We start from the raw sequence: 54,539 nt of genomic DNA on the forward strand, positions 1-54,539 counted from the left end.
AGTCGCCGAGAAGTGCTGTTCGCGCGGTGCTGGAGCGCACATTCTGGCGACTCGCCGGGGGCGCGGTTCCGTGGGCGCGCTGGAATCAGGCGGTCAGCGCGCTCGGCGCGAGCGTTCGGCGAGTGCTCGCGCGACCCGCGCGACCGTCTCGTCGGTGTCGCGGAACAGACCGCGCGATCGGACTCGGACCACGAGCCATCCCGCCTCGTGCAGCCGGTCGAACCGAGCGATGTCGTGCTCGTACTGGCGGGTGTCGGTGCGATGGTGGTCGCCGTCGTACTCGATGGCGATGCGCAGATCGGAATACGCGAGATCGACTCGGGCGATGAAGCGACCGTCGACCGTCGTGACGACGTGGTTCACGAGCGGTTCGGGCAGTCCCGAACGCACGAGCAGGAGCCGCAGCAGCGTCTCGGGTCGTGACTCGGCGCCGACCTTGACGAGGGGCGCCGCCTCTGCGACCAGGCGGCATCCGCGGCCTTGGAACGCTCGCGCCGCGTCGAGCAGCTCGTCGAGCGAGACGAACGGACGGGGGTCGTACGGGTCGAGCACGACCGGGTCGAGCACGAGGTGATCACCAGCTGCGACGAGGTCGTCGAGTGCGAGGGCGGTGGCGAGCTGCATCCAGGTCGACGTCGGGTCGGCGACGGGCAGCCCGTCGCGCACGACGATCGCCGCGCTGTCGGCACGGAGTTCGTGCCCGATCACGCCGCGCGTTCGCGGTGGTCGTTGCGGGGCGAACGCGGAGACGTGCAGCGGCGCGGTGGGGTCGAACCGTTTCGGCAGCGGAGCGCCCCAGAGTCGAGCGGCAGTGTCGTGGCTGAAGAATTGGCCGGGCCTCAAGCGCGGCAGGTAGGTACGGCAACGAGCCACGACATCGGATGCCTCGGCCACCGCTCGAACCCCGTGAAAGGGTCGCAACAGGTCGGGCCCGCGGAGGCGGCCGGTGCTGAGTCCTGCGCGGAGTCCCTCCGCCGTCGTGAACGCGCGTCGGCCCAGGTCGTCGGGCAACGGTACTCGGGGCATCCCGACACTCTGGCGCACGAACGCACCGGGCGTCGCGCGTCATCCACAGGGACGCTGGGAGTCCCGCAGCTCGGCGCTGACTCGCCGAAAAGTGCGCTTCGCGACGCGCCGAGCAGCACTTTCTGGCGACTCGGCGATCGGAGGCGTCAGGATCGGGGACGCGGTGCGCGCTGGCGCGCAACCGAACGGCGCCGAGTCGCCGAAAAGTGCGCTTCGCGACGCCCCAAGCAGCCGACGACGAACAGCGCCCGCGACGCGCGGGCCCTACGCCTCGACGAACGCCTTCTTGACGACGCTCGTGAAGAAGCCGAGCCCGTCGACGCCCGAACGCATCGCGGCGGCCGTGTCGGGGCCGAAGCCCGGCTCGACCGCGTGCTCGGGGTGCGGCATGAGGCCGACGACGTTGCCGCGCGCGTTCGAGATGCCCGCGATGTCGCGCAGCGACCCGTTCGGGTTCACGTCGACGTAGCGGAAGACCACGCGGCCCTCGCCCTCGAGCCGGTCGAGCGTCTCGTCGGACGCGATGAACCCGCCCTCGCCGTTCTTCAGCGGAATCGTGATCTGCTGGCCCGCCTCGAAGTCGGCCGTCCAGTCGGTCGAGGCGTTCTCGACCGTGAGCACCTGGTCGCGGCAGATGAACGAGCCGTGGTCGTTGCGGATGAGCCCGCCCTCGAGCAGGCCCGCCTCGGTGAGCATCTGGAAGCCGTTGCAGATGCCGAGCACCGGCATGCCCGCGTTCGCCGCCGCGACGACCTCGGTCATGATCGGCGAGAGCGAGGCGATCGCGCCGCAGCGCAGGTAGTCGCCGTAGCTGAAGCCGCCGGGCAGGATGAGCCCGTCGACGCCCTCGAGGTCGTGCGAGCCGTGCCAGAGCGCGACGGGCTCGCCGCCCGCGAGACGCACCGCGCGCTGTGCGTCGCGGTCGTCGAGCGAGCCGGGGAACGTGATGACGCCGATACGCATGCGAACGCCGCCCGTCAGTGGGTCTCGCCCGCGGGGGCGCCGAAGCCGTCGCCCGCGACCGTGCCGGCCTCGGCCGCCTCTTCGGCGAGCTCGGCGTTCGTCACCTCGTAGTGGATGCCCACGACGTCTTCGATGACCTGGTTCGAGAGGATCTCCTCCGCGATGCGCTGCACGTCGGCGCGCATCGCGTCGTCGACCGGCCCGTCGACGGTGAGCTCGAAGCGCTTGCCGATGCGCACGCCGCTGAATCCGGTGTGACCGGTGCGGGCGAGGGCGCCGGCGACGGCCTTCCCCTGGGGATCGAGCAGTTCGGCCTTGGGCATCACGTCGACGACGATGGTGGGCACCGCGGTTCTCCGTCCGGTGTCGAGGGTGTGGATGCCTCGATTCTAACCTGCGGGCGACCGCCTCCCGGGTGGCGGGCTGTCCGCGCCCTGGGGGGCGGGGCAGGCCTCGATGCGGCGGCCGCGGCGGGCGACGAGAATCCGCTCATGAATCCCGTCGCACAGGTGCTCGCCGCCCTCGAGGCGCTGACGCTCATCGCCGTCGGCGTGCTGGAGTCGTTCTTCTTCCGCAGCCCCGAGCTGTACCCGATCTTCCTCATCGACCCCGACGAGTACGACGCCGTCGCGCTGTGGACCCGCAACGTGGGCGTCTACAACATGCTCATGGGCGCGGCCGTCGTCGTGGCGCTCGTGCTCGTGCACCGGTCGAACGCGGTCGCCGGCCGCGCGATCATCCTGACGATCAGCGCGATGCACGTCGTGCTCGGCATCAGTCTCGTGATCACCGCCCCCGAGCTGTGGCTCTCGGCGGTGTTCGAGTTCGGACTCGCCCTGGCCGTGATCCTCGCGATCGTGATCGGCGACCGGCGCCGCGCTGCCGCAGCACCGGCCGCACGACCGTCGGCCGCGGTCAGCGGCGCGTGAGCGCCCTGATCACGAGGCAGACGGCGACGACGGCCGCAGCACCGATCGCGATGACGGTCGCCGGGTGCTCGCGATACCGGGCCCTGACGTAGGCCACCCCGTCGTCGAGCACCTCCTTGGCTTCGCTGGCGGCGGCGCTCGCCTGGGCGCCGATCGTCTCGGCGGCATCGGCCGCGGTACGCCGAACGTCGCTCATCACGTCGCCCAGTGCGTCGGCGACGTCCTCGACGCGATCGCCGACATCGTCGAGGCGGTCCTCCGCCTCATCGGCCAGGTCACCGGCCAGTTCGCCGGCGCGGCCGGCGGCGCGTTCGGCCTCGAGTCGGGCAGCGGCGACGTTCTCGTCGAGGTCTCTCTCGGTGGACATGGGGGACTCCCTTCTCGAGATGATCGGCCATCGTACGCGCGCGAACTCCGAGCGGCCCGATTCGGGTGAGGGGGTTGCCGCGGCCGTCGCCGGTTGCTATCGCGGGAAGCGACGACCAGTGCCGCGGGCGCTTGCCGCACTGATATTCCGACCGTATTATTCCAGTCGGAATATTTGACGGATGCCGCGACAGGAGGCCCCGCATGACCTCGCTCTCGCCCCTCGGTGTGACGGTGCTGGCCCTGCTCGCCGAGCGCGACATGCACGCCTACGAGATGTACCAGCTCATGCTCGAGCGCAAGGAGGACAAGGTCGTCAGGGTGTCGCCCGGCTCGGTCTACCGAACGGTCGAGCGCTTCGCGGCCGACGGCCTCATCGACGAGGTCGCCGTCGAGCGGCAGGGCAACCGTCCCGAGCGCACGGTGTACTCGATCACCGAGCCCGGCCGTGCCGCGCTGCGCGAGACGATCGCCGCGATGCTGCGCCGTCACGTCAACGAGTTCCCCGAGTTCCCCGTCGCGATCGGCGAGGCGCACAACCTGCCGGCCGGCGAGGTCGCCGTGCTCCTCGGCGAGCGACTCGCATCGGTCCGCGAGGTCACGGCCGCGATCGACGGCTCGCTCGCGAAGGTCGCCGAGAAGGCGCTCCCGACCGCGTACGTGCTCGACCTGCACTACACCCGTGCCCTGCTCGTCGCCGAGGCGACGTGGCTCGAGCAGACCATCGACGACCTCGGCACGGGCGCGCTCGCCTGGCCCGGGGCCTATCAGCACTGAGACATCCACCATCGAACGGAAGGTTCCGCCCATGGAACGCACCTTCAAGCCCTGGCCCGCGCTGTGGGCGCTCGTCATCGGGTTCTTCATGATCCTCGTCGACTCGACGATCGTGTCGATCGCGAACCCGGCGATCCTCGAAGACCTCGACACCGACATCACCGCGGTGCTGTGGGTGACGAGCGCGTACCTGCTCGCCTACGCGGTGCCGCTGCTCATCACGGGCCGCCTCGGCGACCGGTTCGGGCCGAAGCGCGTGTACCTCACGGGCCTCGTCGTGTTCACGCTCGCGTCGCTCGCGTGCGGCCTCTCGGGCGAGATCGGCCTGCTCATCGCGGCCCGCGCGGTGCAGGGGTTCGGCGCCGCGCTCATGACCCCGCAGACGATGGCGGTCATCACGCGCATCTTCCCGCCGAACCAGCGCGGCACGGCGATGGGGCTGTGGGGCGCCGTCGCCGGCATCGCGATGCTCGTCGGACCGATCCTCGGCGGCGTGCTCGTCGACGGCCTCGGCTGGGAGTGGATCTTCTTCGTGAACGTACCCGTCGGCGTCGTCGCGTTCTTCCTCGCGCTGCGGCTCGTGCCGAATCTCGAGACCCACGAGCACCGCTTCGACTGGCTCGGCGTGGTGCTGAGCGGCGTCGGCATGTTCCTCGTCGTGTTCGGCATCCAGGAGGGCGAGACCTACGACTGGGGCACGATCACCGGGCCGATCACCGTGTGGGGGCTCATCATCACGGGCGTCGTGGTGCTCGCCGCGTTCGTCGTGTGGCAGGCGCTCAACAGGGCCGAGCCGCTGTTGCCGCTCGGGCTGTTCCGCGACCGCAACTTCTCGCTCTCGAACGTCGCGATCTCGCTCGTCGGCCTCGCGATCACGGCGATGCCGCTGCCGCTCGCGTTCTACTACCAGATCGGCCGTGGCCTCGACCCGACGCAGGCGGCGCTCATGCTGCTGCCGATGGCCGTCATCTCGGGCGCGATGGCGCCGTTCATCGGCAAGCTCACCGACCGGGTCGACCCGAAGTGGGTCGCGTTCGGCGGCTTCACGATCGTCGCGAGCGCCCTCGCCTGGACCGCGCTCTGGCTCACGCCCGACACCGACCTGTGGCTGCTGCTGCTGCCGAACGCGCTGCTCGGCGTCGGCATCACAGGCGTCTTCGCCCCGCTGGGCTCGTCGGCGACCCGCAACCTGCCGCGCTCGCAGGCGGGCGCCGGATCGGGCGTCTACAACATGACCCGCCAGGTCGGCTCGGTGCTCGGCTCGGCGGCGATCACCGCCCTGCTCAATGCGCGCCTCGCGGCGGAGCTGCCGGGCTTCGGCGGCGGCGCGGGCTTCGGCGAGGCGGCCGCCGGCGGTTCGGGCTCCGAGGGCCTGCCGCCGCAGATCGCCGAGGGCTTCTCGGCGGCGATGAGCCAGTCGCTGTGGCTGTCGGTGATCGGCTTCGGCGTCGGCGCGCTCGTCGTGCTCTTCTTCGCGAAGCCGAAGGTCACGGTCGCGTGGGGCGGCAACGGCGGCGCCGCTACGGCTGCTGCGCCTGCACCGGCTGCCACCGGGTCGGATGCCTCGGCCGAGGCCGCTCGCGCCGACTGAGCCCGCCCGCGACGAGCGAGTGCGTCGCGGCCGGGTGATGCGGCCGGGTGATGCGGCCGGGTGATGCATCGCCGGCACTCCGACACTGCTCCGCCCAGCGGAGCAGTGTCGGAGCAGTCGCGAAGCGAAGACCACCGCGAGAGAGAACCGCCGCTGGACATGCGAAGGGGGCGGGCCGGAGCAGGCGCGCTCGGCTCGGTGAGGCCGCCCGCGCTACGCGAGCCCGGCGCGCTCGGCGAGCACCTCGCGCAGGACCACGCGGGTGAGGTCGAGCCCGCGGTGCACCTCTTCGAAGCTCGTCGAGAGCGGCGAGAGGCCGATGCGCAGGCCGCCCGGGTCGCGGTAGTCGGGGATCACGTCGCGCTGCCAGAGCCGGGCGGTGACCTCGCGCATCGCGTCGTGGTGCAGGGTGACGTGGCCTCCGCGCTCCTCGGCGTCGACGGGGGAGGCGAGGGTCACGCCGAGCGGGGCGAGCCACTCGTCGGCGAGCGAGATCGCGAACTCGGTCAGGGCGATCGACTTCTCGCGCAGCGCCGGCATCCCCGCTTCTTCGATCATCGCGAGGGTCTCCTCCATCGCGAGCATGCCCACGACGGGGGCGGTGCCGCTCGTGAAGCGGCGGATGTCGGGCACCGGCTGGTAGTCGGGCCCCATCAGGAACATGTCGGTGTTGCCCCACCAGCCCTGGATGGGCTGCTCGAGCACGGCCTGCAGGTCGTCGCGCACGTAGGCGAACGCGGGCGAGCCCGGGCCGCCGTTGAGGTACTTGTAGGTGCAGCCGACGGCGAGGTCGAATCCCCAGGCGTCGGCCTTCACCTCGACCGAGCCCACCGAGTGGCAGAGATCCCAGAGGATGAGCGCGCCGGCGTCGTGCGCGATGCGGGTGAGCTCGGGCGCATCGGCGAGGTACGCCGACCGGTAGGCGACGTGCGAGATGACGACGAGCGCCGTCTCGGGGCCGCACGCCTCGGCGAGCTGCTCGGGCGTCACGCCCGACGACGTGTCGACGTCGATCCAGCGCAGCCGCATGCCCTTCTCACGGGCGATGCCGTCGACGATGTAGCGGTCGGTCGGGAAGTTGTCGGTGTCGATCACGATCTCGCGACGGCCCGGGTCACGGGCGAGCTGCGCGTCGACCGCGGCGCGGGCGAGCTTGTAGAGCAGCACGGTCGTCGAGTCGCCGATCACGGTCTGTCCGGCCTTCGCCTCGATGACGGCACGGCCGATGCGGTCGCCGATCTCGGTCGGCAGCTGCAGCCAGGCCTCGTCCCAGCCGCGGATGAGGCGTCCGCCCCAGTCCTCCCGCAGGAACCGCTCGACCCGCTCGACCGCCGACACCGGGGGCCGGCCGAGCGAGTTGCCGTCGAAGTAGACGAGATCGGTGTCGGCGCCGACGAAGCGCTTGCGGTAGTGGGCGAGGCCGTCGGCCCGGTCCATGCGGCGGGCGAACGCGAGTTGGGGGTCGAGGGTCACAACAGCTCCAGGTCTTCGGCGGGGACGACGCGCGCGGTCGCGAGCCGGTCGGGCAGGGGGTCGGCGGTCGGGTCGGAGGCCGCGGCCGGGCCCGCGACGAACGTCGCGACGCCGGCGAGGCCCCAGTCGTCCGGGGCGGCGAGCGGCCACGGGTCGGTCAGGGCGGCGACGACGTCGGATGCCGCGAGCCCGGCCCGATCGAGCAGCGCGAGTTCGACCGCGTTGACGCCGACGGGCAGCTCGCCGTTGCCGAGATCGGTGCCGTAGAGCACACGACCCCCGGCGGCGTGGAAGCGCGCGAGGTTGTCGAGCGCGCACGCGAGCTCGGGGGAGTCGTCGCCGAAGTCGCGCGCGTGGATCGCGAGCGTCGAGATCCACACCTGCCGGGCCGTGACGGCTCGCGCGATGAGCGCGTCGTCGAGCCGCTCGGTCCACGGCGTGTGCACGAGCGCGTCGGCGCCCGCGTCGATCGCGAGTGCGGCGGTGCCGGCTCCCTCGGCGTGCACGGCGACCGGCAGCCCGCGCGTGTGCGCGGCGGTGACGACGGCGGCGAGGGTCGCACGGTCGAAGACCGGGCCCGCGTCGGCGTTCAGCACGACCTTCACGACGGAGGCCCCGAACGCGTGCTGCTCGTCGACGGCCGCCTCGATCGACCCGGGCAGGGCGGAGTGGTCGCCGATGCCGGGCTCGACGAGCGGAAGTTCGCGCACGCTGCCCTCGGGGCGCCACGACCGGTCGGAGGGATAGCCGCCGACCGCGGTGAGGAACGCTCCCGCGTACCGCACGACGGGCAGCCCGTCGCGTGCGGCTCGACCGGCGACGACCGCCGGGTTCGCGCCGAGGTCGACGACGCCCGCGATGCCGCCGGCGACTGCCGGTTGCGGATCCTCGAGCTGGAGGTGCACGTGGTGGTCGATGAACGGTGGGAGCACGACGCCGACCTCACCCGCATGCTCGCCGTTCAGCGAGCGGCGTGCCGCCCGGCCGAGTCGGTCGTGCCCGTCGCTCATCGTTCAGCCCGGGATCTCGGTGCGCACCGCGTACAGCTCGGGGAAGAACGTGAGCTCGAGCGCACGCTTGAGGAACGGGGCGCCGCTCGACCCGCCCGTTCCGGTCTTCGAGCCGATGATGCGCTCGACCGTCTTCAGGTGCCGGAAGCGCCAGAGCTGGAAGTTGTCTTCCAGGTCGACGAGCTCCTCGCACGTCTCGTACGCCGACCAGTGCTCGTCGGTGTTGCCGTAGATCTCGGCGAACACGGGCACGAGCTCGGGCGTGAAGGTCCAGGCGAGGGTCACGTCGCGCTCGAGCACGCTCGCCGGGATCGGGTAGCCCGCGCGTGCGAGCAGCCGCAGGAACTCGTCGTACAGGCTGGGCGACTCGAGCGCATGGCGGAGGAGGGCGGTGGCCGCGGCATCCGCCTCGAAGATCTGCAGCATCTTGGCGTTCTTGTTGCCGAGCACGAACTCGACCGCGCGGTACTGGAACGACTGGAACCCGCTCGCATTGCCGAGCACGCCGCGGAACTGGGCGTACTCGGTCGGGGTGAGGGTCGCGAGCACCGACCACTGCTCGGTGAGCGTCTTCTGGATGTGCTTGACCCGCGCGATGCACTTGAGGGCCCGGCCGAGCTCGTCGGCGCGCAGCAGGTCGCGCGCGGTCCCGAGTTCGTGCAGCACGAGCTTGAGCCACAGCTCGGTGGTCTGGTGCTGGATGATGAACAGCAGTTCGTCGTGGTGCTCGGGCCGCGAGATCGGGCGCTGCGCGCTGAGCAGGGTCGGCAGGTCGAGGTAGCCGCCGTAGCTCATGCGATCGCTGAAGTCGGTGACGACCGTCGACTCGATCGTTCGGGTGTTCGCCTCGACGCCGCCGCTCACGCCTTCGTGTTCTCTCACCCGTCAAGCCTAAGCGCGACGGTCGGTCGAGTAGCGACGAAGGAGCGTATCGAGACCACCGGGTGAACCCCGAAGCCGACGCGACGGGCGCTGGTCGGGGGTGCCGACTCGCCCGCCGCGTCGCGTCCTTCACTCCCCCGTGAAGGATCGCCGCCCCACTCTTCGGGTAAGCGGAGACGACTCTCCGAATCTTACTCGATGTTTCCGCGTACAGTGAAGCGATGACCTCGTCGGCTTCATCACGACGCGACGCACGGCGCAATCACGAGCGCCTGCTCGCCGAAGCGCGGCGACTCTTCGCCGAGCGCGGCATCGATGCGCCGCTCGACGAACTCGCGGTGCGCGCGGGCGTCGGCGCCGGCACGGTGTACCGCCATTTTCCGAATCGCGACGCCCTCGTGCGCGAGCTCTACGACACCGCGGTGGCAGAGTTGCACGACTTCGCGCCCGAGATCCTCGGCGCAGACACGGGCTGGCGCTCGGTCGAGCTCTACATCGAGCGCCTCGGCGCGTGGGTCGCCGACTCGCCGTACCTGCCCGCGATCATGCGGCGGGTCGCCGAGCTCGACCCGTCGCACAAGCCCGGCATCGAGTTCGAGCCGCTCGTGAACGGCATGATCGAGCGCGCCCAGGCCGAGGGCGCGCTGCGCGCCGACGTCACCGCCGTCGACCTCAGCATCCTCGTCGACATGCTCGGTTCGCTCGGTCAGTACGGCGGCGAGTACCTGCCGTTCTGGCGTCGTCAGCTCACGATCGTGCTCGACGGCCTGCGCGCGCGACCGGGCACGACCCCGATGCCCGTGCCCGGCCAGGCGTTCGAGGCCTTCCACGACATGTCGCACGCGAAGGGCCCGAAGCCCGCCTCGGGTTGAGCGGGTTGAGGTGCGAGCGCAGCGAGCGTCTCGAAACCCCGTCGGTCGAGTAGCGCCCGACGAAGGAGGGCGCGTATCGAGACCACGCCCCGGCCGACCTCACCCCGCGACGACCCCGACCCTGTCGCCCACCCGAAGCACCCCGGGCACCACGACCTCCGCGTACACCGCGAGCGACATCTCCCGCGCCTTCGTCAACGGCTTCAGCAGTCGGCCCTCGGCGCTCGTCCCGTCTTGCGCGACATCCACGGTTCGGCAGCGCTCGATGCGCTCGACGACGCGCAGCCGGGCGTCGCCGACCGTGATCTCCTGCCCGACCCACGTCTCCTCGATGAACGGCTCGTCGGTCTCGACGACGAGGTTCACGCGCAGCCGTCGCGGGTCGGCGTCGATGCCGAAGTGCTCGGCGCACCACGCGAGCGACGCGGTGCCGACGATCGAGATCTGCCCGCCGTCCTGCATCGAGATGTCGTCCTCGGGGATGACGCGCACGTTCGCACCCATGAGCTCCGTGAGGTCGGCGTCGAGCTCGGGTTCGCCCACGAGCCACATGGATGCCTCGCGCTGCACGCGCACCGAGCCGTCCGCCGTCGTCGACGCGGCGTACGCGAACACCGCATCGCGCCGCCGGAACCGCCGCGTGTTCTTGCCCGACGCGAACTTGCCGTCGTCGTCGGCGACGGCGAAACCGCGGTCGCCCGGGATGCCTCGTGCGTCGAGCCGCACCTCGGTCAGCGCCTCGCCGCCCATGGCCTTGACGGGGTACCGACGAATCGAGCGCAGCGGGAAGGTCATCGGGTCAGCCTATCCGTGCGCGACGGCCCCGACGGCGGCGTGAAGGCGGTCGATCATCGGTGATCCCTGCCCATGTGTATGTCCGGCAGCGCGCCGAAGGTTCCCGATCCAATACCCCCATTTGTGGGGTATTGGTCGCATTGGTTGTGGTCCCTTACCTTCGCCGCGGGGGCACGAAGAAGTGCAATCGAATGGAGCAGCGAATTGACATCTGAAACCAACGCGGCCACGCCCGAGGAGCAGCCGCAGGCCGAAGGAACCACCCTGCGGGAGGACGTGGCGCGGACCGTCGCCGGGCAGGCGCCCGCCACGGGCGCCGAGGGCCGGCCGGTCGAGCAGAAGTGGGCGACCGGAGGCGGTCGCATCGTCGCGCTCATCGCCGGAATCGCCGGTGTGCTCGTCTCGCCGTTCGTGGCGATGATCGCGGTCGCGCTCGGGTTCCTCGCGCTCGTGCTCGGCAGCGCTGCGCGCGGTCACATGGAGCCCGGTCGTCCCGGCCGCGGGGTCGCGACGGCGGCCTTCGCGCTCGGCATCGCCGCGGTCGTGCTCGGCGTGCTCTCGTGGGTGATCGGGATGTTCCTCGTGCTCGGGTGAGGTCCAGCGTAGCGAAATCCGAAATTGGCCGGCGACGAGTTCCTTGAATTGGAGGAGCCGCTCGGCTGTCCGAATGAGTACTGGGGTGTGCGGAGGTGGCTTGTGGCAACTACACCGCTTCGACCGGGTGACGTCTTCACAGTGCCGCTTGGGGACGGTCGTGCAGGCGTTGGCCAAGTGGCTGGAATGTATGGCGACCACGCGTACTTCTTCGCCATCTACGACCGGGTTGCGCCAGCTGAAGAAGCCGGCTCTCGATCTCGCGAGGCGCTGTCTGCTCCGCTGCTACTGCTCGCACTTTCGATGGACGCCAAGCTTCGTGCGGGGCATTGGACGCTCGTCGACTGGGCTCCCGTTGCTGCCAATACCCCGTTGCCCGCGTACAAGGAGGCTGTTGGATCCTCTGACAAGGTTGATGTCGTCGACTACTCGGGCCTCCGACGGCGACGTGCGACAGGGGCTGAGGTACCACTGCTTCCCAACCGAAAGATCGTCGCGCCTGTTCGTATTGAGAAGGCGCTTCGTGCGTCGTACGCATTGGAACCGTGGCTGGATGCCTTTAACGAACTCAGGCCGGACGGTAGACCGACGACATCCGAGATGTTCGAGGTAGAGCGTGGTGCCATTGTCGAGAGTTCACCCCCGGATTAGCCGGAAGGTGAGGAGCACTGTCGCGCTCGTCAAGGCGTGAGACAACTCATCAATTCGCCGCCCGCACTTCGACGAGGTTCGCCCACGGGTCGTCGAACGCGAGCGTTCGGCCGTCGTCGCGAGTGCCGACCTTGTAGTGCGCCATGCGCTCGCCGAGTTCGCCGAGGTCGTCGGCGGTGGGCACGACGATCTCGACCTTGCCGAGGCCGAGCGCGAGTCCGCGCTTGCCCGCACCGCGGCTGTTCCACGTGTTCATCGCCATGTGGTGGTGGTATCCGCCGGCGGAGACGAAGAGCGCCTGGTTGCCCAGCGTCGCGGTGGTCTCGAAGCCGAGGCGCTCGACATAGAACTCACGTGCGCTCGCGACATCCCCGACGGAAAGGTGCACGTGCCCGACGACCGCATCGCCGAGCTTCTCGCCCGAGCCGACCGCAGCGGTGCCGGCCTCGCCGAGGTGGTCGCGCAGGTAGCCGTTGGGGTCGAGGTAGATCGTCGCCATCTCGACGGTGCCGTGCACCCAGCTCCACGTCGAGCGGTCGCGGTCGAAGTACAACTCGACGCCGTTGCCCTCGGGGTCGGTGAAGTAGAACGCCTCGCTCACGAGGTGGTCGGCGCTGCCGGTGAACGTGCCGGGGTAGCGGGTCGCGACCGACGCGATCGCCGTCGCGAGCGCCTCGCGGGTGTCGAAGAGGATCGCGGTGTGGAAGAGCCCCGCGTCGCGCGGCGACGCGTGCTTGAGCTCGGGCGCGTGCTGCAGGATCACGATCGGGGTCGTGCCGCGGCCGAGCACGGCGACGGGCCTGTCGTGGCTGAGCAGCTCGAGCGTGACGCCGTCGCGGTAGTAGCGGATCATGCCGTCGAGGTCGGCGACGCGCAGCGTGACGGCACCCATGCCGGTGTCGGCGGCGAGCAGTCCGGCGCCTTCGGGCGCCCCATTGGTTGTAAGCACAACTAATACTAACGGATGTCTCGTCGAATCCATTCCGGCGTCGAGAGGTAGTGCACTATCATGCACTCATGGACGGAGAGACCGAGACGCTCGCGCTCGCGATCGGGCGTCGCGTGCGCGAGCAGCGGCAGGCGCGCGAGTGGACGCTCGACCGCCTGGCTGTCGAGGCCGGGGTGAGCCGTCGGATGATCGTCAACGTCGAGCAGGGCGCGGTCAACCCGAGCATCGGCACGCTGCTGCGGCTCGCCGAGGCGCTCGACGTGCGCCTGCCCGCCCTCGTGCACGCCCGGTCTGAAGCCTCCGAGCTCGTCGAGGTCACCCGTCGCGGCGAGGGCGCTGTCCTCTGGACGGGCGAGCACGGCGGCCGGGGTGTGCTCGTCGCCGGGATCGAGTCGCCCGACGTCGTCGAGCTCTGGGACTGGACTCTCGAGCCGGGCGAGCGCCATGCGAGCGAAGCGCACTCCGTGGGCACGCGCGAGCTGCTGCACGTGATCGAGGGCGAGGTCGCCATCGAGGTCGGCGGCGTCACGCATTCGCTCGCCGCGGGCGACGCCCTGACCTTCTCGGGCGACGTCGACCACGCCTACGCCAATCGGTCGCCCGACACCGCCCGCTTCTCGCTCGCGGTGTTCGAGTTCGGCGTGGGGTCGTCGCACCGGGAGGCGCGCTCGTGAGCCGCACGATCGACCGGATTCCGCCGTGGACGATGGCGGTGGCGTCGATGCTGCTCATCCAGGCCGGAGCGGCGCTCTCGGTGCCGCTCGTCGAGCAGCTCGGTGCGGGTGGCACCGCCTGGCTTCGCCTCGCGTTCGGCGGCCTTTTCTTCATCGCGATCGCGCGACCGCCACTCCGGCGGATCCGCCGGGTCGACGTGCTGCCGCTCCTCGGCCTCGGCGTCGCCACCGGCGTCATGATGCTCGCGTTCCTCGCCGCGATCGAGCGCATCCCGCTCGGCACCGCCGTCGCGATCGAGTTCCTCGGTCCGCTCGCCGTGGCGGCGATCAGAAGCCACAGCCGACGCATGCTCGCATGGCCGGTGCTCGCGCTCGCCGGCGTCGTGCTGCTCACCGAGCCGTGGCATGGCCGGGTCGACCTCCTCGGGGTCGGCTTCGCCGTGCTCGCCGGCACCGGTTGGGGTGTGTACATCCTGCTGACGCAGCGCGTCGGCGACCGGTTCGCCGGGGTCAGCGGCCTGTCGATCACGATCCCGATCGCGGCCGTCGTGACCGCCGTGATCGGCATACCGCAGGTGATCGGCGAGCTCGACTGGCGCGTGCTCCTCGTCGCGGCGGGCATCGCACTGCTCGCCCCGGTGATCCCGTTCGGCCTCGAGATGCTCGCGCTCCGACGCATGACCCACACCGCCTTCGGCACGCTCATGGCGCTGGAGCCCGCCATCGGCGTGCTGATCGGCGTCATCGTGCTCGCGCAGATCCCGTCATGGGCGCAGGTCGCGGGCATCGTGCTCGTCGTGCTCGCGGGAGCCGGCGCCCAGCGCGGAGGCATCCGAGACCGACCCACCGATGACCCCGATCTCGCACCGCTGGAGGAACGAGTATGACCACGCGATCGATCTTCACCGGACTCAGCGCCTTCCCGCTCACCCCGCTCGCCGACGACGTGGTCGACGAGCGCGCGTTCGCCGGGCTCGTCGAGCGGCTCGCCGCGGCGGGCGTCGACTCGATCACGGCGCTCGGGTCGACCGGCTCGTACGCGTACCTCTCGACCGATGAGCGGGCCCGCGTCGCGCGGGTCGCGGTCGAGCACGCGGGGGAGACCCCGGTCGTCGTCGGGGTGGGGGCGCTGCGCACCTCGGACGTGCTCGCGAACGTGCGCAACGCGGAGGCGGCGGGCGCGCGGGGGCTGCTGCTCGCACCGATGACGTACCAGCCGCTCACGGACGACGACGTGGTCGAGCTGTTCCGCGAGGTCACGGCGAGCACTGACCTGCCGGTGATCGTCTACGACAACCCCGGCACGACGCACTTCACGTTCACGACGTCGCTGTACGAGCGACTGGCAGCGTTGCCGGGCGTCGCGTCGATCAAGATCCCAGGCATGCCGCTCGACGTCGACGCGATGCGCGAACGGGTCGCGGCGATCCGCGCGGTCGTGCCGCCGCATGTCACCATCGGCATCTCGGGCGACGCCTACGCCGCGACCGGTCTCGCGGCCGGATGCGACGCCTGGTACTCGGTCATCGCGGGCACGCTGCCGGAGCCGGCGCTGCGGATCACGCGCGCGGTGCAGGCCGGGCGGGCCGACGAGGCGTTCGAGGAGTCGGCGCGGCTCGACCCCCTCTGGAAGCTCTTCGCCGAGCTCGGCGGCAGCCTTCGCGTGGTCGCGGCGATCGCCGAGCAGCTCGGGCTCGCGCCCGACCGGTGCCTGCCGCGGCCCATCCTCGGTCTCGACGACGCGCAGCGGGCGCGCGTCGCGGAGGTCATCGGGCGGCTCGAACTCGAAGTGTAGGAACTTCCGGCGTCGGCGCGGCGTGTCGGCGCCGACACGCCGCGCACCGGCCGGAAGTTCCGACGGACGCCATGGTGCTCATCGAGAGTGCACTTGTCGCCCACTCCGCGGGCGACAAGTGCACTCTCGGCGAGAGTGGGGCTCGACATCACACGCGAGAGTGCAGTTGCCGTCCGCGGAGTGGGCGACGACCGCACGTTCGGCGAGATGGCGACGTCGGGCGTGGGGCGTCGGGGCGCGGCGAGATTACGCGGCCGGCTGGCTGAAGCGCAGCATGTTGCCCGACGGGTCGCGGAAGGCGCAGTCGCGCACGCCGTAGAACTGGTCCATCGGCTCCTGCAGCACCTCGGCGCCCGCCGCGCGGATCGACTCGAACGTCGCGTCGACGTCGGGCGTCGTGAAGTTCACCCCGCGCAGCAGGCCCTTGGCGAGCAGTTGCGCCGCGGCATCCTTGTCGGACTGGGTGGCGTTGGGGTCGGCGATCGGCGGTTCGAGCACGATGTTGACGTCGGGCTGCGCGGGCGAGCCGACGGTGACCCAACGCATGCCCTCGTACGAGATGTCGTTGCGCACCTCGAGGCCGAGCACGTCGCGGTAGAAGGGGATCGCGGTGTCGTGGTCGTCGACCGCGATGAAGCACTGTGAGAGCGAGATGTCCATGACCCCGACGCTACCCACGTGAGGCCTGGCCCGCTTCTCCATTTCTGACGGGTCGCGTGCGGATCTTCACGATGCACGCCGGGATCGGCGCCGCCACGTCGTGCGAGCGGTTGCGGTAGGCGCTCGGGCTCTCGCCGACGAGCTCGGTGAACCGCGTGCTGAACGAGCCGAGCGAGGTACAGCCGACGGCGAAGCACACCTCGGTGACGCTGAGGTCGCCCCGGCGCAGCAGCGCCTTCGCCCGCTCGATGCGCCGCGTCATGAGGTAGCTGTACGGGGTCTCGCCGTACGCCTCGCGGAAGCTGCGCGAGAAGTGCCCCGACGACATGAGCGCGACCCGCGCGAGCGCCTCGACGTCGAGCGGCTGGTCGTAGTCGCGGTCCATCGTGTCGCGGGCGCGGCGCAGGCGTCGCAGGTCGTCGAGGTTCATCGGGGCGGGGTCACCTCCTCGTGTCCGTCGAGCGATGGTTTCGAGACGCGTCGCCTCCGGCGGCGCTACTCGACCACCGATGTCGTCAAGCGAGCCGCAGCCGGTCGAGCAGTTCGCGATAGCGGGCGGCGGTCTGCGCGACGATCTCATCGGGCAGCACGGGCGGCCGCCCCTGCTGGTCCCAGTTGGCGGCGAGCCAGTTGCGCACGATCTGCTTGTCGAAGCTCGCCATGCGCTCCGCCGGCGTGCTGCCGGAGGCGTAGGCCGCGGCATCCCAGTACCGGCTCGAATCGCTCGTGAGCACCTCGTCGGCGAGGGTGACGATGCCCGTCGCGCGGTCGGCGCCGAACTCGAACTTCGTGTCGGCGAGGATGAGCCCGCGCTGCTCGGCGATCGCCTGCGCCTTCGTGAAGACCTCGAGCGAGAGCTCGCGCAGCTGCGCGGCCACGACCTCGCCGACGAGCTCGATCGTGCGCTCGTACGAGATGTTCTCGTCGTGCTCGCCGAGCGGGGCCTTCCACGCCGGGGTGTAGATCGGCTCGGGCAGCCGGTCGCCGTCGGAGAGCCCGGCGGGCAGCTCGATGCCGCCGATCGCGCCCGTCTCGCGGTACTCCTTGTAGCCCGAGCCCGTCAGGTACCCGCGCACGACGCACTCGATCGGGAACATGTCGAGCGTGCGGCACAGCGTCGCCCGGTCGGCGACCTCGGCCGGCACGTCTGGCAGCTCGAGCGCCTCGAGCCGGTCGTCGAGCGGGTGCGCGAGGTGGTTCGGCACCTCGGGCAGCTCGTCGAACCACCAGTGCGTGAGCGCCGTCAGCATCGCGCCCTTGCCGGGGATCGCGGGCTCGAGCAGGTGGTCGAACGCGCTGACCCGGTCGCTCGCGACGACGAGCACGACGGGCGAGATCGCGAGCGGGTCGCCCGTCCAGCTGTCGTCGTCGGTCATGAGCTTCGACGGCACGTACAGGTCGCGCACCTTGCCCGAATAGACGTGGGTCCAGCTGGGCAGTTCACCGATCTCGCTCATGACGTCGATTCTACGAGCGCGGCGTCGGCCGATCGCGTTCGCTGCGCCACTTCCGCGGCCCGCGCGCCAGCTGACGTGGCGCAACGGTTGGCGAAGTGGCGCAGACGCGGGCACGATGCGGCCGGCGCGACCCGGCTGGCGCGACGGCTACTCGGCGACGCGGGCCGCGATGTCGGTGCGGTACTGGCCGCCCTCGAGCCGCACCTGGCCGAGCGCCTCGTAGGCGCGGCGGCGGGCGTCGGCGAAGCCGTCGCCGAGCGCGACGACGTTGAGCACGCGGCCGCCGGTCGCGAGCAGCGGCGCCTCGGCGCCGGGTTCGGCGTCGTCGGCGAGCGCGCCCACCGCGGTCGCGGCGTGGGCGAGGTGAACCCCCGGCACGGATGCCGCGGCCTCGAGTCCCTCGATGACCCGGCCGGTCTCGGGGGACTCGGGGTAGCCCTCGCTCGCGAGCACGACGGTGACGGCCGCCTGGTCGCGGAACACCGGTCGCTCGAGCGCGCCGAGCCCGCCCGTCGCGGCGGCGAGCAGCAGGCCCGACAGCGGCGTCTCGAGGCGGGGCAGCACGACCTGGGTCTCGGGGTCGCCGAAGCGCGCGTTGAACTCGATCACGCGGATGCCGCGGCTCGTGAGGATGAGCCCGGCGTAGAGCAGGCCGATGAACGGGGCCTCCTCCGACGCGAGCTGGCGCACGGTCGGCAGCGCGATGGTCTCGATCACCTCGTCGACGAACGCCTGCTCGCTGCCGAAGCGGCCGCCCCGGCCATCGACCGCGTCGGCGAGCCAGGGGAGGGGCGAGTAGGCGCCCATGCCGCCCGTGTTCGGTCCCTGGTCGCCGTCGCGCAGGCGCTTGTAGTCCTGCGCGGGCGAGAGCGGCAGCACGTGCTCGCCGTCGGAGAGCAGGAAGAGCGACACCTCTTGGCCATCGAGGAACTCCTCGACGAGCACGGGGCCCTGCTGCAGGTAGTGCACGGCGTGGGCGAGCGCGGCGTCGCGGTCGTCGGTGACGAGCACGCCCTTGCCGGCCGCGAGGCCGTCGGCCTTCACGACGAACGGGGCGCCGAACTCGTCGAGCGTCGCGGCGACCTCGTCGAGCGTCGTGGCGAGCGTCGCGCGGCCCGTGGGCACGTTCGCGGCCTCCATGATGCGCTTCGCGAAGGTCTTCGAGCCCTCGAGCGCGGCGGCCTGCCTGCCCGGCCCGAAGACGGGGATGCCGCGGGTGCGCAGCGCGTCGGCCACGCCCGCGACGAGCGGCGCCTCGGGGCCGACGACGACGAGCTCGATGCCGTTGTCGGCGGCGTAGTCGGTGACGATCGCGGGGTCGGTCGCGTCGAGGGAGACGGTCGTGACGCTGCCGCGTGCCGACGAGGTCGGCGATGCCGCGATGCCCGCGTTGCCGGGGGCGGCGGTGATCTCGTGACCGGCCTCCTCATCGAGCAGCGCGAGGATGATGGCGTGCTCGCGCGCGCCCGAGCCGAGGACGAGGATCTTCACCGGTTCAGGTTACCGCGTGGGCCGTCGGGCTCCGCTCCGTCACGGCCTCGAGACGTGGCGTGACGTGCTGCGAGAATGTGCGGGTGAGTTCAGCGATGAGGCCGCCCGAGCCCGACCCGGCCGACGCAGGCCCCGACGTGGCGCGCGAGCCCGGGGCATCCGGCCGCCGACTGTTCTGGTGGGTGCTCGTCGTCGCGGTCGTCGTGGTGGTCGCCGACCAGGCCAGCAAGTGGTGGGCCGAGGCCGAGCTCGGCGACGGCACCACCATCCCCGTCATCGGCGACCTGATCCGGTTCGTGCTCGTGTACAATCCGGGCGCCGCATTCTCGATCGGCACCGAGTACACGTGGATCTTCGCGATCGTCGCCGGCGTCGGGGCGGTCGCGCTCGCGTGGTTCGCCTGGCGGGTGCGATCGGTCGGCTGGGCGATCGCGCTCGGGCTGCTGCTCGGCGGCGCCCTGACGCACCTCGGCGACCGGCTGTTCCGCGCACCCGGGTTCGGCCGGGGCCACGTCGTCGACTTCATCGGCTACGGCGACTGGTTCATCGGCAACGTCGCCGACATCGCGATCTTCGCCGGGGCGGTCATGGTGCTCGTGCTCACGCTCATGGGCGTCTCGCCGAGGGGCGGACGCACGGGCGACGCCTGATCGTCGCGGCGGTCGGTGGCAGAATCGGCCGTATGGCACGAGCGAGGATCGGCGACGACATCGGGCGGGCGGCGCTGAGCACGGTGCGCGCGGTGACGGCCGACGGCGGCGAGGCCGCGGCCTCGCTCGACCGCTCGACCGTCGCGCTCGCGGTGCGCTACTCGCTGCAGCTGCTCGCCGAGCGCGCCCCGGGCGGCACCCTCGAGGTGCGCGTGCCGCCGTTCGCGGCCGTGCAGTGCGTCGAGGGGCCCAAGCACACGCGCGGCACGCCTCCGAACGTCATCGAGACGGATGCCTCGACCTGGCTCGCGCTCGCGCTCGGTACCGTCTCCTGGGCCGCGGCGCGCGATTCGGGCAAGGTGCACGCGTCGGGCCAGCGCGCCGATCTCGAGGGGCTGCTGCCGATCGCCTGATCCCGGCGACCGCCCAGCCGCGGTGGGGGAGAATGGAAGGGTGAGCGACACCCAGCAGCCCGAGCCGCAGTACGAGACCCAGGCGACCCGCGACGAGGTCGTCGTGCGGCGCTCGCCGCGCTACGGCACGTTCATGATCGCCGGCGCGATCGTCGGTGCGCTCATCGCGTTCGTCCTCTCGTTCGCCTTCGCGCCGACCGAGGCGCAGATCGCCGAGCGCGTGCAGGAGGACTTCACCTACGACCAGGGCCAGGTGTTCGGCTTCCTGCTGCTCGGCGGTGTGGCCTTCGGCGTCGCCCTCGGCGCACTCGTCGCGCTCGTCGTCGACCGCTCGCTGTCGCGCCGCACGAAGCGCGCCGTCGCCGAGCACGACGAGACCCACCGCATCGACGGCTGACCCGCCGTATCGAACACCGGGGTACGCAACCCCGGTGGCCTGCCTCGTCGCCGGTATCCAACACGGGTGACTCTGACACTGATGCCGAATAGGCATCAGTGTCAGAGGAGCTCGAGACGAGGCATCCGCCCGTCTCGAATGCGACGGATCGCGATGGTCAGCTGAGCTGCGTGCGCTCGACCCAGCCGAGGTACTCCTCGCTGACCGTGCCGGTGACGTACTCGCCCGTGAAGCACGAGAGGTCGAGCCGGTCGATCGACGTGCCCTCGGTGATCGCCGCCTGGAGGTCGGCGACCTCCTGGTAGATCATGTGGTCGGCGCCGAGCTCGGCCGCGATCTCGGGGATCTTGCGGCCGTGCGCGATGAGCTCCTGGCGGCTCGGCATGTTGATGCCGTACACGTGCGGGTAGCGCACGGGCGGGGCGGCCGAGGCGAACGTCACCTTGTTGGCACCCGCGTCGCGGGCCATCTGCACGATCTGCTGCGACGTCGTGCCGCGCACGATCGAGTCGTCGACGATGAGGATGTTCTTGCCGCGGAACTCGGTGCCCATCGCGTTGAGCTTCTGGCGCACCGAGCGCTTGCGCTCGGACTGGCCGGGCATGATGAACGTGCGGCCGACGTACCGGTTCTTGTAGAAGCCCTCGCGGTACTCGATGCCGAGCTTCTGCGCGACCTGCATCGCCGAGGGACGTGACGAGTCGGGGATGGGCATGACGACGTCGACGTCGCCGAGGGGCATGTGCGTCGCGACGGTGTCGGCGAGGCGGTCGCCCATGCGCAGGCGCGACTCGTAGACCGAGATGCCGTTCATGACCGAGTCGGGGCGGGCGAGGTACACGTACTCGAACGAGCACGGCACGAGCACGGGGTTCTTCGCGCACTGGCGCGAGATCATCTCGCCGTCGAGGGTGATGAAGATCGCCTCTCCCGGCTCGACGTCGCGCACGATCTCGTAGTCGCCGTTCTCGAGCACGAGCGACTCGCTCGCGACGATCCACTCGTCCTTGCCGGCCTCGGTCACCCGCTTGCCGAGGATGAGCGGGCGGATGCCGAACGGGTCGCGGAACGCGAGCAGGCCGTAGCCCGCGATCATCGAGATGACCGCGTACGAGCCCTCGACGCGCTCGTGCACCTGCGCGACGGCCTCGAAGATCTGGTCGGGGTCGAGTTCGAGGCCCTTGATCTGGCCCTGCAGCTCGGTCGCGAGCACGTTGAGCAGCATCTCGGTGTCGCTCGTCGAGTTCACGTGGCGGCGGTCGATCGAGAACAGGTCGCTCGAGAGCTCGCGCGTGTTCGTGAGGTTGCCGTTGTGCACGAGGATGATGCCGTACGGCGCGTTCACGTAGAACGGCTGCGCCTCTTCTTCGCGCTCGGCGGCGCCCTTCGTCGTGTAGCGCACGTGGCCGAGGCCCATGTTGCCGATGAGCGACCGCATGTCGCGGGTGCGGAACGCCTCGCGCACCTGCCCGCGGGCCTTCGCCATGTGGAAGACGGGGCCGTCGGCGGTCGCGATGCCGGTCGAATCCTGGCCGCGGTGCTGCAGGAGCAGCAGGCTGTCGTAGATCTGCTGGTTGACGGGCTCGGTGGAGACGATGCCGACGATGCCGCACATGCGAGCGATGGCTCCTCGTGGGGGTGTGGTGAACGACCGGAACCGGCCTCGTCGATTCTCCCACACTGCGCGGGTGAGCCCGCCGCGTGCGGGCGGCTGCTCAGATGCGCAGCTTCGGTCGCCATCCGCGCGTCGAGACGGCGAGCTCGTTCCACGCGTTCACCGAGACGATGAGGGCGAGCAGGGCCGCGAGCTCGTCGTCGGTGACCTCGGCCGACGCCTCGAGCCACACGTCGTCGGGCACGTGGGTCTCCGACAGGCGCGTAACCGCGTCGACGAGGGCGAACGCCGCGCGCTCGCGCGCGGCGAAGAAGTTGGACTCGTGCCAGACTGCGACGGCGAAAACGCGCTGCACGGGCTCGCCCGCCTCGACCGCGTCGCGCGAGTGCAGGTCGACGCAGTACGAGCAGCCGTTGAGCTGCGAGGCGCGCAGCCGCACGAGCTCGCGCAGGCCCTTCTCGATGCCGGCGCGGTCGGCCTCCGCCTCCGCGGCGTCGTCGAGCGCGCTCACCGCCCGCACGAACGCGGGGGCGACGCCGTCGAGGTCGAGGCGCCGGGTCGGTGCGACGGGAAGGGCGGGAGCGGCGGTTTCGATGGTCGTCGAGGTCATGTCTTCACGCTACGGAGCGGCATCGGCGCTGGTAACGTCCAATGCCATGGCAGTCGATTGGGCCAATTCGGGATTGGATCTCCACGTCGCGCTCGACCCGCGTCGCAAGGCCGCCTCGCTCGAGGAGTCGCTTCGCGCCGCCGTCGTCGAGGGCCGGCTCGCGCCCGGCACCCGGCTGCCGCCGAGTCGCAGCCTCGCCGCCGATCTCGGCATCGCCCGCAACAGCGTCGCCGAGGTGTACGCCCGGCTCGTCGGCGAGGGCCGCCTCGAGGCGCGGGTCGGCTCGGGGACCTGGGTGCGCGACGTGGCCGGGCCCGCCCCCGGCGCACGCATCGACCGCTCGACGCGCTTCGACCTCGACCTGCGCGGCGGGTTGCCCGACGCGGCGGGCTTCGCGCGGTCGGCCTGGGCGCGCGCCGTCGCCCGGTCGCTCGCCGAGGCGCCCGCCGCGGCCTTCGCGTACGGCGCCCCCGAGGGAGCAGCCGAGCTGCGCACCGCGCTCGCCGAGTACCTCGCGCGCACGCGCGGCGTCGTCACGGGTGCCGACGACCTCGTCATCACCCACGGCTTCGGCGAACTGCTCTCGCTCGTGGCCCGGGCGATCGCCGCCCGCGGCGGTCGGCGCATCGCCGTCGAGGCGTACGGCCATGCCTCGCATCGCGACGTGCTCGCGGCGGCAGGGCTCGAGCCGGTGCCGATCGCGGTCGACGCCGACGGGCTCGTCGTCGACCGGCTCGAAGCCGCCGGCGTCGACGCCGTGCTCGTCACGCCCGCCCACCAGTTCCCGACCGGCGTACCGCTCTCGGGGCCGCGGCGCTCGGCACTCGCTGCGTGGGCCGGCGCGTCGGGTGCGATCGTGATCGAAGACGACTACGACGGCGAGTTCCGCTTCGACGGGCGCGCGATCGGCGCATTCCAGGCGGTGCTGCCCGAGCAGACCGTCTACGGCGGAACCGCGAGCAAGGCCCTCGCGCCCGCGCTCGGCATCGGCTGGGGGGTCGTGCCGCCAGTGCTGCGCGATGCCGTGCTCGACGAGCGGCGGCGCGGCGGTGCGGCGACCGATGCGCTCTCGCAGCTCGCGCTCGCCGCGTTCGTCGTCGCCGGCGACTACGACCGCGCCGTGCGCGGCGCCCGGCTGCGGTACCGCGCCCGGCGCGAGCGGCTCGAACGGCTCATCGCCGACGGCCTGCCGGAGGCGCGCGTGTCGGGGCTCGAGGCCGGCCTGCACTGCCTGCTCGAGCTGCCGAGGGGCGTCGCCGAGGACGACGTCGAGCGGGCGGCCGTCGCGATCGGCCTGCGCTACGGCGGGCTCGCCTCGTACGCCGCGGATGCCGCGACCGCCGCCTCACGCCCGCCGACGATGGTCGTCGGGTACGGGGCCCCGCCCGAGCATCGCTTCGAACGCGCCGTCGCCGCCGTCATCGCCTCGGTCGAAGTTGCGCGCGCCGGGCGCGGGCCGGGCGACTGATCGCGGCGGCCGCTCGGGCGCGGCATCCTGCCCGGATCGCCGCTCGAGGCGGGCGGTTCAGTACTCCGACGGCTTCGGCAGCACGGCCATCGTGCAGCGCGAGATGCAGACGAGCTTGCCGTCCTCCTGGGTGATGCGGATGTCCCAGACCTGCGTCGTGCGGCCGCGCGTGATCGGGCGCGCCTCGCCGTAGACCCAGCCCTCGGCGACCGGGCGAAGGTGGTTCGCGTTGATCTCCATGCCGACGCAGTAGAACTGCGCGGCGTCGACCGTCATGCTCGCGCCCCAGCTCGCGAGCGTCTCGGCGAGGGCGACGGATGCCCCGCCGTGCAGCACCCCGCCGGGCTGGCGCGTGCGACCGTCGACGGGCATGCGGCCCTTGATCGAGTCGTCGGTGAGCTCGGTCATCTCGATGCCGAGCGCGTTGATCGCGGTGCCGCCGCTGCGGGAGTTCGCCCACTCGAGGGAGGGCTCGCCGAACCAGATGCTCATGCGCTCGAGTCTGTCACGCATGGCCGCCTGAGGAGCGAGCGCAGCGAGCGTCTCGAAACCGAGATCGGGACGGAGTTCGAGCGGGTTGAGGAGCGAGCGCAGCGAGCGTCTCGAAACCGCGAGATCGGGGCGGAGTTCGAGCGGGTTGAGGAGCGAGCGCAGCGAGCGTCTCGAAACCCTACGCGAGCTCGGCGATGATCGGGTGGATCGCGTCGTCGAACGCCGATGCGTCGGACCGCAGCGAGTCGGTGACGGCCACCGTCATCGCGCCGATCCACCAGACCCCGCTGCCCGACAGCGGCAGCACCTCGACGTTGAGCTCGAACGAGTGCGCCCGCCGGCCGACCTCGCGCTCGTGCTCGGCGATGGAACCCGCGTAGGCCCGGTACGAGTCGCCGCGGCGGGCGACCGAGGCGCTGTGGTAGGCGTCGTGCGCCCATTCGGCCCACGCGCGCGCGGCCTCGGCGTGCGGCACGATCGAGCGCGCGAGGATCTCGGCGCCGGAGACCGGCAGCGCGACCTCGGTGTCGAACGCCTCGACGAGTTCGAGCGGCACGGGCGACGGGTGCGCCTCGGGCTCGACCGTCATCGCCCACCAGGCGCGCCACTGCCGCTCGAGCAGGTCGTGCTCGTCGATCGCGAGCCGCTCGCCCACGGGGCCGACGTCGCGCAGGCGCGGCAGCTCGACGGGCGAGGAGATCGCGAGCACCTCGCGCAGATAGAGCGCGAGCAGAACCGGGCGACTCGCATTCTCACGGATCACCCACGATGGCGCCGCCCCAGGCTGCATACCCGAATTCTACGCGCGCCCGTGTCGCCGGATTCGGAGATTCGGGCGACACGCCGACGGTGGGGCCCTGATCGCGGCGTGTGCCGCGCGAATCTCCGAATCCGGCGGGAGCGACGCGGCCCGGTACCCTTGACGGGTGAGCGCGAATTCGTCCTACGCCGCTGCCGGAGTCGACACCGCAGCCGGCGACCTCGCCGTCGAACTCATGAAGGAGGCGGTCGCCAAGACCCACGGGCCCAACGTGCTCGGCGGCGTCGGCGGCTTCGCCGGCCTCTACGACCTCTCCTTCGCGAAGGACTACGCCCGCCCGCTGCTCGCGACCTCGACCGACGGCGTCGGCACGAAGATCGCGATCGCGCAGGCGCTCGACAAGCACGACACGATCGGTCAAGACCTGGTGGGCATGGTCGTCGACGACATCGTCGTGGTCGGCGCGAAGCCGCTCTTCATGACCGACTACATCGCCTGCGGCAAGGTCGTGCCCGAGCGCATCGCCTCGATCGTCACCGGGATCGCCCGCGCCTGCGCCGAGACCGGCACCGCCCTCGTCGGCGGCGAGACCGCCGAGCACCCGGGCCTCATGGGCGCCGACGACTACGACGTCGCGGGCGCGGCGGTCGGCGTCGTCGAGGCCGACCGGGCGCTCGGCGCCGACAGGGTCCGGTCGGGCGACGCGGTCATCGCGATCGCGTCGAGCGGCCTGCACTCCAACGGCTTCTCGCTCGTGCGCCACATCCTCGCGGGCAAGGGCATCGGCTACGCGGATGCCTCGGCCGAGCTCGGCACGACGTGGGGCGAGGCGCTCCTCGAGCCGACGCGCCTCTACTCGGGCCAACTCGTCGAGCTGCTCGCCGGCCCGCACGGCGACGCCGTGCACTCGCTCTCGCACGTGACCGGCGGCGGCATCGCCGCGAACCTGGCCCGAGTGCTGCCGCGCGGCTCGTTCGCCGAGGTCGACCGGTCGACCTGGTCGCCGGCGCCCGTGTTCCGGGTGCTCAACGACCTCGCCGGCACGAGCCTCGAATCGACCGAGGGCACCTGGAACCTCGGCATCGGCTTCTTCGCCGTCGTCGCGTCGGATGCCGCGGCATCCGTCATCGCCGAGCTCGAGCGCCTCGGCCTGCCGGCCTGGCAGGTCGGCACGGTCGCGGTCGGCGGCGTGCCCGAGGGCGCCGGGTGGGAGCAGGGCGCGAAGGGCGTCGACGGCGGCGCGGTGCGCCTCGTGGGCGGCTACGCCGGCTGAGCGGAGCCGACGCCGTGCGCACGCCCGTCTCGATCGGCATCACGAGCCTCACCCCGCTCGAGACCGTGCGCGCGCTCGCGCCGCGCATCGAGCGACTCGGCTTCCACGCACTGTGGATCAACGACCTGCCTGGCGGCGACTCGCTCGACGGCCTGCGCACGGCGGCCGCCGTCACCGAGCGGCTCCGGCTCGCGACGGGCGTCATCCCGCTCGACCGCCGCCCCGCCGACTCGCTCGTGCTCGACGGCGTCCCCGCCGATCGGCTCTCGCTCGGCGTCGGGTCGGGCCGTGCCGCCAGGTCGCTCGGCCTCGTCGAGCAGGGTCTCGCGACCCTGCGCGAGGCGACCACGGCGGAGCTCGTCGTCGGCGCACTCGGGCCGAAGATGCGGCGGCTCGCCGCCGAACGCGGCGACGGAGCCCTCTTCAACTGGCTGACCCCGGCCGCAGTCGCCGCGACGACGGCCGAGCTGCACGCCGCCGCCGGCGGTCGCGAGGTTCGCGGCATCCTGTACACGCGCACGACGGTCGAGCAGGCGGCCCGGCCCGCGCTCGAGCGCGAGGCGACGGCGTATGAGGGCTACCCCGCGTACGCCGCGAACTTCGCCCGGCTCGGCTTCGGCGCGATGGCCGCGACGATCGGCGATGCCGCCGAACTGGCGGCCTACGACGGCGCCCCCGACGAGCTCGTGCTGCGCGCGATCACGCCGTCGAACTCGCTCGCCGAGCTCGAGCGCCTCGTCGAGACGACCGCCGAGTGGGTGCGCTCGGCCTGAACCGGCCCGACGGCGCGCGTCGACGCCCGATCAGCGGGTGACGGAGTCTCGCGGGTGCGTCGGCGACGAGTGCGACGGAACGACGGTCAGGCGCGCTGTTCGCGCTGCTCGTCGTCGGCGTAGGCCTCGTCGTCGTCGGCGTACTCCGCCCACTTCGCTGCCTCGTCGCTGTAATCGTCATGCTGCGAGCCGGTGAGCTCGCGCTCAAGCGCTGAGTAGTCGGTGTCGGGGCTGAAGTACTTCAGCTCCCGTGCGACCTTGGTGTGCTTGGCTTTCTGACGGCCGCGCCCCATGCGTGACCCCCTTACGACATCTGGCCGGGTGGGATGGTCTTCACCCGGCGCTCACTTGAGAAATTCGTCCAGCCGCCAGTTTAGCACCGCCGAACGCCCCGATCGCCGGTCTCCACAGCCTGCCCGACGCACTCGGCCGACGTGCTGCGAGCACTCAGCAAGACGTGCTGAGATTGTCAGGTGACGACGAGCCCCGAACGCGTGAAGGTGGTCGTGATCGGGGCCGGTCAAGCCGGGCTCTCGGTCGCGTACTACCTGCGACGTTTCGAGCTCGTCGCCGGCCAGGACTTCGTCATGCTCGACCGTGCACCCGGCCCCGGCGGCGCGTGGCAGCACCGCTGGTCGTCGCTGCGGCTCGGCACCGCGCACAAGGTCAACGACCTGCCGGGCATGGCCGACCTCGGCCTCAGCTTCGAGACGGCCGACCGCGCGCTCCCCGCACGAGACGTCGTCGCCGACTACTACGGCCGGTTCGAGCAGCACTTCGACCTGCAGGTGCGGCGCCCGATGAACGTGCGCTCCGTCACGAACGACGGCGCCGACCTGCTCGTGCGCTACGAAGACCTGAGCCCCCAGCCGATCGAGGAGCTGAAGGTGCGCGGGCTGTTCGGACGCCGGCGCAAGACGTTCGAGGCGAAGTCCACGCCCGAGGTGCCGCAGCACGCGATCGCCACCCAGTTCCTCGTCAACGCGACCGGCACGTGGGGGTCGCCCTTCGTGCCGTTCTACCCCGGCATGGGCGAGTTCGAGGGGCGGCACCTGCACACCTCCGACTTCACCGACGCCGAGGACTTCCGCGACCAGCACGTCGTCGTGGTCGGCGGGGGCACGAGCGCGATCGGCTTCATGCTCGAGCTCGAAGACGTCGCGGCCGGGCTGACCTGGGTGTCGCGTCGCCCGATCGACTGGATCGACCGGCAGGAGCTCGACCTCGAGGGCGCATCGGCCGCCGTCGCCATGCAGGACGAGGCGGCGCGCTCGGGCCGGGCGCTGCCGTCGATCGTGAGCGGCACGGGCGTGCCGAAGAGCCGCCGCATCGCCGCGGGCATCGAGCGGGGCCTGCTCGTCGCCCGCCCCATGTTCGACCGCATCGAGGGCGACCGCGTCGTCTGGGACGGCGAGCAGCAGGGCTCGGCGCGAGCCGACGCGATCATCTGGGCGACGGGATTCCGGCCCGAGCTGCGCCACCTCGCACCGCTCAAGCTGCGCGAGAAGACCGGCGGCGTCACCGTCGGGCAGGGCGCCGCGTGGAGCGACCCGCGCGTCTTCCTCGCGGGCTACGGCCCGCAGGCGTCGACGATCGGCGCCAACCGCGCCGGGCGCATGATCGCCCGCCAGATCATGGCGATGCTGTAGCGGCGGTTCGGCTCAACCGGCGGGCGGGTTCGCGAACTCGTACGACTCGCGCACCAGCTCGGCGAGCACGTCGAGGTCGACCTCGGCCAGATCCTTGAGGTAGAGGCATCCGACCCCGGTGGTGTGCGGGCCGAGCCGCTCGAGCAGCTCGGAGCCCTCGGCGAAGCCCGGCAGCAGGTACACCGTCGACGCCGTCTTGCGGGGCGAGAACGCGGCGGCCGGGGTGACGCCCTCGCGTCCGGACTCGTAGCGGTAGTGGTACTCGCCGAACCCGACGATCGACGGGCCCCACATGTAGGCCTCTTCGCCCGTCACGCGCTCCATGAGCGCGAGCAGCGTCTCGGCGTCGCGACGGCGCACGCGATACGTCACCGAGTCGAGGAAGACCTCGACCGGAACGTCGGTGCGACCGGTGGCCATGCCCCGAAGCCTATCGACCCTTGGGCGCAGCGTTCTCGGCGAGTGCGCGGCGCGGCGGGCGCACCGGCTCGCCGCGTCGGTCCTGCCCCGGCAGCGGTCGCGAACGGCGGCCGTAGATGAGGTCGGACGAGTCGAGCAGCCACGGCACGAGCGCGACCGTCACGCCGTGCACGAGCATGAGCTTCTGCCGGATGCGGCGGGCCTTGTGGTTGTGCAGGATGTTCTCCCACCAGTGGCCGACGATGTACTGCGGCATGTACACGGTCACGACCTCGGAGCCGTGCTCCTCGCGGTGCTGCTTGATGTACTGGATGAGCGGGTAGCTGAGGTCGCGGTACGGCGACTGCAGGATGCGCAGCTTGACGTGGATGTTCATCTTCACCCAGTCCTTCTTGAGCTGCTTCGTCTGCGCGTCGTCGAGCGAGACGTGCACGGCCTCGAGGGAGTCGTGCTTCGCGGCGATCGCGTAGTCGAGCGCCTTGAGCGTCGGCTTCTGCATGCGGCCGACGAGCACGACCGCGTGGTCGCCCGACGCGCCGAAGGTCGTGGTCGGGTCGACCTCGACCTCCTTCTCGACGTCGCGGTAGTAGCGGTGGACGCCCATCATGAGGATGAACAGGATCGGCATCATCAGGAACACCATCCACGCGCCGTGCGTGAACTTCGTGATCGTGACGACGACGAGCACGACCGCGGTGAGGGTCGCGCCGAACGTGTTGATGCAGAGCGAGCGGATGATCGCGCCGCGGGACATCGGGCGGTGGTCGTCGTCGGCGGGGCCGGGTCGGCCGGGCTTCTGCGCCTTGGTCGAGGATGCCGCTGCCGAGGCGGCCCCGGCGCCGGCCTTCGTCCGGGCCTTGCCCGTCCGGACCTTGCCGCTGCGCAGCAGGCCGATCCAGTGGCGCACCATGCCCGACTGGCCGAGGGTGAACGACACGAACACGCCGATGATGTAGAGCTGGATGAGCAGCGTCAGGTTCGCCTGGAACGCGATGAGGATGACCATCGCGGCGAGGCCGAGGATGATGACGCCGTTCGAGTAGATGAGGCGGTCGCCGCGCGTCGAGAGCGACTTCGGCGCATAGCCGTCGCGGGCGAGCACCGAGCCGAGCAGCGGGAACCCGTTGAACGCCGTGTTCGCCGCGAGCAGGAGGACGAGGGCGGCGGCCGCCTGCACGACGAAGAAGAGGATCGAATCGTTGCCGAACACGGCGGCGGCGATCTGCGCGATGAGGCTCGGCTGCGGCGCCGTCTCGCAGTCGTTCCAGCCGATCAGGTCGCACGGGTCCTCGGCGTAGTGCACGCCCGAGACGAGGGCGAGCGCCGTGAGGCCGATGAACATCACGATCGCGAGGCCGACCATGAGCGAGAGGGTCTTCTGCGCGTTGCGGACCTTGGGGGCACGGAACGCGGGCACGCCGTTCGCGACGGCCTCGACACCGGTGAGGGCCGAACACCCGCTCGCGAACGAGCGCAGCAGCAGCAGGATGACGGCGGCCTGCGTGAGGTCTTCGGCCTGCACCGCGTACTGCGACGACTCGGCGACGGGCGGGTTGCCCATCGCGATCTGCACGAGGCCGGTGCCGACGAGCAGCAGCACGCTCGCCGCGAAGAAGTAGGTCGGCACGGCGAAGGCCTTGCCCGACTCGCTCACGCCGCGGAGGTTGATCGCCGCGAGGATGATGACGAACACGACCGCGAGCTCGACCCGCCAGGGGTTCAGCGCCGGGATCGCCGAGATGATGTTGTCGACGCCCGAGGCGACCGACACGACGACGGTCATGACGTAGTCGACGAGCAGCGCCGAGGCGACCACGAGCCCGGCCTTCTCGCCGAGGTTCTTGTGCGCGACCTCGTAGTCGCCGCCGCCAGAGGGGTAGGCGCGGATCAGTTGCCGGTAGCTCAGTGCGACCGTCGCCATGAGCAGCACGACGACCGCCGCGACCCACGGCGCGAAGGCGAGGAAGGCGAGTCCGCCGACGGTCAGCACCATGAGGAGCTCCTGCGGCGCGTACGCGACCGACGACAGCGCGTCGCTCGCGAACACGGGCAGCGCGATGCGCTTCGGGAGCAGCTGCCCCTCGAGCTTCTCCGTGGGAAGGGGGTCGCCGATGATCCAGTGCTTCGGCGACTTCAGTTCGGCGGGCGGTTCGCCCACGTCATTCGTCACGGCGGACGACACTACACCTGCGCCAGCGCAAGTCAAGCCGGACTTGCTACAGTTGAGGCGCTTTTCTTCCATCGAGCCCGGGGAGCCCCGACGTGAATCGTGCGACGCAGCTCGCGCGCGGCGCCGCGACGGCCTCGGTGGCCCTCTTCCTCGCGGCGTTCTCGCACGGCGTCGCCGGCGGTGAGGCGCCCGGAACGGTGGGGCTCGCGCTCGCCGCGTTCGTCGCGCTCGGCGCCTCCGTCGCCTTCGTCGGACGCCGCACGTCGCCCGTGCGCACCGCGCTCGCCGTGATCGCGAGCCAGGGCGCCTTCCACCTGCTCTTCGGCGTCGGAGCCGGCCCCGCGTCGGGCGAGTTCGTCGCGAACGGCGCCGGGCACCACGCGACGATGGCCTTCGTCGAGTCGACGGGCGCCGCGTCGACGCTCGCGCACGCCGGGCACGGCGCCATGTTCGGCGGGCAGCTCGGCATGCTCGCCGGCCACGCGCTCGCCGCGGTCGCGACGATCGTCTACCTGCTGGCGATCGAACGCACGGCTTGGGCGGCGCTCGAGGCGACCACGCGTCGTCTCGTGCTCCTGCTCACCGGGCGCGCCGGCGAGCCGGTCGTGCTCGTCGCCGCGCGCGGGCTCGACCTCGCGGCCGTCGTGCCGCCAGTGCTGCGTTCGCGGCTCCGCTTCGCCGCGCTGCGCTATCGCGGTCCGCCGCTCCTTTCCGCCTTCGCATGAATCCTCCGCCCGCGGGCGGAACCATCGAAGACTCCGGATGCCGCGCGCCCACGATCGGCGCGGTACATGCCGTCCGGAGCATGAGGAGAAGGACTCCCCGAATGAACACCGCTTCACCCACTGCCTCGACCGCTGCCGCGTCGCCCCGGCGCAGCCGCCTGCGCGCGACCGTCGTCGCCGCGAGCGCCCTCGCGTTCGCCGGCGCGCTCACCCTCGCGGGCGGCACGGCCGCCTTCGCCCACGACGAGCTCGTCGCGTCGAGCCCCGAGAACGGACAGGTGCTCGAGACGGCGCCCGCAGGCATCGAGCTCGACTTCTCGGACGACATCATCGAGGTCGGCACGGCGATCGAGGTCGTCGACCACCACGGCGAGGACGTCGAGGTCGGCGAGCCCGTCATCGCCGGTCCGAAGGTCACCGCGACCCTGCCGGCCGACCTCGAGGGCGAGTACCAGATCCGCTGGCGCGCCGTGTCGAGCGACGGCCACCCCATCGAGGGCACGATCGACTTCGGCGTTGGCGCCGATGCGACCGGCACCTGGACCGAGGAGGCGCCGCACGACGCGCCGGCGACCGACGACGGCGACCACGCCGATGAGGGCGACCACGCCGACGACGGCGACCACGCCGACGAGACCGCCGCGAGCGGCCCCGACGGCTGGGCCGTCGCCGGCTTCGTCGTGGGCGGGCTCGGCATCATCGCGCTCATCGTGGCCGTCATCATGAACGCGCGCCGCAAGAGCGCCGGGCCGGGTGCCGGCAACGGCTCGGGTTCGGGCGACGGCACCGACGCCTGAGCGGCCGGGAGCGATCGACATGCGTACCACCGCGATCACCCCTGCCCTCGGAACGGCGCTCGCCGCGCTGCTGCTGCTGTCGGGGTGCGCCTCCGGCGGCTCGGCCGCCGATTCGGCGGGCGAGCCGGCGCAGGCCGCCGTGGCCGCCGCATCGGTCGAGGTCGACGAGGCCTGGGTCAAGGCCGCCGACGACGGCATGACCGCCCTGTTCGGCGAGGTCGCCAACGACGGCGGGCGCGACGTCGTGCTCGTCGGCGCCGCGACCGACGCCGCCGAGACCGCCGAGCTGCACGAGACCGTCGAATCCGACGGCGCCATGCAGATGCGCGAGAAGGAGGGCGGCTTCGCCATCGCCGCGGGCGGCGAGCTCGCGCTCGCGCCGGGCGGCAACCACGTCATGCTGATGGGGCTCGACGGGCCGCTGCTCGCCGGCGACGAGGTCACCGTGACGCTCGAGTTCGACGACGGCACGACGCTCGAGGTCACTGCGCCCGTCAAGGACTACGCCGGCGCGAACGAGCAGTACGACGACGGAGACGGGTCGGACTGATGGGCGCCGAACCCGGCGGTTCCGGGTTCTCGCGGCGGCACCTCCTCTTCGGGGGTGCCGCCGCGGCCGGAGCCGGGGCAGCGGCCGTGCTCGGCGGTCAGGCGATCGCAGGCGAGGTCGCCGGCGGTGACGAGGCGACGGCGCGAGCGGGTGCGATGTCGAGCGCGACCGCGGTCGGCGACGCCCTCGTGCCCTTCCACGGCGCGCACCAGGCCGGCATCGAGACCGTGCCGCAGTCCCACGCCCGCTTCATCGCCCTCGACCTGCGCCCCGAGGTCGACGCCGCCGCCCTGCGTCGCCTGCTGCGGGTGCTGAGCGACGACGCCGCGCGCGTCACGCAGGGCACCGCGCCGCTCGCCGACACCGAGCCCGAGCTCGCCCTCGTACCTGCGCGGCTGACGGTGACGTTCGGCTTCGGCCCCGGGCTCGTCGCGCGGGCGGGCGGTGCCGCGCCCGAGTGGCTGCGGCCGCTGCCGCCGTTCGGCATCGACCGGCTCCGGCCGGAGTGGAGCGGCGGCGACCTGCTGCTGCACGTCGGCGCCGACGACTCCGTCACGCTCGCCCATGCCGCCCGCATGCTGCTGAAGGACGCGCGCTCGTTCGCCACGGTGCGCTGGTCGCAGCAGGGATTCCGGCGCGCGGCAGGGGCCGAGGCCTCCGGATCGACCATGCGCAACCTCTTCGGGCAGCTCGACGGCACCGTCAACCCGGTGCCCGGCAGCGACGACTTCGACGAGCTCGTCTGGTCGTCGGGCGATCCCGCGTGGCTGGCCGGCGGCACCTCGTTCGTGCTGCGCCGCATCGCGATGGACCTCGACGGCTGGGATCGCGTCGACCGTCCGGGCCGGGAGTCGGCGGTCGGCCGGCGCCTGGGCAGCGGCGCGCCGCTCACCGGCACGCGCGAGCACGACGAGCCCGACTTCGCGGCGCTCACGCCGGTGGGCTTCCCCGTCATCGCCGACTACTCGCACCTGCGGCGGTCGCGCAGCGACGTGCCGGAGGAGCGGATCTTCCGTCGCGGGTACAACTACGACGAGTCGCCGGCCGACGGCTCGATCTCCGATGCGGGGCTGCTGTTCGCGTCGTACCAGGCCGATGTCGACCGGCAGTTCGTGCCGATCCAGCGACGGCTCGACGAGCTCGACCTGCTCAACGAGTGGACGACGCCCATCGGGTCGGCGGTGTTCGCCGTGCCGCCGGGCTGCCGCCCCGGGGGGTACGTGGGCGACACACTCGTGTGACCGATGCGCGGATGCCGCGGCCGACCCCGGCCGCGGCATCCGCCGTCGATCACCGGAAGGCGAGGTACATGCCCGCCGCCGCGGCCAGGCCGAGCACGAGCGTCACGACGACGTTGAGGATCGCCGCTCGCCACCGGCCGCCCCCGAGGAGCTCGATCGTCTCGACGCTCCACGTGCTGAACGTCGTGAGGCCGCCGCAGAACCCCGTGACGAGGATGAGCCGGAGGTCGCCGTCGAGGGCAGCGCGCTCGGCGAGGCCGATGAGCGCGCCGGCGACGCCGGAGCCGACGACGTTGACGATGAGGATGCCGCCCGGGAGGTGGCCCGGGCGCACGGGCAACGCGCGCGAGAGCGCGTACCGCAGCACCGCGCCGATCGCGCCGGCGACGAGCACGGCCGCGACGACGACCGGGCTGAGGGCGCCGCTCATAGGGTCTCTCCGGCGTCGCTGATCTCGTGCGGCATCGGACGGTGCGCGAGGTGCGAGCCGAGCTCGAGGCCGAGCGCGGCGAAACCGAGCCCGCCGACGACCGACGCCGCGAGGTAGCCGACGCCGATCCAGGGCTCGCCCTCGCCGGTCAGCACGACGACCGCCGCCATGACCGCCGAGAGCGTCGTGAACGAGCCGAGCACGCCCGAGCCGAGACCGGCCTTCAGCCAGGTCGGCACGGCCGGCCTCGTCCAGAGCCCGCCGACGAGCCAGCCGAGCGCGAAGGCGCCGACGAGGTTGATGACGAGGGTCTCGACCGGGAACTCGTCGGGCTGCGCCGCGAACGCGAGGTCGAAGGCGAGCCGGAGGCCGGTTCCGATGAGGCCGCCGACCGCGACGGCGCCGACGGTGATGAGCTGGGACGCGCGCACCACTGCAGGCTACGCCGCATCGGCCGAGAGGTAGGCCACCCAGTCGTTCGTGCGCAGCACACCGCCGCCGGTCTCGAAGTCTTCTTCACCGAGCAGTGTGAAGCCCGCCTTGCGGCAGACCGCGTTCGACGCCGGGTTGTCGATGCTCGGGTAGGCGTGCACGGGCAGTGTCTCGCCCGCGGCGCGCGCGAACTCGAGCATCGCCACGACCGCGGCCGGGGCGATACCGCGCCCGCGGTACTCGGACTCGACCGACCAGCCGCTCTCGAGCGCCGGCTCGCCGTGCCACTCGTGGTGCCAGTAACCGACCATGCCGACGCCCTCGGGGTGCCCCGGGATCGTGATGCGGAACTGCTGCCCCTTGCCGTCGCGCGCGAGCGCGAGGTACCGGGCGTGCCGTGCGACGACCTGCTCGTCGGTCTCGACGCCGCCGACCCAGTCCATGAGCTCGGGGGTGTTCGCGCGATTGAGCAGCTCGAGGTCGCCTTCGGACCAGGGGTGCACCTCGACGCCGTCCATGCCCTCATCGAACCACCGGCCGCCGACACCGGCAACCGGTGCGCGGGTGGCCGGTGGCCGGTGGCCGGGCGCCCTCAGCGCTCGAGCGTCGCGAGCACGTCGGCCCGCACCTGCGCCAGGCGGGCCTTCAGCAGGGTGACGGTCTCGGGCGGCACGTGCGCGTCCTGCACCCGGGTGCGCAGGTCGGTGCGCACCTGGCGGCGGAACTCGTTGATCGCCAGCTCGGCCTCGTGCAGGGCTCGCCGCGACTCGACCTGGGCGTCGACCGTCGCCGCCCGTGCGCTCTCGGTGCTCGCCTTCGCGGCGTCCTTCGCCGAGCGCTTGGCGTCGCGCGCGGCGCTCGCGAGCTCGGCGCGCAGCGAGCGCATCGCGTCGTTGACCTCGGCGCGCACCCCGTCGGCGAGACGGCGGATCGAATCGGTCACCTCGTCCTCGATCGCGTCGAGCTCGGGGCGACGCGCCTCGAGCTCGGTGCGCCCGGCGTCGGTGATCTCGTAGACCGACTTGCGGCCGTCGCTCGTCTTGGTGACGAGCCCCTCCTCCTCGAGCTTCGCGAGGCGCGGGTAGATCGTGCCGGCGCTCGGCGAGTACGTGCCGCCGAAGCGGTCGGAGAGCGCCTGGATGAGCTCGTACCCGTGCCGGGGCCGTTCGTCGAGGAGCGCCAGCAGGTAGAGGCGCAGGCTGCCGTGCGCGAAGACCGGAGGAGTCACGCCGCGCCTCCGACCTCGTCGCGGGATGCCTCGGCCGAGGCATCCCCGTCGGAACCGGCGCCGGCCGCGGAATCGCCGGCCGTGCCGGAGGCGTTCCCGCTCGAGGGCTCGCGCCGCATGACCGAGATCGAGCCCGAGACGCTGTTCGCGCCGAAGTCGAGCCAGCGCCCGGCGAGCTCGCCCGTCACGCGCTCGAAGCCCTTGCCGAGCACGCCCTTCATGGTCACGTCGTCGATGAGCACGGTGCCGCCGACCGTGTTGACGCGGTAGCGGGCGCCGGCGCCCGCGTCGAAGCGCACGGTGAGGTCGCCCGAGACGGTGTTCGTGTCGATGCGGCTCGGGGTGCCGAACGCGTCGACGATCATGTCACCCGACACGGTGTCGGCGTTGAAGACGGTGATCGTGCCCGTCGCGATGACGTCGCCCGACACCGAGTGGGCGGTGACGCGCCCGGTGTGGTTGCCGACCGAGAGCTCGCCCGACACGCTCGAGAGCTCGAGGTCGCCGTCGTGGTCGTCGACGACGAGCTCGCCCGACACGGTGCTGAGCTTGGCGTCGCCGTCGAAGCCCGCGACGAGCGCGTCGCCCGAGACGACGCCGAGCTTCAGCACGACGTCGCGCGGCGCGAGGATCGACACCTCCGCCTTGGCGTTGTTGGCCCAGCCCTTGAACGCGTCGATGAAGTTGTCCCAGCGCAGCTGCGGGTGGTCGACCTCGAGGGCGTCGCCGTCGATCGTCACGAGCAGGTCCTTGCCGGTCACGCTCGAGACCTCGACGCGGGCGCCGGGCTCGTCGTGCGCGATGAGGTCGACCTTGCCGCCGATGAGGCTGACCTTGAGCTTGCGGACGAGTTCGAGATCGATGACCCGGGACTCGCCCGGGGTGATGACCCACTTCTCGATGGTCATGTCGTGCTCCTTCTGGTGCGGGCGGGATGCCGCGCGGCATCCGGCTCTGAAAATCATGGGTATCGCGATATATCGCGACTTACGAGCAACACGATATATCGCGTTTCCGAGAAATGCAATGCTCCGGGCTTGACCTTGACGTAACGTCAAGTTCTACCGTGGACACGTACCGGACACGGTGCACGACGAACAGGCCGGAACGCGGAAGGAGGATGCGACATGGACTGGTCGATCCAGGAGATCGCCAAGCTCGCCGGCACGACGAGCCGCACGCTGCGTCACTACGACGACATCGGGCTGCTCGCGCCGAGCCGGGTGGCCGGCAACGGCTACCGGCACTACGACGAGCGCGCGCTCGTGCGGCTGCAGCGCATCCTGCTGCTGCGCGAGCTCGGGCTCGGCCTGCCCGCGATCGCCGAGGTGCTCGAGGGCGATGCCGACGAGGCGCATGCCCTCGGAGCCCACCTCGCGTGGCTGCGGCAGGAGCAGGGCCGGCTCGCGCGGCAGATCGCGTCGGTCGAGAAGACCATCGAGGCATTGGAAGGAGGTGAACGACTCATGGCAGACGAGATGTTCGACGGCTTCGACCACACGCAGTACAAGGACGAGGTCGAGGAGCGCTGGGGCACGCAGGCCTACGCCGACGGCGACCGCTGGTGGCGCGGCCTCGGCGAGGCCGGGCAGCGCGAGTGGAAGGCCCGCGTCGCCGAGCTCAGCCGCGACTGGATCGCGGCGGCCGAGTCGGGCGTCGCGCCCGACGGCCCCGAGGGGCAGGCGCTCGCGAAGCGCCACGTCGAGTGGCTGACCGCCGTTCCGGGCACGCCCGCGGCGGCGCCGGGCGGCGACGTCAAGGCGTACGTCATCGGGCTCGGCGAGATGTACGTGGCCGACCCGCGCTTCGGCGCGAACTACGGCGGCCAGGCCGGAGCGGAGTTCGTGCGCGACGCGCTTCGCGCCTACGCCGAGCGCGAGCTCTAGCGGATTCGCTGCGGCCTCCGAGGTGTCCCGGCCTCGGAGGCCGCAGCCGTCTATTCCGCCGCGGCCGGAACGGGCGTCGCGGCGGTGCCCGTGCCGACGGCATCGGCGCGGGGCGGGCGCGCCCGCTCGGGCACCCGGAAGAACGGCAGCGTGAACCCGCAGAGCGGCCCGATCAGCAGGGCGAACGCGACGGTGCCGAAGCCCACGTCACCGCCGAGCACCCAGCCGACCGCGAGCACCGACACCTCGACGATGGTGCGGCCGACCCAGATCGGCCAGCCCGTGCGAGCGTGGAGGCCGGTCATGAGGCCGTCGCGCGGCCCCGGGCCGAACCGGCTGCCGATGTAGAGGCCGCTCGCGACCGCGAGCAGCAGCAGGCCGCCCGCGAACAGCAGGATCTGCTGCCACAGCTCTGGCGGGGTCTGGATGAGCCACAGCCCGAGCTCGATGCTCGGCCCGATGAGGAGGATGTTGAGCACGGTGCCGGCGCCGGGCTTCTGCCGGAGCGGAATCCAGAGCAGGAGCACGAGCGCGCCGATGATGTTCGTGAGCCAGCCGATGCCGATGCCGGTGAGGTTCGACAGCCCCTGCGCGAACACGGTCCACGGGTCGACGCCCAGCGCTGCGCGGATCAGCATCGCGTCGGCGATGCCGTAGAGCACGAGGCCGATGAGGAGTTGCGGGATGCGGCGAGCCATGTGATCCATCCAATTGCACGATTGGCCTTGGTTCAAATAGCCAATCCTCGTAAAGTGGCATTCATGTCGGATGCCACGCTGAGTGCCCGTGCCCTGCAGAACCTGCTCGGGGAGTGGCGGGCCGGCAGCCGCGGGGCCGCCTACCTCGCCCTCGCCGAGCGCGTGCGACTGCTCGTGCTCGACGGCCGGGTGAGCGTCGACACGCGGCTGCCCGCCGAGCGCGAGCTCGCCGAGCGACTCGGCGTGAGTCGCACGACGGTGACCGCCGCGTACCGGCACCTGCGCGAGCAGGGCTTCGTGCGCAGCATCCGCGGATCGGGGAGCGTGGCCCGCATTCCCGGAGCGCCGGCGGTGCTGCCCGTGCCGCCCGCACCCACCCACCTCGACCTGTCGAAGGCCGCGCCGCCGGCGCTGCCGTGGCTCGCCGACGTCGCCCGCGAGGCCGTCGACGAGCTGCCCGCCCACCTCGGCGACTCGGGGTTCGATCCGATCGGCATGCCGGCGCTGCGCCAGGCCATCGCCGACCGCTACGGCGCGCGCGGACTGCCGACCTCGCCCGACCAGATCATGGTGACGATCGGCGCGCAGCACGCGATCGCCCTGCTGTCGCGCGTGCTCGTCGGCCGGGGCGACCGGTCGGTGATCGAGGCGCCGACGTATCCGCACGCCTACGAGGCGCTGCAGCTCGCCGGGGCGAGGCTCGTGCCCGTGCCGGTCGCGCCGCACGACCCGCGAGTCGACGGCGGCGGCGCGTCGTTCGGTTCGGCCGGCGGCGGCGGCGACGTCGAGGCGCTCGAGCGCGCACTCGCCCGCACGAATCCGTCGACGGCCTACCTCATGCCCGACTTCCAGAACCCGACCGGCCGCAGCCTCGACGCAGAGGCGCGCACTCGCCTGCTCGACGTCGCCGCGCGGCAGGGCACGGTCGTGATCGCCGACGAGACCACGGCCGAGCTCGACATCGACCGCGACCACTCGCCCCTGCCGCTCGCCGCGTACGGGCCAGCGGGCACGGCCGTGCTCATCGGCTCGCTCGGCAAGACCGTGTGGGGCGGGGTGCGCATCGGCTGGATCCGCGCCGAGCCCGCGCTCATCCGCCGGGTGCTCGCGGCACGCCTGCCGGGCGACCTCGGCACGCCCATCCTCGAGCAGATCATGGCGACCCGGCTCATCGGCGGCATGGACGAGATCCTCGAACTCCGCCGCGCCGAGCTGCGCGCCGGCCGAGACCGGGTCGAGTCGCTCGTCGGCGAGCTGTTCCCCGACTGGTACGTACCCCACGTCGACGGCGGCATCGCGATCTGGATCGGACTCGGCGCGCCGATCAGCTCGCAGCTCGCACTCGCTGCCCGGGCGCAGGGGCTGCTCATCGCGGCCGGTCCGCGGTTCGGCATCGACGGGGCGTTCGAGCGGTTCCTGCGCCTGCCGATCTGCCAGCCGGTCGCCGAGACCGAGGCCGCCGTGCATGCACTGCGCCGCGCCTGGGAGTCGATGCCCGGCCTCGCGCCCGCCGACGCCGGGTTGCTGCCCGCGGTCGTCTGACCGCTCGTCGTGCGCTACTCAGGTGCGGAGATGTGTCGCACCCGGTCCTGCCGCATGCGCCGGGCCGACACGCCGCTCCGCTCCTGAATGACGCACGGGGCACCGGGGGTTCACCGGCCGGACACGAACGCGTCACCGGTGCGGCACCACGGCGACAGCCGTCGGCGGGAGTCTGGGCCCGACCTCGATCGTCGACCCCAGGAGCCCCCATGCCCGCCCGCCGCCCGCTCTCCCTCGCCGCGTTCGCCGTGGCATCCGTCATCGCCGGCTGCGCGCTCGCCGCGCCCGCCGTCGCGGCGCCGTTCGCGACCTCCGCCGACCGCACCGAGACTACGGGGCCGGCCTTCTCGCGCACCGCGACCTACCCGGTCTTCCAGAACGCCCCGGCCGGCGTCGACCCCGCCGCGGCGACCGTCGCCGAGATCTCGGCGGTCTCCGAGGACGGCCGTACGGTCGTCTCCACCGACGCGCTCGGCAAGCGCATCGGGTTCCTCGACATCACCGACCCCGAGCGGCCCGTCGGCACCGGCACCGTCGAGCTCGCGGAGCTCGGCCACGCCGACGACCAGCCCACCTCGGTCGCGATCGTCGGCGACCGCGTGCTCGTCGTGATCGACGAGACCGGAGGCGACTTCGCGAACCCGCGCGGCCGGCTCGACGTGCTCGACCTGAGCAGCCGCGAGCGGCTCGCCTCGATCGACCTGGGCGGCCAGCCCGACTCGATCGCGGTCTCGCCCGACCGCAAGACCGCCGCGATCGCGATCGAGAACCAGCGCGACGAGGAGCTCGAGGTCGACGGCGTCGAGGGCGGGCTGCCGCAGGCGCCCGGCGGCTTCGTGCAGACGGTGAAGCTCACGCCCGCCAAGCCCTCGAGCTGGAAGGCGCAGCCCGTGCGCTTCGACGACAAGTGGGCGACCGCCGCGTTCACTGCGGCGGCCGTCTACGCGCCGACCGACCCCGAGCCCGAGTACGTCGCGTTCTCGCCGTCGGGCGAGCTCGCCGTCACCCTGCAGGAGAACAACGCGGTCGCGCTCATCGACGTGAACAAGCGTCGGGTCACCGGCGCGTTCTCGGCCGGCACGGTGACCGCCTCGGGCTTCGACGTCAAGAAGGACAAGAAGATCGACGCGACCGGCTCGATCACCGACGTGCCGCGCGAGCCCGACTCGATCGCCTGGGTCGACGACCGTCACGTCGCGACCGCGAACGAGGGCGACCTGCGCGGCGGCACCCGCGGGTGGTCGGTGTTCGACGCGCGCACGGGCGACGTCGTGTGGGACGCGGGCGACTCGTTCGAGCAGCTCGCGATCTCGCGCGGCCTCTACAACGACGACCGCGCGGGCAAGAAGGGGCCCGAGCCCGAGGGGCTCGCGATCGCGACGATCGGCGGCACGCGGTACGCGTTCGTCGCGAGCGAGCGGTCGAACTTCGTCGCCGTCTACGACCTCGGCGACCCGGCCGCCCCGCGCTTCGTGCAGATGCTCTTCTCGACGAACGGCCCGGAGGGCATTCTGCCGGTGCCGTCGCGCGACCTGCTCGTCGTCTCGAGCGAGACCGACGACGCCTCGGTCTCGGTGCGCGCAAGCGTCAACGTGTACCGCTTCGGCGACGAGGCGGCCGCGCAGCCGTCGATCGTGAGCGGCGACGACGCGAACGGGCGCGCGATCGGCTGGCTCGCCCTCGGCGCGCTGTCGGCGAAGCCGGGTGACGCCTCGGCGATCTACGCGGCGAGCGACAACGCGCTCAACCCGTCGACGATCTTCACCGTGGATGTCACGGCCGAACCCGCGCGCATCACCGACCGGCTCGTCGTGACGAAGGGGGGCGCCCCGCAGGCGCTCGACGTCGAAGGTGTGTTCGCCCGCCCGCAGGGCGGGTTCTGGCTCGCGAACGAGGGCGCGACGGGTGCCGCGAACTCGCTCGTGCGCACCGACGCGTCGGGTGCGATCGTCGAGACGGTCGCGCTGCCCGCCGACATCGCCGCGCACGTCGGCAAGTGGGGCTTCGAGGGCGTCACCGCGACCACCGACGCCGCCGGCGCCGAGATCGTCTGGGCGGCGTTGCAGCGCCCGCTGTGGACCGACCCCGCCGCGGCGACCGGACCGATCGACGGCGACGGCGTGACGCGCATCGGCCGGTACGACACGGCAACGAAGTCGTGGACGTGGTTCGGCTACCGCCTCGAGCAGACCTCGGCCGCCGGCGACTGGCTCGGCCTGTCGGAGATCACGGCCGTCGACGGCGACACGCTCGCCGTCATCGAGCGCGACAAGCTCAACGGCCCGGCCGCGGCGGTCAAGCGCGTCTCCACCGTCGAGGTCGGCGGTGTCACCGGCGTCACCGGCATCGGCGCGCCGGGCGCGCTGCCGGTGCTCGAGAAGTCGCTCGCCGTCGACGTGCTGCCTGCGCTGCGTGCCGGCAACGGCTGGACCCAGGAGAAGCTCGAGGGCCTCACGATCGGCGCGGACGGCGAGATCTACGCCGTCACCGACAACGACGGCCTGAAGGATGCCACGGGCGAGACCGTGTTCCTCCGGCTGGGCGCGGCGGCCGACGTGTTCTGACGTCGTTCGACGCACGGCCGACGGCGGCCCGGGCCTCACGGCTCGGGCCGCCGTCGTCTCATCGATTTCCCCCGATGATTTCCCTTCGTGCATCCATGAGGGGTGCGGGGCGGCGTGCGCAGCGAACACACGCCGCCCCGCCCCTGCCGCGCCATGGACGAGCGCGACCGGGCCGTGCCGCACGGGTCTGCGGCACGGAGTCGAACGACCGGCACGACCCGCTGGGCCGGTCGGCCCCGGCGCCGGCAGGGCGGCGCCGGGATGACCCGTCAGCGGCGCAGTGCCACCCGCGCCGTCGTGGAGCCCCGCAGCGTGAACCGGCGGAACGCGACGAGCACGAGGCCGGCCACGAGCGCGAGCGCGGCGAGGCCGAGGCCCGACACGTCGGCACCCGTCGAGGCGAGCTGCCCGTCCGAGCCCTCCGCGGCGATCACGGCGTCACCGCCCTGTGCGACGGACGAGCCGTTCGAACCGTCGTCGGAACCGCCGCCGTTCGAGCCGTCACCGGGGTCGGTGGGGTTCGTCGGGTCGGTCGGGTCCGTCGGGTCCGTCGGGTCCGTCGGGTCCGTCGGGTCGGTCGGGTCCGTCGGGTCCGTCGGGTCCGTCGGATCGGTCGGGTCCGTCGGGTCGGTCGGGTCCGTCGGGTCCGTGGGATCCGTCGGGTCGACGATGGTCGTCGAACCGTCGGTCTCGCTGTCACCGATCACCGAGATCGCGTTGCCGCCGATCGTGATGGGAAGCGACAGGCCGGGCAGCAGCTGTGTTCCCCCGAGCAGGCTGCCGTCACCGCCCGTCGTGGCCGAACCGCCCCCGGTTCCCGGCAGCACGATCGTCTCGGCGTCGGTCGACGTCGAGTCGCCGATGCCCGAGATCGCGTTGCCGCCGATCGTGATGGGCAGACCGAGCTCGGGCAGCAGCTGCGTGCCGCCGAGGATCGAGTCGTCGCCCGACGTCGACGCGTCGCCCGCGCCCGATCCGCCCGACACGACCGCGGTGGTCGCGTCGTCGCTCGTCGAGTCGCCGATGCCCGAGATCGCGTTGCCGCCGATCGTGATGGGCAGGTCGAGCCCGCCGACCACCTGCGTGCCGCCGAGGATCGAGTCGTCGCCCGACGTGCTCGCCTGGCCGCCGTCGGCGCCGACCCCGCCCGAGGCGACCTCGGTCACGGCGTCGGTCGACGACGAGTCGCCGATCACCGAGATCGCGTTGCCGCCGATCGTGATGGGCAGACCGAGCTCGGGCAGCAGCTGCGTGCCGCCGAGGATCGAGTCGTCGCCCGACGTCGACGCGTCGGCATCGCCGGCGCCCGCGCCCCCCGTCACGACCGCGGTGGTCGCGTCGGTCGACGACGAGTCGCCGATGACCGAGACGGCGTTGCCGCCGATCGTGATGGGCACGTCGATGTCGCCGAGGATCTGGGTGCCGCCGAGCAGGCTGTCGTCGCCCGACGTCACCGCCTCGCCCGAGCCGGCACCGGAGCCCGCGACCTCGGTCGCGACCTCGGTGGTCGCGTCCTCCGACGACGAGTCGCCGATGACCGAGATGGCGTTGCCGCCCACGGTCACGGGGATGTCGACGTCGACGAGACCCTGGGTGCCGCCCAGCAGCGAGTCGTCCCCGCTGGTCTCCGCCGCCCCCGCGTCGCCCGAGCCCGCATCGGTCGCGACCTCGGTGGTCGCGTCCTCCGACGACGAGTCGCCGATGACCGAGATGGCGTTGCCGCCCACGGTCACCGGGATGTCGACGTCGATGAGTGCCTGGCTGCCCGAGCCGATGCCGTCGTCACCCGACGTGACGGCGACGGGCTCGGCGTCGGCCGTCGCGACCTCGGTGGTGGCATCCGACGACGAGGAGTCGCCGATGAGCGAGATCCCGTTGCCGCTGATCGTGACGGGCAGGTCGATCGAGATCCCGGCCTGGGTTCCCGAGGCGATCCCGTCGTCGCCGCTCGTCTCCGCATGGGCGACGCCGGCCCCGAGGAGCGTGAGCCCCCCGGCGAAGAGGGTCGCATACAGCGCCCTCAGCGCAATTCTCTTCATGATCCAGTCCTCCTGACTGATGGGTGTGTTCGCTCCCGGGCAGGGAGCGATGACCGTGTCCGCGGAGGCACGCAGGCGCGTGCGAGCGGACCGATCCCCGGTCAGTCAGGGGTGGAGTCGGTGTCGTACACCGGCGACGACGGCAGCTCGTCGTCGACCGAGTTGAGTGCGAGCGACGCGAGCGCGTCGAGTTCGAGGGCCGCGAAGGCCGTGTCGGCGGCGTTCGCGGCGCCGCCCGTGCCACTTCCGGACGCACCCGAACCGGAGCCGGCGCCACCGGAACCACCGGCGGGCGGGGCGACCGCGGGCGCGTGGCCGCCGGGCGGGGCTCCGCCGTCTGCGGGGAGCACGGCCCCTGCGCCGATGCCGATCGCCTCGCCGTGCCAGGCGGAACCGCCCGGGCCGGAGGCGACGTCGGCACCCGGCGCGATTGCCGGTGCGGGGACCCCGGGCGCGACCGGCGCCACGGGGACGACGGGAAGACCGGGCTGCTCACCGCCGGGAACCCCGGGGTCGACGCCCGGAGTGCCGGGGTCGACCGAACCGCCGTCGCCCGGAAGCACGGGGATCGAGGGGATACCGGGAAGCACCCCGCTGCCGTCGGTCGGCAGATCGCCGGGCGTGCCGACGACCGTGCCGAGCGTGTCGTCGACGGCGCCGACCACCGGGTCGACGATGCCGCCGACGGTGTCGTCACCGAGCACGCCGCCCACGATCGGCAGCGATCCGACGATGCCGTCGACCGCTCCGGTCACGGGGGTCGTGATCGCTCCGACCGTGTCGCCGCCGGCGATGCCGGAGACCGTGCCGGTCACGTCGTTGACGACGGTGCCGACGGTGCCGTTTCCGGCGCTGACCACGTCATTCGTCGTGTCCGTCACGGTGTCGACGACCGTCGGCACGACCGCTTCGACCACGTCTCCGACGGGCTCGGGCGCAACCTCGACGACGGGTTCGACGAGCTGGTTCACCGGCTCGGTCACCGTGTCGACGACGTCGCCGAGCGTGTCGCCGACCGCGCCCGTCGCACCGGTCACGCCACCGACGAGCGAGGTCACGCCGCCGAGCAGTCCGCTCGGCTCGGTCTCTTCGGCGGAGGCGCTCGATGCGCTCGAGAAGAGCGAGAAAGCGAGCCAGATCGCGGTGAATGCGGCAGCCAGGAGGCCATAACGAAAAAGCGCAGCGCGGAGCCACGGCACCTGCCGCTCGGCAACCGCTGTGGCCATGGCCCACCACCTCACGTCGAGCGCCACCTTACCGAGGGAGCCATGACCCCGACCACCCCCGTTCAGGGGACAAATGGACATTCGTCACCTCGAATTCGACACCCGGTGACATCGGCCGGTCACCCTGCTGCGAGAATCGAGCAATGCACCTGCTCGCCGCGCTCAGCATGAAGAACCGCGCCCTCATCGCGCTCGTCACGATCGTGGTCGCGATCTTCGGCGGCATCTCGCTCACGAGCCTCGAGCAGGAGCTCGCGCCCTCGATCGAGTTTCCGCAGTTGTCGATCGTCACCAGCTATCCGGGCGCTTCGCCCGACGTCGTCAACAACGACGTCTCGACGCCGATCGAGACCGCGATCCAGGGCATCACCGGCCTCGAGTCGACCTCGACGACGAGCTCGACCGGGCTCAGCCGCGTCACCGCGAGCTTCACCTACGGCACCGACCTCGCGTTCGCCGAGCAGAAGCTGCTGTCGGCGGTCAACCGCATCCAGAACCAGCTGCCCGACGATGTCGACCCGCAGGTCATCGCCCTCTCGCTCGACGACTTCCCGGTGCTGCAGATCGCCGTGACCGGCGCCGACGACGTGAGCGCGCTCTCCGACGAGATCGAGCGCACGACGCTCGGCGAGATCACCGACGTCGACGGCGTGCGCGACGCGACCCTCGTCGGCGAGATCGGCCAGCGGGTCACGATCACGCCCGACCCCGCGAAGCTCGCGACCTACGGCATCTCGCAGCAGGCGATCCGCGACGCGCTCGCGCAGAACGGCCTGCTCGTGCCGGCCGGCACGATCACCGAGGGCGACTCGACGTTCGCCGTGCAGACCGGCACGCGCATCGGCAGCGTCGACGAGATCGCGGCGCTGCCCGTGCTCGGCGCGACCGAGGTGCAGGTGCCCGAGGACTCGGAGTTCCCGACCGAGGGCGGCACCGGCCTCCCGACCGAGGGCGACCAGGCGCTCGGCGACGCGGGCGACGCCGCCGTCGTCGTGCGCGTGCCCGCCTCGGTGACGATCGAGGATGTCGCGACCGTCGAGCTCACCGACAACCCGGTGACGAGCATCTCGCGCGTGAACGGCGAGCCCGCCCTCACCATCTCGGTCACGAAGCTGCCCGCCGCGAACACCGTCGAGGTCTCGAACGCCGTGACGGCGCTGCTGCCCGACCTCGAGGCGTCGCTCGACACGACGAACCCGGGCGCGACCTTCACCGTCGTCTTCGACCAGGCGCCCTACATCGAGCAGTCCATCGAGTCGCTCGCGACCGAGGGCCTGCTCGGCCTCGCGTTCGCGGTGATCATCATCCTGATCTTCCTGATGTCGGTGCGCGCGACGCTCGTCACGGCGATCTCGATCCCGACCTCGGTGCTCATCACCTTCATCGGACTGCAGGTCGCCGACTACACGCTCAACATCCTCACCCTGGGCGCCCTGACGATCGCGATCGGGCGTGTCGTCGACGACTCGATCGTCGTCATCGAGAACATCAAGCGGCACCTCGTGGAAGGCGTCGACAAGGCCTCGACGATCGTGCGCGCCGTGCGCGAGGTCGCCGGCGCGATCACGGCGTCGACCATCACGACGGTCGCCGTCTTCCTGCCGATCGCGCTCGTCGAGGGTGTGACGGGCGAGCTGTTCCGGCCGTTCTCGCTGACCGTGACCATCGCTCTCCTGGCGTCGCTGCTCGTCTCGCTCACCATCGTGCCGGTGCTCGCATACTGGTTCCTGAAGCCCGCGAAGCTGCACAAGCCCGCGAAGGCCGACGAGACCCCGGCCGAACTGGCCGCCGACGAGACCGAGCTCGAGGCGGAGGAGGCCGCCGCCGCGTTCGTCGACGACGTCTGGCTCGCCCCCGAGTTGCGCGACGAGAGCGGCGCGACCGGGCTGCCCGTGTCGCGCCCGGCCGGCGCGACGGCGACCGCGGTCGCCGGCCCCGAGGCATCCCCGTCGGTGGCGCATCCCGTCATCGACGAGCTCGAGCACCCGTCGCGCCTGCAGCGCGGCTACCTGCCGATCATCTCGTGGACCCTCAAGCACGGCGTCGTGACGATCATCGTGGCGATCCTCGTGCTCGCGGGCACCGTCGCGATGACGCCGCTCATGAAGACGAACTTCCTCGGCTCGTCGGGGCAGAACACGTTCCGCGTGTCGCAGGAGCTGCCGGTCGGCACGAGCCTCGACGCGCTCGACGCCGCCTCGAAGCCGGTCGAGGAGGTGCTGCGCGAGACCGAGGGCGTCGAGACCGTGCAGACCTCGATCGGCACCGGTTCGAACCCGCTCGCCGCGGCCTTCGGCGGAGGCGGCGCGACCGTCACCTACTCGGTCACGACCGACGATTCGGCCGACCAGGACGCCCTGCAGGCCGGCGTGCGCGACGAGCTCGACGGGCTCGACCCCGACGAGGTCGGCGAGGTCTCGCTCGCCGCGTCGAGCGGCTTCGGCGCCTCGAACGACATCGAGGTCGACATCACGGCGTCGAACGCCGAAGACCTCGAGACCGCGACCGACGCGGTGCTCGACGAGCTCGACGGCGTCGAGTCGGTGTCGCAGGTCACGTCGAACCTGTCGGAGTCGCGTCCGTACGTGGCGGTCGAGGTGAACCGCGACGATGCCGCGGCCGCGGGCTACTCCGAGGTCGCGCTCGGCGGCCTGGTCTCGGCGGCCATGCAGCCGCAGAGCGCCGGATCGGTCGTGATCGACGAGAAGACGCTCACGATCTATCTCGCGAGCGAGAACCCGCCCGTGACGGTCGAGGAGCTCTCGGCGCTCGAGGTGCCGACCCCGGCCGGCGTCGTGCGCCTCGACACGCTCGCGACCGTCGAGCAGGTCGACGGCCCCGCGTCGGTCACGACCGTGCAGGGCCTGCGCAGCGCGACCGTGTCGGCGACGCCCGCGGGCGACGACCTGGGCACCGCCTCGGGCGCGGTGCAGACGGCCGTGAACACGGTCGACCTGCCCGAGGGCACGACCGCGTCGCTCGGCGGCGTGACGGCCGACCAGCAGGAGTCGTTCTCGCAGCTCGGACTCGCGCTGCTCGCGGCGATCCTCATCGTCTACATCGTGATGGTCGCGACGTTCCGCTCGCTGCTGCAGCCGCTGCTGCTGCTCGTCTCGGTGCCGTTCGCGGCGACCGGCGCGATCGCGCTGCAGGTCATCACCGGTGTTCCGCTCGGCGTCGCGTCGCTCGTCGGCGTGCTCATGCTCGTGGGCATCGTCGTGACGAATGCGATCGTGCTCGTCGACCTCGTCAACCAGTACCGCGACCGCGGCATGCACGTGCGCGACGCGCTCATGCACGGCGCATCCCGCCGTCTGCGCCCGATCCTCATGACGGCGCTCGCGACGATCTTCGCGCTGCTGCCGATGGCGCTCGGCATCACGGGCCACGGCGGGTTCATCTCGCAGCCCCTCGCCATCGTCGTGATCGGCGGCCTGCTGTCTTCGACGCTGCTGACGCTCGTCGTGCTGCCCGTGCTCTACGACCTCGTCGAGGGCGGACGCGAGCGGCGCCGGGCGAAGAAGGCGGCGAAGGCGGCGGGTGCAGGCGCAGCGCCCGAATCCTCCGTCGAGACCACCGCCTGATCGAGCTCGGCGGACGGCTGGACTCGATACGCGTCCTCCTCCGTCGGGCGCTATTCGACCGGCGGAGCGGGGTCGCCGAGCTCGGCGATGCGCGCGAGCAGCGCCTCGCGCTCGCGTTCGTTGCCCGTGAGCCGGGCGGCCGTCTCGAGCTCGCCGCGCGCCTCGCCCGTGCGTCCGAGCCGGGCGAGCAGTTCGCCGCGCACGGCGGGCAGCGGCGGGTAGCCGGCCAGCCTGCCGTTCGCGACGAGCTCGTCGACGACCCGCAGCGCCGACGCCGGACCCGTCGCCATCGCGATCGCCGCGGCGCGGTTGAGGTCGACCACGGGGGAGGGGGCGATGCGCCCGAGCGCCTCGTAGAGCACCACGATCTGCGCCCAGTCGGTCTCGTCGGCGGAGGGCGCGACCGCGTGGCATCCGGCGATCGCGGCCTGGAGGCCGTAGGCGGCCCGACCGCGTCCGAGCCGGTCGGCCCGCTCGAGCGCCGCCCGCCCGCGCGCGATCTGCGCGCGGTCCCAGCGCGAACGGTCCTGCTTGTCGAGCGGGATCGCGCTGCCGTCGCGCGCGGTGCGCGCCGGGAACCGTGCGGCCGTGAACTCCATGAGCGCGACGAGCGAGTGCGCCTCGGGTTCGCGGGGCATGAGCCCGGCGACGATGCGCGCGAGCCGCAGGGCCTCGGCCGAGACGTCGGGCCGCAGCCATTCCTCGCCCGACGCGGGCAGGTAGCCCTCGTTGAAGATGAGGTAGAGCACGTGCAGCACCGAGGCGAGCCGCTCGGGGTACTCGTTCGGCTCGGGGACCGCGAAGGGCACGTTCGCCGCGGCGAGCGTCTTCTTCGCGCGCACGATGCGCTGCTGCACGGTCGCGGTCGGCACGAGGAACGCGCGCGCGATCTCCTCGCTCGAGAGGCCGCCGACGATGCGCAGCGTCAGGGCGATCTGCGCCTCGCGTGAGAGCACGGGGTGGCACGAGACGAACACGAGCCGCAGCACGTCGTCGTCGATCGTGTCGGGGTCCCAGAACTGGTCGGATGCCTCGCCGCCCTGCTGCTCGAGGTCGCGGGCCATCGCGGCGTAGCGTTCGTCGAGCCGTTCGCGCCGGCGCCAGCCGTCGATCGCACGGCGCTTCGCCACCGCGGTCAGCCAGGCGCCGGGGTTGCGGGGCACGCCCTCGTCGGGCCACTGCTTCAGGGCCTCGACGAGTGCCTCCTGCGCCAGGTCCTCGGCCTGGCCGACGTCACCCGTGAACCGGGCGAGGGTCGCGACGATGCGGGCCGACTCGATGCGCCAGACGGCCGCGATCTCGCGCCGGGCGCGTTCGGCGCCGGATCCGGCGCCGGAGTCCGACCCGGTGCCCGCGCCGGAATGCCGGGCCCGGTCGGCGTCGGCGTTCGCCGAGCCAGCCGAGCCCGAGGCATCCGTCTCGCTCATGATGCGGTCACGCACCCGCCGTGCCCAGGCGGCCCTCAGCCTCGGCGCGCCAGCCGGCCTCCTTCTGGATCCACTCGTTGTCCTGCGGGAAGTCCTCGAGCTCGGTGACACGACGCACCTCGAGCTTCGCGCCCGGGCCGAGCGGGCAGCGCTTGGCCCATTCGGCCGCCTCTTCGGGGCTCGACGCCTGGATGATCCAGAAGCCGTTGAACAGCTCCTTCGTCTCGCCGTAGGGGCCGTCGGTCACGACGGGCGGGGTCGAGTCGAAGTCGACGACGAAGCCCTCCTTCGCGTCGGTCAGGCCCTCGCCGGCGAGCAGCACGCCCGCCTTGATGAGCGATTCGTTGTAGGCGCCCATCGCAGCGATGACCTCGTTGAAGTCGAGCTGCTCGTAGGCCTCGACGGCGGCGTCGTTCGATCGCATGATCAGCATGTACTTCACGGTGTTCTCCTTGTTCGGATCGGTGTCGAGGAATGGCCGAAGTGCCCGCCTCAACCATGCGTCGAACAGGCGGGGCGCCGGATCGACATCACGACGGAAATTCTTCGAGATTCTTCGTTCATCGTGGCAGAGCGGGGGCCGCGCTTGCAGGGTAATACCCCACGGGGGTATAGTTCTGCAGACGAGGGAAGGATGACCGACATGACCCACAGCCACGCCGCCACCACCGTGCCCGAGGGCGCCACCGAGCTCCAGCTGACCGACGAGGCATCGATGGATGCCTCGTGTTCGTGCTGCGCGATCCCCGATGCGTCGAGCACCTCGACCGCGGCCGTCGAGCTCGACGGGCTCGTGAGCGCCGAGTACGCGGTCGCCGGCATGACATGCGGCAACTGCGTCAGCCACGTCAGCGCCGAGCTCAACGGACTCGAGGGGGTCGAGGCGGTCGAGGTCGCGCTCGTCGCGGGCGGCGTCTCGACCGTGACCGTGCGCAGCACCGCACCGCTCACCGACGCCGCGGTCGCCGCCGCCGTCGAGGAGGCCGGCTACGAGGTCGTCGCGCGCTGAGCCGCGCGCTCGCGCGTTGCGCTCGCGCGTTGCGCTCGCGCCCGACTCGTTGCGGGGGTGCTTTTCCGTCAGAAACGGGCCCATTCGAGGGTCGAAATGGCGGAAAAGCACCCCCTAAGCGTTTCTTGGGCGGGCGCGCGAGCGCGGGAGCGCGGGAACGGGAGCGCGCGCGAGCGAGCGGCCGCTCAGCCGGCGACCGGCTCGAGGCGCACGATGACGGCCTTCGACACCGGGGTGTTGCTGCCGTCGGCCGCGCTCTCGAGCGGCACGAGCACGTTGGCCTCGGGGTAGTAGGCCGCCGCGCATCCCCTCGCCGTCGGGTAGGCGACCAGGCGCTGGCCGGGCAGCACCCGATCGGGCTGGCCGGGCCACTCGCTCACGACGTCGACCCGCTGTCCGTCGGCGAGGCCGAGTTCGGCGAGGTCGTCGGGGTGCACGAACACGACGTCGCGGCCCTTCTTGATGCCGCGGTACCGGTCGTTGAGGCTGTAGATCGTCGTGTTGAACTGGTCGTGCGAGCGCAGCGTCTGCAGAATGAGCCGCCCCGCCGGGCGCTCGAGGTGCTCGAGCTCGTTGACCGTGATCTGCGCCTTGCCGCTCGGGGTGTCGAAGCGACGCACGCGCGGCGAGATCGGCAGTTCGAAGCCGTTCTTGCGCCGCACGTCGTCGTTGTAGTGCTCGAACCCGGGCACGACCCGTGAGATGCGCTCGCGGATGAGGTCGTAGTCGCGCTCGAAGTCGGACCAGGGGATCGAAGCGACGGCGGGGTCTCGATACGCGCTTCGCGCTACTCGACCGGCCGCGTCGGGGGTCTCGAGACGCTCCTGCGTCGCTCCTCGACCATCGGATTCGGCGACCGCGCCGAACGTCGCCTCGGCCATGCGGCAGACGACCGCGACCTCCGAGAGCAGTCCCGGCGCGACCGGCGGGATCGCCCCGTGGCTGCCGTGCACCGAGCACACCGTGTCCTCGACCGAGACGAACTGGGGCACCCCGCCCTGCAGGTCGATCTCGGTGCGGCCGAGCACGGGCAGGATGAGTGCCTCCTCGCCCGTGACGACGTGCGAGCGGTTGAGCTTCGTCGACACCTGCACGGTGAGCTTCGCCTTGCGCATCGCCTGCTCCGAGGCATCCGTGTCGGAGATGGCGGCGACGAAGTTGCCGGCCATGGCGATGAAAATGTCGATCTCGCCGTCGCGCAGGCCCTGCACGGTCTTGATCGCGTCGCGGCCGTGCGCGCGCGGCACCGGGAAGCCGAACTCGGCCTCGAGCGCGGCGAGGAACCGCTCGGGCATCTGCTCCCAGATGCCCATCGTGCGGTCGCCCTGCACGTTGCTGTGTCCGCGGATCGGCGCCGCGCCCGCTCCGGGCTTGCCCATGTTGCCGCGCAGCAGCAGGAGGTTCACGATCTCCTTGATCGTGTCGACCGACTTCTTCTGCTGTGTGAGGCCCATCGCCCAGGTGACGATGACGCGGTCGGCGGCGAGGTACGCGTCGGCGAGCTCGTCGATCTCCT

General features: G+C 71.8%; 56 protein-coding genes (1 of these 56 cut by a window edge). 25 read left to right on the forward strand and 31 right to left on the reverse strand.

The window, feature by feature from the left end:
• Window positions 1-93: 93 nt before the first annotated feature.
• From AC3RJ6_RS07895 to purS, 3 genes are all read right to left on the reverse strand, one after another.
• Complete coding sequence (locus AC3RJ6_RS07895; RefSeq protein WP_491426439.1) at window positions 94-708, reverse strand: endonuclease domain-containing protein; 615 nt, start codon at window positions 706-708, stop codon at window positions 94-96.
• Between the two features lie 582 nt (window positions 709-1,290).
• Window positions 1,291-1,989: a phosphoribosylformylglycinamidine synthase subunit PurQ gene (gene purQ, locus AC3RJ6_RS07900; RefSeq protein ID WP_491426440.1), complete on the reverse strand. Its 699-nt coding sequence runs from the start codon at window positions 1,987-1,989 to the stop codon at window positions 1,291-1,293.
• 14 nt (window positions 1,990-2,003) lie between these two features.
• Entirely contained in the window at window positions 2,004-2,336 is a 333-nt protein-coding gene (purS, locus tag AC3RJ6_RS07905) for a phosphoribosylformylglycinamidine synthase subunit PurS (protein WP_491426441.1), read from the reverse strand.
• A gap of 144 nt (window positions 2,337-2,480) precedes the next feature.
• On the opposite strand from purS, the gene AC3RJ6_RS07910 reads away from it, so the two are divergent.
• On the forward strand, window positions 2,481-2,918 hold the full coding sequence (locus tag AC3RJ6_RS07910) for a DUF1304 family protein (RefSeq protein ID WP_491426442.1): 438 nt from the start codon (window positions 2,481-2,483) through the stop codon (window positions 2,916-2,918).
• Here the strand turns inward: AC3RJ6_RS07910 and AC3RJ6_RS07915 are convergent.
• On the reverse strand, window positions 2,905-3,285 hold the full coding sequence (locus tag AC3RJ6_RS07915) for a hypothetical protein (protein WP_491426443.1): 381 nt from the start codon (window positions 3,283-3,285) through the stop codon (window positions 2,905-2,907). The genes AC3RJ6_RS07910 and AC3RJ6_RS07915 overlap by 14 nt on opposite strands.
• A 203-nt stretch (window positions 3,286-3,488) precedes the next feature.
• Here AC3RJ6_RS07915 and AC3RJ6_RS07920 point away from each other — a divergent pair, with 203 nt between their 5' ends.
• Both AC3RJ6_RS07920 and AC3RJ6_RS07925 read left to right on the forward strand, forming a co-directional pair.
• Window positions 3,489-4,061 (forward strand): PadR family transcriptional regulator, encoded by a 573-nt coding sequence (locus AC3RJ6_RS07920; protein WP_491426444.1) that lies wholly within the window; start codon window positions 3,489-3,491, stop codon window positions 4,059-4,061.
• A gap of 31 nt (window positions 4,062-4,092) precedes the next feature.
• Window positions 4,093-5,652 carry a DHA2 family efflux MFS transporter permease subunit gene (locus AC3RJ6_RS07925; RefSeq protein WP_491426445.1) on the forward strand — a complete coding sequence of 520 codons (1,560 nt, stop codon included), beginning with the start codon at window positions 4,093-4,095 and terminating at the stop codon, window positions 5,650-5,652.
• A 213-nt stretch (window positions 5,653-5,865) separates the two neighbouring features.
• On the opposite strand, the gene AC3RJ6_RS07930 is transcribed toward AC3RJ6_RS07925, so the two are convergent.
• Genes AC3RJ6_RS07930 through kynA form a run of 3 tightly spaced genes read right to left on the reverse strand, consistent with a single transcriptional unit; the run spans window position 5,866 to window position 8,999 of the window.
• The gene (locus AC3RJ6_RS07930; RefSeq protein ID WP_491427143.1) at window positions 5,866-7,089 is read right to left on the reverse strand and encodes a kynureninase; all 1,224 of its coding nucleotides are present in this window, start codon (window positions 7,087-7,089) and stop codon (window positions 5,866-5,868) included.
• A 32-nt stretch (window positions 7,090-7,121) separates the two neighbouring features.
• Window positions 7,122-8,135, reverse strand: a complete 1,014-nt coding sequence (locus AC3RJ6_RS07935) for an amidohydrolase family protein (protein WP_491426447.1) — start codon at window positions 8,133-8,135, stop codon at window positions 7,122-7,124.
• Window positions 8,136-8,138: 3 nt separating this feature from the next.
• Window positions 8,139-8,999, reverse strand: a complete 861-nt coding sequence (gene kynA / locus AC3RJ6_RS07940; protein WP_491427144.1) for a tryptophan 2,3-dioxygenase — start codon at window positions 8,997-8,999, stop codon at window positions 8,139-8,141.
• Window positions 9,000-9,238: 239 nt separating this feature from the next.
• Here kynA and AC3RJ6_RS07945 point away from each other — a divergent pair, with 239 nt between their 5' ends.
• Window positions 9,239-9,889: a TetR/AcrR family transcriptional regulator gene (locus AC3RJ6_RS07945; RefSeq protein WP_491426448.1), complete on the forward strand. Its 651-nt coding sequence runs from the start codon at window positions 9,239-9,241 to the stop codon at window positions 9,887-9,889.
• 99 nt (window positions 9,890-9,988) lie between these two features.
• Here the strand turns inward: AC3RJ6_RS07945 and AC3RJ6_RS07950 are convergent, their stop codons facing one another.
• Window positions 9,989-10,684 carry an MOSC domain-containing protein gene (locus tag AC3RJ6_RS07950; RefSeq protein ID WP_491426449.1) on the reverse strand — a complete coding sequence of 232 codons (696 nt, stop codon included), beginning with the start codon at window positions 10,682-10,684 and terminating at the stop codon, window positions 9,989-9,991.
• A gap of 204 nt (window positions 10,685-10,888) precedes the next feature.
• Between AC3RJ6_RS07950 and AC3RJ6_RS07955 the strand changes: the two genes are divergently transcribed.
• Together AC3RJ6_RS07955 and AC3RJ6_RS07960 are read left to right on the forward strand one after the other, a co-directional pair.
• Window positions 10,889-11,278, forward strand: a complete 390-nt coding sequence (locus tag AC3RJ6_RS07955) for a hypothetical protein (RefSeq protein ID WP_491426450.1) — start codon at window positions 10,889-10,891, stop codon at window positions 11,276-11,278.
• Between the two features lie 24 nt (window positions 11,279-11,302).
• Window positions 11,303-11,929, forward strand: a complete 627-nt coding sequence (locus AC3RJ6_RS07960) for an Imm26 family immunity protein (RefSeq protein ID WP_491426451.1) — start codon at window positions 11,303-11,305, stop codon at window positions 11,927-11,929.
• Window positions 11,930-11,978: 49 nt separating this feature from the next.
• Here AC3RJ6_RS07960 and AC3RJ6_RS07965 read toward each other — a convergent pair whose 3' ends face one another.
• Window positions 11,979-12,821, reverse strand: a complete 843-nt coding sequence (locus AC3RJ6_RS07965; RefSeq protein ID WP_491427145.1) for a VOC family protein — start codon at window positions 12,819-12,821, stop codon at window positions 11,979-11,981.
• Between the two features lie 125 nt (window positions 12,822-12,946).
• Between AC3RJ6_RS07965 and AC3RJ6_RS07970 the strand changes: the two genes are divergently transcribed.
• The 3 genes from AC3RJ6_RS07970 to AC3RJ6_RS07980 are packed head-to-tail and all read left to right on the forward strand — an operon-like array spanning window position 12,947 to window position 15,347.
• Window positions 12,947-13,552: a helix-turn-helix domain-containing protein gene (locus AC3RJ6_RS07970; RefSeq protein ID WP_491426452.1), complete on the forward strand. Its 606-nt coding sequence runs from the start codon at window positions 12,947-12,949 to the stop codon at window positions 13,550-13,552.
• 32 nt (window positions 13,553-13,584) lie between these two features.
• On the forward strand, window positions 13,585-14,439 hold the full coding sequence (locus tag AC3RJ6_RS07975) for an EamA family transporter (RefSeq protein ID WP_491427146.1): 855 nt from the start codon (window positions 13,585-13,587) through the stop codon (window positions 14,437-14,439).
• Window positions 14,436-15,347 (forward strand): dihydrodipicolinate synthase family protein, encoded by a 912-nt coding sequence (locus tag AC3RJ6_RS07980; protein ID WP_491426453.1) that lies wholly within the window; start codon window positions 14,436-14,438, stop codon window positions 15,345-15,347. The genes AC3RJ6_RS07975 and AC3RJ6_RS07980 overlap by 4 nt, the downstream gene beginning before the upstream one ends.
• A 246-nt stretch (window positions 15,348-15,593) precedes the next feature.
• Here the strand turns inward: AC3RJ6_RS07980 and AC3RJ6_RS07985 are convergent, their stop codons facing one another.
• From AC3RJ6_RS07985 to purD, 4 genes are all read right to left on the reverse strand, one after another.
• Window positions 15,594-16,007 (reverse strand): VOC family protein, encoded by a 414-nt coding sequence (locus AC3RJ6_RS07985; protein ID WP_491426454.1) that lies wholly within the window; start codon window positions 16,005-16,007, stop codon window positions 15,594-15,596.
• Window positions 16,008-16,017: 10 nt separating this feature from the next.
• Window positions 16,018-16,437, reverse strand: a complete 420-nt coding sequence (locus tag AC3RJ6_RS07990) for a helix-turn-helix transcriptional regulator (RefSeq protein WP_491426455.1) — start codon at window positions 16,435-16,437, stop codon at window positions 16,018-16,020.
• An 85-nt stretch (window positions 16,438-16,522) separates the two neighbouring features.
• Window positions 16,523-17,464 (reverse strand): phosphoribosylaminoimidazolesuccinocarboxamide synthase, encoded by a 942-nt coding sequence (locus AC3RJ6_RS07995; protein WP_491426456.1) that lies wholly within the window; start codon window positions 17,462-17,464, stop codon window positions 16,523-16,525.
• Window positions 17,465-17,611: 147 nt separating this feature from the next.
• On the reverse strand, window positions 17,612-18,955 hold the full coding sequence (gene purD / locus AC3RJ6_RS08000; protein WP_491426457.1) for a phosphoribosylamine--glycine ligase: 1,344 nt from the start codon (window positions 18,953-18,955) through the stop codon (window positions 17,612-17,614).
• Between the two features lie 83 nt (window positions 18,956-19,038).
• On the opposite strand from purD, the gene AC3RJ6_RS08005 reads away from it, so the two are divergent.
• Genes AC3RJ6_RS08005 through AC3RJ6_RS08015 form a run of 3 tightly spaced genes read left to right on the forward strand, consistent with a single transcriptional unit; the run spans window position 19,039 to window position 20,415 of the window.
• Window positions 19,039-19,605, forward strand: a complete 567-nt coding sequence (locus tag AC3RJ6_RS08005) for a signal peptidase II (protein WP_491426458.1) — start codon at window positions 19,039-19,041, stop codon at window positions 19,603-19,605.
• A 32-nt stretch (window positions 19,606-19,637) separates the two neighbouring features.
• Window positions 19,638-20,018 (forward strand): sterol carrier family protein, encoded by a 381-nt coding sequence (locus AC3RJ6_RS08010; RefSeq protein ID WP_491426459.1) that lies wholly within the window; start codon window positions 19,638-19,640, stop codon window positions 20,016-20,018.
• A 40-nt stretch (window positions 20,019-20,058) separates the two neighbouring features.
• Complete coding sequence (locus tag AC3RJ6_RS08015) at window positions 20,059-20,415, forward strand: potassium transporter Trk (RefSeq protein ID WP_491426461.1); 357 nt, start codon at window positions 20,059-20,061, stop codon at window positions 20,413-20,415.
• Window positions 20,416-20,572: 157 nt separating this feature from the next.
• On the opposite strand, the gene purF is transcribed toward AC3RJ6_RS08015, so the two are convergent.
• A complete protein-coding gene (gene purF, locus AC3RJ6_RS08020) occupies window positions 20,573-22,030 on the reverse strand; it encodes an amidophosphoribosyltransferase (RefSeq protein WP_491426462.1) in 1,458 nt (485 codons plus the stop codon).
• A 100-nt stretch (window positions 22,031-22,130) separates the two neighbouring features.
• The gene (locus AC3RJ6_RS08025) at window positions 22,131-22,640 is read right to left on the reverse strand and encodes a carboxymuconolactone decarboxylase family protein (RefSeq protein WP_491426463.1); all 510 of its coding nucleotides are present in this window, start codon (window positions 22,638-22,640) and stop codon (window positions 22,131-22,133) included.
• A 46-nt stretch (window positions 22,641-22,686) separates the two neighbouring features.
• On the opposite strand from AC3RJ6_RS08025, the gene pdxR reads away from it, so the two are divergent.
• Entirely contained in the window at window positions 22,687-24,108 is a 1,422-nt protein-coding gene (pdxR, locus tag AC3RJ6_RS08030; protein WP_491426464.1) for a MocR-like pyridoxine biosynthesis transcription factor PdxR, read from the forward strand.
• A 57-nt stretch (window positions 24,109-24,165) separates the two neighbouring features.
• Here pdxR and AC3RJ6_RS08035 read toward each other — a convergent pair whose 3' ends face one another.
• Together AC3RJ6_RS08035 and AC3RJ6_RS08040 are read right to left on the reverse strand one after the other, a co-directional pair.
• On the reverse strand, window positions 24,166-24,600 hold the full coding sequence (locus tag AC3RJ6_RS08035; protein WP_491426465.1) for a PaaI family thioesterase: 435 nt from the start codon (window positions 24,598-24,600) through the stop codon (window positions 24,166-24,168).
• A gap of 178 nt (window positions 24,601-24,778) precedes the next feature.
• A complete protein-coding gene (locus AC3RJ6_RS08040; RefSeq protein ID WP_491426466.1) occupies window positions 24,779-25,390 on the reverse strand; it encodes a zinc-binding alcohol dehydrogenase in 612 nt (203 codons plus the stop codon).
• A 136-nt stretch (window positions 25,391-25,526) separates the two neighbouring features.
• On the opposite strand from AC3RJ6_RS08040, the gene purM reads away from it, so the two are divergent.
• The gene (gene purM, locus AC3RJ6_RS08045; protein ID WP_491426467.1) at window positions 25,527-26,633 is read left to right on the forward strand and encodes a phosphoribosylformylglycinamidine cyclo-ligase; all 1,107 of its coding nucleotides are present in this window, start codon (window positions 25,527-25,529) and stop codon (window positions 26,631-26,633) included.
• A gap of 14 nt (window positions 26,634-26,647) precedes the next feature.
• On the forward strand, window positions 26,648-27,406 hold the full coding sequence (locus AC3RJ6_RS08050) for an LLM class flavin-dependent oxidoreductase (RefSeq protein WP_491426468.1): 759 nt from the start codon (window positions 26,648-26,650) through the stop codon (window positions 27,404-27,406).
• An 86-nt stretch (window positions 27,407-27,492) separates the two neighbouring features.
• On the opposite strand, the gene AC3RJ6_RS08055 is transcribed toward AC3RJ6_RS08050, so the two are convergent.
• Window positions 27,493-27,699, reverse strand: coding sequence for a DUF3073 domain-containing protein (locus tag AC3RJ6_RS08055; protein ID WP_491426469.1), 207 nt, complete (start codon window positions 27,697-27,699; stop codon window positions 27,493-27,495).
• Between the two features lie 180 nt (window positions 27,700-27,879).
• Between AC3RJ6_RS08055 and AC3RJ6_RS08060 the strand changes: the two genes are divergently transcribed.
• Window positions 27,880-29,055 (forward strand): FAD-dependent oxidoreductase, encoded by a 1,176-nt coding sequence (locus tag AC3RJ6_RS08060; RefSeq protein WP_491426470.1) that lies wholly within the window; start codon window positions 27,880-27,882, stop codon window positions 29,053-29,055.
• Window positions 29,056-29,067: 12 nt separating this feature from the next.
• On the opposite strand, the gene AC3RJ6_RS08065 is transcribed toward AC3RJ6_RS08060, so the two are convergent.
• Together AC3RJ6_RS08065 and AC3RJ6_RS08070 are read right to left on the reverse strand one after the other, a co-directional pair.
• On the reverse strand, window positions 29,068-29,475 hold the full coding sequence (locus AC3RJ6_RS08065; RefSeq protein WP_491426471.1) for a DUF1801 domain-containing protein: 408 nt from the start codon (window positions 29,473-29,475) through the stop codon (window positions 29,068-29,070).
• Window positions 29,476-29,485: 10 nt separating this feature from the next.
• A complete protein-coding gene (locus tag AC3RJ6_RS08070; RefSeq protein ID WP_491427147.1) occupies window positions 29,486-31,591 on the reverse strand; it encodes an APC family permease in 2,106 nt (701 codons plus the stop codon).
• Between the two features lie 146 nt (window positions 31,592-31,737).
• Between AC3RJ6_RS08070 and AC3RJ6_RS08075 the strand changes: the two genes are divergently transcribed.
• The 4 genes from AC3RJ6_RS08075 to AC3RJ6_RS08090 all read left to right on the forward strand — a co-directional run bounded on the left by AC3RJ6_RS08075 (window position 31,738) and on the right by AC3RJ6_RS08090 (window position 34,958).
• Window positions 31,738-32,370 carry a hypothetical protein gene (locus tag AC3RJ6_RS08075; protein WP_491426472.1) on the forward strand — a complete coding sequence of 211 codons (633 nt, stop codon included), beginning with the start codon at window positions 31,738-31,740 and terminating at the stop codon, window positions 32,368-32,370.
• A 101-nt stretch (window positions 32,371-32,471) separates the two neighbouring features.
• Window positions 32,472-33,167 (forward strand): copper resistance CopC family protein, encoded by a 696-nt coding sequence (locus tag AC3RJ6_RS08080; protein WP_491426473.1) that lies wholly within the window; start codon window positions 32,472-32,474, stop codon window positions 33,165-33,167.
• A gap of 19 nt (window positions 33,168-33,186) precedes the next feature.
• Entirely contained in the window at window positions 33,187-33,717 is a 531-nt protein-coding gene (locus AC3RJ6_RS08085; RefSeq protein WP_491426474.1) for a copper chaperone PCu(A)C, read from the forward strand.
• Entirely contained in the window at window positions 33,717-34,958 is a 1,242-nt protein-coding gene (locus AC3RJ6_RS08090) for a Dyp-type peroxidase (protein ID WP_491426475.1), read from the forward strand. The genes AC3RJ6_RS08085 and AC3RJ6_RS08090 overlap by 1 nt, the downstream gene beginning before the upstream one ends.
• Window positions 34,959-35,007: 49 nt before the next feature.
• On the opposite strand, the gene crcB is transcribed toward AC3RJ6_RS08090, so the two are convergent.
• The 5 genes from crcB to AC3RJ6_RS08115 form a co-directional block, all read right to left on the reverse strand.
• Window positions 35,008-35,388, reverse strand: a complete 381-nt coding sequence (gene crcB, locus AC3RJ6_RS08095) for a fluoride efflux transporter CrcB (protein WP_491426476.1) — start codon at window positions 35,386-35,388, stop codon at window positions 35,008-35,010.
• Window positions 35,385-35,819 carry a fluoride efflux transporter FluC gene (locus AC3RJ6_RS08100; RefSeq protein WP_491426477.1) on the reverse strand — a complete coding sequence of 145 codons (435 nt, stop codon included), beginning with the start codon at window positions 35,817-35,819 and terminating at the stop codon, window positions 35,385-35,387. Before AC3RJ6_RS08100 ends, crcB begins: the two co-directional genes overlap by 4 nt.
• A gap of 9 nt (window positions 35,820-35,828) precedes the next feature.
• Window positions 35,829-36,338 (reverse strand): GNAT family N-acetyltransferase, encoded by a 510-nt coding sequence (locus tag AC3RJ6_RS08105; RefSeq protein ID WP_491426478.1) that lies wholly within the window; start codon window positions 36,336-36,338, stop codon window positions 35,829-35,831.
• 74 nt (window positions 36,339-36,412) lie between these two features.
• Window positions 36,413-37,048, reverse strand: coding sequence for a PadR family transcriptional regulator (locus AC3RJ6_RS08110; protein WP_491426479.1), 636 nt, complete (start codon window positions 37,046-37,048; stop codon window positions 36,413-36,415).
• On the reverse strand, window positions 37,045-37,956 hold the full coding sequence (locus AC3RJ6_RS08115; protein ID WP_491426480.1) for a DUF4097 family beta strand repeat-containing protein: 912 nt from the start codon (window positions 37,954-37,956) through the stop codon (window positions 37,045-37,047). The genes AC3RJ6_RS08110 and AC3RJ6_RS08115 overlap by 4 nt, the downstream gene beginning before the upstream one ends.
• A gap of 219 nt (window positions 37,957-38,175) precedes the next feature.
• On the opposite strand from AC3RJ6_RS08115, the gene AC3RJ6_RS08120 reads away from it, so the two are divergent.
• A complete protein-coding gene (locus AC3RJ6_RS08120; protein WP_491426481.1) occupies window positions 38,176-38,934 on the forward strand; it encodes a MerR family transcriptional regulator in 759 nt (252 codons plus the stop codon).
• Between the two features lie 50 nt (window positions 38,935-38,984).
• On the opposite strand, the gene yczE is transcribed toward AC3RJ6_RS08120, so the two are convergent.
• Complete coding sequence (yczE, locus tag AC3RJ6_RS08125) at window positions 38,985-39,632, reverse strand: membrane protein YczE (protein ID WP_491426482.1); 648 nt, start codon at window positions 39,630-39,632, stop codon at window positions 38,985-38,987.
• A 63-nt stretch (window positions 39,633-39,695) separates the two neighbouring features.
• On the opposite strand from yczE, the gene yczR reads away from it, so the two are divergent.
• Together yczR and AC3RJ6_RS08135 are read left to right on the forward strand one after the other, a co-directional pair.
• Entirely contained in the window at window positions 39,696-41,174 is a 1,479-nt protein-coding gene (yczR, locus tag AC3RJ6_RS08130; protein ID WP_491426483.1) for a MocR-like transcription factor YczR, read from the forward strand.
• 209 nt (window positions 41,175-41,383) lie between these two features.
• Window positions 41,384-43,738: an esterase-like activity of phytase family protein gene (locus tag AC3RJ6_RS08135; protein ID WP_491426484.1), complete on the forward strand. Its 2,355-nt coding sequence runs from the start codon at window positions 41,384-41,386 to the stop codon at window positions 43,736-43,738.
• Between the two features lie 269 nt (window positions 43,739-44,007).
• On the opposite strand, the gene AC3RJ6_RS08140 is transcribed toward AC3RJ6_RS08135, so the two are convergent.
• Window positions 44,008-45,777 carry a beta strand repeat-containing protein gene (locus AC3RJ6_RS08140; protein WP_491426485.1) on the reverse strand — a complete coding sequence of 590 codons (1,770 nt, stop codon included), beginning with the start codon at window positions 45,775-45,777 and terminating at the stop codon, window positions 44,008-44,010.
• A 101-nt stretch (window positions 45,778-45,878) separates the two neighbouring features.
• Complete coding sequence (locus AC3RJ6_RS08145; protein WP_491426486.1) at window positions 45,879-47,003, reverse strand: hypothetical protein; 1,125 nt, start codon at window positions 47,001-47,003, stop codon at window positions 45,879-45,881.
• 143 nt (window positions 47,004-47,146) lie between these two features.
• Between AC3RJ6_RS08145 and AC3RJ6_RS08150 the strand changes: the two genes are divergently transcribed.
• Window positions 47,147-50,587, forward strand: coding sequence for an efflux RND transporter permease subunit (locus AC3RJ6_RS08150; RefSeq protein WP_491426487.1), 3,441 nt, complete (start codon window positions 47,147-47,149; stop codon window positions 50,585-50,587).
• A gap of 50 nt (window positions 50,588-50,637) precedes the next feature.
• Here AC3RJ6_RS08150 and AC3RJ6_RS08155 read toward each other — a convergent pair whose 3' ends face one another.
• Entirely contained in the window at window positions 50,638-52,029 is a 1,392-nt protein-coding gene (locus tag AC3RJ6_RS08155) for an RNA polymerase sigma factor (RefSeq protein ID WP_491426488.1), read from the reverse strand.
• Window positions 52,022-52,456: a YciI family protein gene (locus AC3RJ6_RS08160; RefSeq protein WP_491426490.1), complete on the reverse strand. Its 435-nt coding sequence runs from the start codon at window positions 52,454-52,456 to the stop codon at window positions 52,022-52,024. Before AC3RJ6_RS08160 ends, AC3RJ6_RS08155 begins: the two co-directional genes overlap by 8 nt.
• Window positions 52,457-52,657: 201 nt before the next feature.
• Here AC3RJ6_RS08160 and AC3RJ6_RS08165 point away from each other — a divergent pair, with 201 nt between their 5' ends.
• A complete protein-coding gene (locus AC3RJ6_RS08165; protein WP_491426491.1) occupies window positions 52,658-53,023 on the forward strand; it encodes a heavy-metal-associated domain-containing protein in 366 nt (121 codons plus the stop codon).
• Between the two features lie 185 nt (window positions 53,024-53,208).
• On the opposite strand, the gene AC3RJ6_RS08170 is transcribed toward AC3RJ6_RS08165, so the two are convergent.
• Window positions 53,209-54,539: the 3' portion of an FdhF/YdeP family oxidoreductase gene (locus tag AC3RJ6_RS08170; protein WP_491426492.1), read on the reverse strand. The gene runs 1,054 nt beyond the window's last position; 1,331 of the gene's 2,385 nt are visible here — the last part of the coding sequence; the start codon falls outside the window, past its right edge; the stop codon is at window positions 53,209-53,211.

This window comes from Agromyces cucurbitae (assembly GCF_058349945.1).

Bases quoted from the DNA above. Each gene is read 5' to 3' on its own strand.
- AC3RJ6_RS07965 (WP_491427145.1), bottom strand. From the start codon at position 12,821: ATGGGTGCCGTCACGCTGCGCGTCGCCGACCTCGACGGCATGATCCGC.
- yczR (WP_491426483.1), top strand. From the start codon at position 39,696: ATGTCGGATGCCACGCTGAGTGCCCGTGCCCTGCAGAACCTGCTCGGG.
- AC3RJ6_RS08135 (WP_491426484.1), top strand. From the start codon at position 41,384: ATGCCCGCCCGCCGCCCGCTCTCCCTCGCCGCGTTCGCCGTGGCATCC.
- yczE (WP_491426482.1), bottom strand. From the start codon at position 39,632: ATGGCTCGCCGCATCCCGCAACTCCTCATCGGCCTCGTGCTCTACGGC.
- AC3RJ6_RS07970 (WP_491426452.1), top strand. From the start codon at position 12,947: ATGGACGGAGAGACCGAGACGCTCGCGCTCGCGATCGGGCGTCGCGTG.
- AC3RJ6_RS08040 (WP_491426466.1), bottom strand. From the start codon at position 25,390: ATGCAGCCTGGGGCGGCGCCATCGTGGGTGATCCGTGAGAATGCGAGT.
- AC3RJ6_RS07930 (WP_491427143.1), bottom strand. From the start codon at position 7,089: ATGGACCGGGCCGACGGCCTCGCCCACTACCGCAAGCGCTTCGTCGGC.
- purQ (WP_491426440.1), bottom strand. From the start codon at position 1,989: ATGCGTATCGGCGTCATCACGTTCCCCGGCTCGCTCGACGACCGCGAC.
- AC3RJ6_RS07945 (WP_491426448.1), top strand. From the start codon at position 9,239: ATGACCTCGTCGGCTTCATCACGACGCGACGCACGGCGCAATCACGAG.
- crcB (WP_491426476.1), bottom strand. From the start codon at position 35,388: ATGAGCGGCGCCCTCAGCCCGGTCGTCGTCGCGGCCGTGCTCGTCGCC.
- AC3RJ6_RS08065 (WP_491426471.1), bottom strand. From the start codon at position 29,475: ATGGCCACCGGTCGCACCGACGTTCCGGTCGAGGTCTTCCTCGACTCG.
- AC3RJ6_RS07925 (WP_491426445.1), top strand. From the start codon at position 4,093: ATGGAACGCACCTTCAAGCCCTGGCCCGCGCTGTGGGCGCTCGTCATC.
- AC3RJ6_RS07975 (WP_491427146.1), top strand. From the start codon at position 13,585: ATGGCGGTGGCGTCGATGCTGCTCATCCAGGCCGGAGCGGCGCTCTCG.
- AC3RJ6_RS08035 (WP_491426465.1), bottom strand. From the start codon at position 24,600: ATGAGCATCTGGTTCGGCGAGCCCTCCCTCGAGTGGGCGAACTCCCGC.
- AC3RJ6_RS08080 (WP_491426473.1), top strand. From the start codon at position 32,472: ATGAACACCGCTTCACCCACTGCCTCGACCGCTGCCGCGTCGCCCCGG.
- AC3RJ6_RS07995 (WP_491426456.1), bottom strand. From the start codon at position 17,464: ATGAGCGAGATCGGTGAACTGCCCAGCTGGACCCACGTCTATTCGGGC.
- AC3RJ6_RS08025 (WP_491426463.1), bottom strand. From the start codon at position 22,640: ATGACCTCGACGACCATCGAAACCGCCGCTCCCGCCCTTCCCGTCGCA.
- AC3RJ6_RS07935 (WP_491426447.1), bottom strand. From the start codon at position 8,135: ATGAGCGACGGGCACGACCGACTCGGCCGGGCGGCACGCCGCTCGCTG.
- AC3RJ6_RS07980 (WP_491426453.1), top strand. From the start codon at position 14,436: ATGACCACGCGATCGATCTTCACCGGACTCAGCGCCTTCCCGCTCACC.
- AC3RJ6_RS08010 (WP_491426459.1), top strand. From the start codon at position 19,638: ATGGCACGAGCGAGGATCGGCGACGACATCGGGCGGGCGGCGCTGAGC.
- AC3RJ6_RS08090 (WP_491426475.1), top strand. From the start codon at position 33,717: ATGGGCGCCGAACCCGGCGGTTCCGGGTTCTCGCGGCGGCACCTCCTC.
- AC3RJ6_RS08150 (WP_491426487.1), top strand. From the start codon at position 47,147: ATGCACCTGCTCGCCGCGCTCAGCATGAAGAACCGCGCCCTCATCGCG.
- AC3RJ6_RS08085 (WP_491426474.1), top strand. From the start codon at position 33,187: ATGCGTACCACCGCGATCACCCCTGCCCTCGGAACGGCGCTCGCCGCG.
- AC3RJ6_RS07950 (WP_491426449.1), bottom strand. From the start codon at position 10,684: ATGACCTTCCCGCTGCGCTCGATTCGTCGGTACCCCGTCAAGGCCATG.
- AC3RJ6_RS08105 (WP_491426478.1), bottom strand. From the start codon at position 36,338: ATGGACGGCGTCGAGGTGCACCCCTGGTCCGAAGGCGACCTCGAGCTG.
- AC3RJ6_RS07985 (WP_491426454.1), bottom strand. From the start codon at position 16,007: ATGGACATCTCGCTCTCACAGTGCTTCATCGCGGTCGACGACCACGAC.
- AC3RJ6_RS07915 (WP_491426443.1), bottom strand. From the start codon at position 3,285: ATGTCCACCGAGAGAGACCTCGACGAGAACGTCGCCGCTGCCCGACTC.
- AC3RJ6_RS08120 (WP_491426481.1), top strand. From the start codon at position 38,176: ATGGACTGGTCGATCCAGGAGATCGCCAAGCTCGCCGGCACGACGAGC.
- AC3RJ6_RS08145 (WP_491426486.1), bottom strand. From the start codon at position 47,003: ATGGCCACAGCGGTTGCCGAGCGGCAGGTGCCGTGGCTCCGCGCTGCG.
- AC3RJ6_RS08140 (WP_491426485.1), bottom strand. From the start codon at position 45,777: ATGAAGAGAATTGCGCTGAGGGCGCTGTATGCGACCCTCTTCGCCGGG.
- AC3RJ6_RS07990 (WP_491426455.1), bottom strand. From the start codon at position 16,437: ATGAACCTCGACGACCTGCGACGCCTGCGCCGCGCCCGCGACACGATG.
- purF (WP_491426462.1), bottom strand. From the start codon at position 22,030: ATGTGCGGCATCGTCGGCATCGTCTCCACCGAGCCCGTCAACCAGCAG.
- AC3RJ6_RS07920 (WP_491426444.1), top strand. From the start codon at position 3,489: ATGACCTCGCTCTCGCCCCTCGGTGTGACGGTGCTGGCCCTGCTCGCC.
- AC3RJ6_RS08165 (WP_491426491.1), top strand. From the start codon at position 52,658: ATGACCCACAGCCACGCCGCCACCACCGTGCCCGAGGGCGCCACCGAG.
- AC3RJ6_RS08055 (WP_491426469.1), bottom strand. From the start codon at position 27,699: ATGGGGCGCGGCCGTCAGAAAGCCAAGCACACCAAGGTCGCACGGGAG.
- pdxR (WP_491426464.1), top strand. From the start codon at position 22,687: ATGGCAGTCGATTGGGCCAATTCGGGATTGGATCTCCACGTCGCGCTC.
- AC3RJ6_RS07910 (WP_491426442.1), top strand. From the start codon at position 2,481: ATGAATCCCGTCGCACAGGTGCTCGCCGCCCTCGAGGCGCTGACGCTC.
- AC3RJ6_RS08115 (WP_491426480.1), bottom strand. From the start codon at position 37,956: ATGACCATCGAGAAGTGGGTCATCACCCCGGGCGAGTCCCGGGTCATC.